A 57,671-nucleotide genomic window follows, 5' to 3' on the forward strand; every position below is an offset into this window, starting at 1 on the left:
GAGGGTCGACCGCTGGATGGCCGCCGCGAGGGTGTCAGTCTCCGACATCACTCGGACGCACTGGCGCGACCGATAAAATCGTTGTCTAAGGGCAGCCCTATCGAACGGTATCGCGTTCGGGAGTCACTCGGGCGGGTCGATCGACGCGTCGAGAATCTCGTCGAGACACGCGGCGGCCGCACGGAGCGGCGCTCCGTCCGTTGGGGCGAGTGGATCGTCGGTCGTCCACCCGAAGCGGATCGTCCAGTCGGGGGCGATCACGAGCACCGCTCGGGCCGGGACCTGGTGGTGGCCTCGAACCTCCTCGGCGACCAGATCGTACGCGTCGGCGATCGTCGCGTGGGTATCGGTGAGCAACGTGATCGTGATCCCCTCGCGGTCGGCGTACGCTTCGTGGGCGAACAGGCTGTCGGCGGAGATGCCGTACACGACGAGGTCGTCGCGGTCGGCCCACGCGCTCGCGGCGCGGAGTTCGGGGGTGATCGTCGGGACGAAATCACACGGGTAGAACAGCACCAGTGCCGCACGACCCTGATCGAGTGGCTGGACGAGATCGTAATAGGCTGGCTCGCCGTCGACGATGCCGGGCAGCGAGAAGTCGGGGGCGACCGCACCCTCGGAAAGCATGGTCCATCTCGGTGCCCCGATCGGAAGGCCCTGCTGCTCTCGGCCCCGGTCGCGGTCGTCTGGTCGTGGCTCGGCAGTGCCGACGACCGGGGGCCGACCCGATCAAACGCGCGTCTGACTCTCCCGTAGGGTGATGGTCCACGCCGTCGAACGGTGGGTATGGACCGCCGAACACTGCTCGCGACGGGCGTCGCCGGAGCGATCGCGCTGGCTGGCTGTTCGACTGGATCGCCCGACGAACCGACCGACGGTCGAGATTCGAATCCGACACTGGCCGAGCACGTCGTCAGCGACGCACCCCCGACCCCCGACGTCGAGTGGTCTGGGCTGGACACCCAGGGCCTCTATTTGGCGAGTGCGGACGCCGCAGCCCGGTATTTCCACGTTTCGAACACGCCGTTGGTCGCCGCGACGGAGTTCGAGGCTGGCGAACGGCTCTGTTACGTCCGGGTGTTCGCATCCCAGACCTGCTATCGACTCGTCCTCGACGGCCCGCCAGCAATCGACGACGAGGGCCGCGCAGTCGTGTCGGTGCGAACGGAGCGGACCGCCCCCGAGAGTCAGGCCTGTGGCGAGGCGATGACGCCGGTCGGGATGCTCGTCCGTCTCGTCTTCGACCCTGACGGACCGGCGGCCGAGCGCGTCGAGGTGGTCGTCGACGGCGAAGAGACGGTCACACTCGACGCGATGGCCTGAACCGAACGCGTCACTCCACGCCCGTGACCTCGGTGATCGTCCCGACGCCTTTGGACTCGCCCTCCCGGAAGATGAAGCGCTGTCCAGGCTCGACACAGTAGGGTCGGAACTTGAACCGGACACGCGCCCGCCCGGTGTCGCCGGGCAGGAGGTGCCCGTCCTCGGGGTAGATCGCTGCCGCCTCGCTGATCGTCTCGCAGTGGACGACGGGTTCGTACCCCTTGGCGATGCTCGTGGGGTGGTTCAACACCATGATTTCGGCCTCGAACTCCCGGACGGGCGTCGGGTCGCTCTCGCGCTCGACGACGACCATCCCGCGCTCGATCGCGGACTCGTCGATCCCCGAGAGCGCGATACCGACGATTCGCCCCGAGGTGGCCTCCTCGACGCGGTGGTAGTGCATCTCGATCGAGCGCGCCTCGACCTCGCGAAAGCGCCCGTCTGCGGTCGGCCCGACCAGGAGTTCGTCGCCAGTCTGGACCGCGCCCGAGGCGACCGTCCCCGAGACGACCGGGCCGACGCCGGTGACGCTGTACGTTCGATCGACGTAGAGGCGGAACGCCTCGCGGTCGGCCTCGCTGGTCGTCGGCAACCGCTCGAACAGCGCGTCGAGGGTGTCCATCCCGGTCCCCGAGACCGCACTCGTGCGCACGATCGGCAGCACCGACGGCGAAATCTCCTCGATGGCGCTCTCGACGCCGTGGCGGGCGACGACGAGCGGGGTCGTCTCGACCTCCCGGAGGAGGCGCTCGACCTCGCGTTCGACGGCGTCGAGACGCTCCTCGCTCACGAGATCGGCCTTCGTGATCGCGACGATCGTCGGCAGGTCGGTCGCGAGCAAGATGCCCAGATGCTCGCGTGTCGTCGCGGTCGGGCCGTCGTCGGCGGCGACCGCGAGCAGGCCGTAATCGATCTTTTGCCCGACCAGCCCCCGGATCGTCGTCCGGAGCCAGGGCTCGTGGCCGACGGTGTCGACGAAACTGACGAGTCGATCGGCGGTCTCGACGACGCGTGCGCGGTCGGTCTTGCGGTCGGGGTCGTCCATCCGGACCGGCCCGTCGGGGCCAAAGCCGTAGACGCCGTAGGACAGATCCGCCGAGAGGCCGCGTTCGACCTCGTGGGGCCGGACGTCGAAATACGACCGGTTCGCGCCGTCGCCGTCGTCGGACTCGCCCGTGACGAGCGTGCCGACGAGCGTCGATTTGCCGTGGTCGACGTGGCCGGCCGTCCCGACGACGATGTGGTCGTCGTCTTCGAGCATCGGGCCTTCCGTGATCGTCGCCAGCCCCACGATGGTCTCCGGGCCGGCACTGTAGGTCTGGACCGACTCGATGTGCGCGTCGGCCTCGCCCGCGAGCAGGCTCAGCACGTCCATCGACTCCGAGAACGCGGCGGGCTCGATGCCCGCCATGTCGCCGTCGTCGCTGACGCCGATGACGTACGTCGCCTCGCCGTCACCCGAGAGCACGCGATGGCGCAACTGGGCCACCAGACTCTCCCGGCGACCGTCGGCGAGGTGGGTCGCCTCGGTGAGCCGCGTCTTGAACTCGACCGACCCACCCTCGCGCTCGCCGCGATCGATGGCCTGCTCCAGTGCGGCCCGATCAGGGCTCATACCGGGGGTTGCGCGGCATTCGATATGAAACGTTCGGCGGAGTGTGGGGCGTGGTGTCGTCATGCACGGTGGACTCCGCCGTCTTTGATCGGCCCCCACATCGAATCGGTGTCCAGACCCACCCGAGTCAGGTCGCCACTGCGTTCAGGGCAGCACGTCGTCATCGAGATAGTTCGAACAGTCGATCGGGATCGCGTCCCAGGCTGCCTGAATCGCTTGATATCCCGTCCATCCTTCTCCACGAAGCATTTCGGCGCAGGCCTGACAGAACGCTTCGTCCGAACAGGCGCCCTCGTCGAGCACGAGATACAGCAAGAACGTCGGTGCGACGGCCTGTCCGGTCGTCTCCGTCGCGTCGAACAGCCGGTTGATCGACCGACGGCCGTGGGCGTCCATCAGGATCGCAAATCGATACTGGTCGGGGTGCTGTGCGATCTCTGTCTCGATCGATGTCTCGCCAGCGTCTGGCCCGTGTGGCCGGGGAACACACGTCACCGTCGAGAACGCCTCGGAGTCGGCTGCGAACGGTTCGAGTGCAGCACTGCTGCCGTGATGAAGCCACTGTTCTCTGCTGCCGTCGGGCGCGTATTCGGACGTCTCCCGGACGTGACGTTCGAGTTCCTGAATACAGACGTTCGTCGTGGTGAGCCGAAGGCGATCGACGACCGTCGACCAGAGGTGCGTGTTGGCGACGGCGATCAACGCGTCGGTGTCGACGATGATCGGATGACGGACCGCGTTCGCCATCGCTACTCTCGATACACGCCCGTCCGATCGATGTCGGTCGCCGCCTCGAAGGCTTCCCGTTCGCGTTCGATCTCGTCGAGCCCGTCCCCGAGCAGAATCTCGGCGACCTCCTCGGAGAGGTCACCGCGCTCGTATCGCTGGTGGAGGGTGATCTTCTCTTCCTCGGACAACGTTTCCCGGAGCTTCTCCGTGAGTCCCTGCCGCGCGAGTTCACTGACGTTGATCCCCCCGAGTCGCAACTCGTCGACGACTTGACTCGCTGCCTTCTCGGCGTGCCCCCTGAACTGAATTTTGTCGTCGTTGGTCGCCATCGTCCGCTTTCTTCGTCACGGACGGCAAAAACTGTTGTGACGTGCCATCCATGCCATTCACGTCAGTACCTCAGGACGTGCCAACTATGCCATTCACGTCAGTACATCAGACCCGCACGAGTACCTTGATCGCCTCGCGCTCGTCCATCGCGCGATACCCCTCTGCGATGTCGTCCAGCGGGACGGTCTTCGTGAAGATCGGCGACGGGTCGAGCGTCCCGCCGAGCACGTCGGCCATCAGATCGTCGGCGTACTCCCGGACGGGCGCGACCCCGCCCTGGAGCGTCACGTTGTCGGTGAAAAACTCGAAGATCGGAAACCCGCCGTCCATCCCGTGGGGCACGCCGACGTAGCCGACGGTCCCGCCGGGCCGGCAGACGCCGACGGCAGTCTCCATCGCACTCGCCGCGCCGACACACTCGACGGCGTGATCGACGCCGCCGTGGGTCAATTCCTTTACGCGCTCGATCGGGTCCTCGCGAGTACTCCCGTCGACCGTCGCGTCGGCCCCGAACGCCTCGGCGAGTGCGAGGCGGTCCTCGTGGTGGCCGACCGCGACGATGCGTTTCGCGCCCAGGCGTCGGGCCGCGAGCACACCACACAGTCCGACCGCGCCGTCACCGATGACGACACACTCCGATCCGACGTCGACGCCCGCGCTCCGTGCGGCGTGGTGGCCAGTGCCCATCACGTCCGTCAACGGAAGGAGCGCTTCGAGGGCTCGTTCGTCGTCGGCGTACCGATCGGGCACGCGCACGAGCGTGCCGTCGGCGTGGGGCACGCGGACGTATTCGCTTTGAGCGCCGCCGTGGTCACTCCAGGATTCGCCGTGCTCGCAGGAGGTCGGCAGGCCCGCTCGGCAGTACTGACACTCCCCACACCCGATCGCGAAGGGCGCGAACACCCGGTCGCCCTCGCGGACCCGCCGGACGTCCTCGCCGGTTGCCTCGACGATCCCCATCGGTTCGTGACCCACCCGACTTGGCGTCTCGCGATCGGAGTCGCCGCGATAGAACCACAGGTCCGACCCACAGATCGCGGTGTGGGTGATTCGGACGATGGCGTCGTCGGGACCGGTCAGTTCCGGGCGATCGACCTCCTCGACGCGAACGTCGCCGGGGCCGTGAAACACTGTCGCGCGCATGGGTCCGCCTCGAACGGGAGCCACAAAACTCTCCCGTCGGTGCCCTTTGGCCCGAACCCACTGGCCGATTCAGCCCCACGCCCCCGACTGCACGCGATCGAGCGCGTCGAGAAACCCGTCGGCGAAGCCGTCACTGGTCACGTGATCGGCCGCCGCCTGGACTTCCGCGGGTGCGTTCGCGACGGCGATGGCGGTGCCCGCCCGCTCGAACGTCGAGACGTCGTTCGCGGAGTCACCGATCGCGACCGCGCGATCCAGATCGAAGCCCACGTCGGTGGCGATCCGTTCGACGGCCCGGCCCTTGCTCACGTCGGGCGATTTGACGTGGTAGGCGTACTGGGTGTCGACGACTTCGAGGCCGTGCTCGGCGGCGATCTCACGGAGTGGTTCGACGGCGATCGAGTGCTCGAAGACGAGTTCGGTCTCGCGCCATCGATTCGCGAGATCGAGCGTGCCCCAGCCGTCCGAATAGCCCGCCGCTTCGTACTCTGCGAGGACGGCCTCGGCGGCGGCCCGGTCGCCGACGAATTCGAGTGTCTCGGTCGGCTCGCTGATCGCGACGCCGCCGTTCTCGGCGACGACGAGTCGATCGAGACCGAGGTAGTTACACAGCGCGATCGGATAGGGCAGGCTCTTGCCGGTCGCGATCACGACCGGGCCGGGCCAGGCGCGCAGCGCCGGGCCGATCCGGTCGTCCAGCACCATGGCGTCGTCGGTGAGCGTGCCGTCGACGTCGGTGATGAGGGGACGGGGGACCATACCGGCGCTCACCGGGCGAGGGGCATCCGTGTTGCGGTCGTTCTCATCGACCGATCACTCCAGCGCGCTCGCGAGCACTTTCCCCGCGGTCAGGACCGGGTCCCAGGTCGGGCCAAAGGGGGGCGCATAGGAGAGATCGAGTCGCGAGAGTTCGGTCGCGGTCAGGTCGGTGTGGAGTGCGGTCGCGACCGGGTCGATTCGCTTAGCGACGCCCTCCCGGCCGACCATGCTCGCCCCCAGCACGCGCCCGCTCGCCCGATCGCCCCAGAGTTCGATCGTCACCTTCGACCCTCCGGGGTAGTAGCCCGCCCGCGAGGCGCCGTCGATCGTGATCGATGCGGGGTCGAACCCCGCGGCCCGCGCGCGCTCGGGAACAGTGACGCCCGTCCGGGCGACCTCCAGGTCGAACGCCTTCAGGACGGCCGTCCCGGCGGTCGGCCCGACGGGCGTCGGATCGCCCGCGACGGTCGTCCCGATCGCTCGGCCCGCACGATTGGCCGTCAGCGCGAGGGGGACGTACGTGGGGTTGCCCGTGACGGTGTGGTCCGCTTCCGCACAGTCGCCGGCGGCGTAGACCCGATCGGTATCGGTCCGCCCGAGGCGATCGGTCGCGATCGCGCCGGTCTCCCCGATCGCGATCCCGGCGTCGGCCGCGAGCGCGGCGTTCGGCGTGACCCCCGCGGCGACGAGCACGAGATCGACGGCCCGGCGCTCGTCGGCCACGACGCTCGGCCCAGCGTCGATCGCCTCGACGGTCGTCCCCAGATGGAGACCGATCCCCTGCTCGCGGAGGTGCTTCTCGACCTGCGTTGCGATCGTCGGCCCGAACGGTTCGAGGACGTGCTCGCGCATCTCGTACAGGTCGACCGTACAGTCCTGCCCGTCGAACGCCTCGGCCATCTCGACGCCGACGTAGCCGCCGCCGACGACCGCGACCCGCTCGACGGCGCCCGATTCGAGGCGCTCGCGGATCGCGCGCCCGTCGGGCAGGTCGTGCAGACTCAGCACGTCGTCGCGGTCGATCCCGTCGATCGGTGGCTCGATCGCGCTCGCGCCCGTCGCGATCAAGAGATCGCCATACGACTGGTCGTACCGATCGCCCTCGCTCTCGACGGTGACGGTCTGGGCCGCCGTGTCGATCGCGACGACCTCGCTCTCGGTCCGTAGGTCGATGTCCCGCTCGTCTCGGAATCGGTCCGCCGAGACGGCGACCAGATCGTCGAGGCTCGCGATCTCGCCTTTGACGTAGTAGGGCAGGCCACACGCACCGTAGGAGACCCACTCGCCACGCTCGAAGACGACGATCTCTCGGTCGGGGGCCTCGCGGCGGGCCTTGCTCGCGGCACTCATCCCTGCGGCGTCGCCGCCGATCACGACGAACGGATCCATACGCGGCGATCGACCGCCGCCGGCTAAAGTATTGTGCCGATCGGACACAGACGGCCGACGCCAGCTTGAATGGGCTGGCAGCCCCATCGCGACCATGAGTGTCGCCAGCACGTGTGAGATTTGCGACCGGGCGGTCGAACACACCTGCACGCGGTGTGGTGATCTGGTCTGTGATCGCCACTACGACGATCGGAGCGGCTTTTGCACCCGGTGTGCCGGCGAGACTCGGCCCAGTGGCACGACCGACGAGTCCGGACCGAGCGGTGATTCAGGGTGGTCCGACGGCGTCGATACGTATCGGAGTTGAACGAGGGATGGATCTGGGAGTGGCCCCCCGAGTCCCGTCCGATCGTGTTGATTGTAATTTATACACAGACGGTGCTCGTGATATCAAACGAAATTATTAACGAAAATTTGATGAGTATCGGGCGGAAAATACACACGGACTCATGCGAGAGGGGAACTCCAGTCCAGACGTCGACGTTTCGAGGCGTACAGTCCTCAAAGGTCTCGCGGCCACCGGTGCCGCGGGGATCGTCCCGGCGACGGCGAGCGCGCAGTCGTCTGCCCCCAGACAGGTCGAGAACCTGGACCGAGGCGTGGTCGCGGTCCCGTCGGGGGACGGCATCCTCGTCCGCTGGCGACTGTTCGGGACCGACCCCGACGACCTGGGATTTCACGTGTATCGCAACGGCGAGCAGGTCAACGACTCGCCGATTACGGGCAGTACGAACTTCCACGATGCGGGCGGTTCACCAGGCGATGCGTACATGATCGAGACGGAAGACGGCGAGCAGTCGAAGTCGGTCGAGGCCTGGGAAAACGACTATATCGACATTCCGCTGCACGAGCGGCCCGGGAGCCAGTACCACCCGAACGACGCCAGCGTCGGCGACCTGACGGGGAACGGCCGGTACGACATCGTCGTCCAGTGGTATCCCGACAACGCCCAGGACAACGCCTTCGAGGGCCACACCGATCCGACCGTCTTCGAGGCGGTCACGCTGGAAGGCGAGACGCTCTGGCAGATCGACCTGGGCCCCAACATCCGGTCGGGGGCCCACTACGCGCAGTGGCTCGTCTACGACTTCGACGGCGACGGCATCTCGGAGTTCGTCGTCCGAACCGCCGACGGGACGGTCGACGGCGAAGGGTCGGTTATCGGTGATCCGAACGCCGACTGGATGAACGGCGAGGGCCGGAGCCTCGAAGGGCCCGAGTACCTGACCGTCTTCGACGGGACGACGGGCGCGGAGATCACGACCACGGACTTCGAGCCAGCCAGAGGCGACATTTGCTCGTGGGGTGACTGCTACGGCAACCGCGGCGAGCGGTTCCTCGCGGGCGTCGCCTACCTCGACGGCGAACACCCGAGCATCGTCGAGGCCCGCGGGTATTACGAACGGAGCGCGCTCGCGGCCTTCGACTTCGACGGCGAGAACCTGACCCAGCGCTGGCACTTCGACAGCGCCGACGGGTGGGGGGATTACGCCAGTCAGGGCAATCACCAGTTGAGCGTCGCCGACTGCGACGGCGACGGCTACGACGAAATCGTCTACGGGCAGTGTGTGATCGACCACGACGGGACCGGCCTGCACACGACTGGCTGGGGCCACGGCGACGCATTGCACGTGGGCGACTTCGCTCCCGATCGTGAGGGTCTGGAGATCTTCGGGCCCGGCGAAACCGGGAACATGGGCGAGGCGATGCGCGACGCAGAGACCGGCGAGCCACTCTGGTTCAGCGGCGAGAGCGGCGACGTCGGGCGAGGCGTCGCCGGCAACATCGATCCCTCGAACTACGGCGCCGAGGCCTGGTCCTCGGCCGACAACGGCCTTCGCGACGCCGAAACGGGCGATCCCGTCGGCAGTACACCCGGCCCGAAAAACCACCTCGTGTGGTGGAAAGGCGACCTGAAGCGGGAACTGCTCGACGGGACCTGGATCGGCGAGTGGGATCCGAACGACGACACGACACATACGGTCGAAGACTTCGGCGGCGTCGGTTCGAACAACGGGTCGAAGGCGAACCCGAGCCTCACTGCCGACATCCTCGGTGACTGGCGCGAGGAGGTGCTGCTCCGCCGCGACGACAACGAGGCACTGCGCCTGTTCGCGACGCCGTACGAGACCGACCACCGGATCTACACGCTGATGCACGACCCGATGTACCGATGTGCGATCGCCTGGCAGAACGTCGCGTACAACCAGCCGCCACATCCGAGCTTCTACATCGGCAACGGCATGGACGAACCGCCGGCGCAGAACATCCAGCCGATCGGTAGTGACCCCACGGATCGCATCTTCGGCCTGCCCAGTGTGCCGAACGTCCCCGACGACACGTATCAGCTGGTCAATGTCAACTCGGGACACGTCCTCTCGGTCGCCAGTGGGAGTGAATCCGACGGCGCGGACGTGGTCCAGGCGAGCGATTCGGACGCGTCGGCTCAGCAGTGGGACCTGGCCTACGCCGGCAACGGCCAGTACGACCTCCTCGCAGCCCACTCTGGGAAGGCACTGGACGTCTCCGGGTCGTCGGAAGAGGACGGCGCAAACGTCCAGCAGTATGCGCCCAGCGCCAACGCGAACCAGCGGTGGTATCTCGACCCACGAGGCGACGGCACCTACCGGATCGTCGCTGCCCACTCCGAGAAGGTTCTCGAAATCAGCGAGCAGTCGACGGCCGACGGCGCGACCGCCCAGCAGTGGACGTGGAACGGGGGCGACCACCAGCGCTGGGAACTCGTGCCCACCCAATCGTGGGCTGGCGCGGGCCCGATCACCATCGACGGCGGGGGCGCGGACATTTGGGGCACTGCAGACGCCGGCCACATGTACGCGGGCCAGGTGACTGGCGACTTCGACGTGGTAGTGCGGGTCGCGAACGTCGAGGACACCGACGCGTTCGCCAAGGCTGGCCTCATGGTTCGCGCCGGGATGGACGCCGGGGCGGCGAACGCGATGATCCGGCGGACACCGTCACAGACGTCCTTGCAGTGGCGGCCCGAAGCGGGCGCGGAGTCGGTCAGTCTCACCTCGGGGGCGACCGCCGAGAGCGAGGTCACCGGTGGGACGACCGATCATACCGTCCAACGCCTGATGCGCTCGGGCGACGAACTGCGAGCGTACACCTCGGCCGACGGCGAGGAGTGGACACTCCTGGCGACGGTGTCGATGTCGCTACCGGAGGAGGTGATGGTCGGACTGGCGGTGACGAGTCACTCCGCCGGGACGCTCGCCACGGCCGAATTCGAGAAATTCGCTGGCGTCGATCCGACCCTCAACCAAGACATCGGGACGGTCGAGGCCGCCGGGAGTGTGACCGACGACAGCACCGATCTCGACCCGGTCGACGGTCGCGTCCCTCGTGATCTCGACGGCGACGGGATTCACGAGGACATCAACGGGAACGGAAAACTGGACTTCCCGGACGTGAACGCGTTCTTCCAGCACTCCGATCGGCCAGTCCTCGACGATCACACTGCAGCCTACGACGTCACTGGGGACGGCGTTGTCGACATGCAGGACGTGCTCGCGCTGTTCGAACTGATCTGATCCGTCGACAGCGGCGATCTCACCTCAGTTCGGCAGGCGCTCGACGTCTGCGAGGATCGCACTCGCGGTCTCGGGCCCGCCCGCGCCACGGCCCGAGAGGTTGAGTCGACCGGCGTTGTCGGTGTCGAGTTGGACGATGTTGGTCGTCCCCGTCACGGCGAGTTCGCTGTGTTCGGGGACCAGACGGGGCCCGACCCGGACCTCGCCGTCGACGACCTCTCCGATCAGGCGGATCGTCCGGCCGTCCTCGCTGGCCAAATCGAGTGCACTACCGGGAACGGATTTGATGCCTTCGACGGTCGCATCGTCGAGCGTGTAGGTTCGCTCGCACTCTGCGAGCACGTTCGCGAGGATGACACACTTCAGCGCGGCGTCGGTGCCCTCGACGTCGAACGCGGGATCGGTCTCTGCGACGCCGAGGTCCTGGGCCTCGGCAAGCACGTGATCGTACCCCAGGCCTTCGGCGGCCATCCGCGAGAGGATGAAGTTCGCCGTGCCGTTGAGGACGCCACGGGCGGCCTGGATCGTCGCGGGACTGTAGTCTTCGATCGTCGAGAGCACCGGGATCGCCCCGGCGACGGTCGCCTCGAATCGGACCTCGCCCTCGCTCGCGCGTTCCAGGTCGCGCACGTCGGCAAACCGCTCGGCCATCGGGCCTTTGTTCGCGAGCACGACGTGGCGGTCGCGTTCGAGGGCCGCCCGGACGTGGCCGAAGCCCGGTTGGGCGTCACCCAGCGTGACGGGCGTGACCTCGACGAGCGCGTCGTAGTCGGCGTCGAGGACGGCGTCCGGGTCGGCGTCGCCCAGCGCGGCCTCGCCCTCGATGTTCTGACGATCGAGTGCGGCCTTGACGTCGATCCCCGTGGGGTCGATCGCCGCCGACGCGACGTTGGCCATGCCCGTGACGCGATGACCGTAGTCGGCAGCGAGTTCGGCAACCGAACTCCCGACCGTACCGGTCCCCATGATCGCGAGGTCCATCAGGCCTCACCTCCCGGCGCGAGCGGTTCGACGACGTGGAGGTCTTTCTCGGCGGCGACCGATCGGACGGCGTCCAGCGTGGAACTGACGGCCCCCGATTCGGTCTTCAGGCGAAGGCGTGCACTCGACACGTCCTCCGATCCCTCGGGCGCCGTCAGCGCCAGGTCGACGACGGCGCCGTTGCGCTCCTGGAGTTGCGAGAGCGTATCTGAGAGGTCGGTCTCGACGAGGTGGCCGACCAGCAGGACCGTCACTTCCTCGGAGTATCGCTCCTGGCCGGCCTGGATGACGTTCACGCCAGCCTCGCGCAGCGCGTCGACGATCTCCTCGAAGCGGCTGGGGGCGGCCTCAAGATCCACCTCGACGGGGATGCGCCCCCGGGGTGTGAGGTTCCCACGCTCGTGGAAGATACTCAGGAGATTGCCGCCGTTGTTGGCGATCGGTTCGAGTGTCCGCAACAGCTCTCCCGGTTCGTCGCTGAGTTCGAGCCGGACTGTGTACGACCGCAGTCCGTCGGGCGCGTCACTCATCGTCCGATCACCTCCCGAGCGTGGGTGGGTCCGCTCATCGTCGGGTGATAGGCCCTCACCGTTAAGAAGGCGTCCATTGCGGTCGATCGTTATACTTTCACGTGGGCACTGGTAACGGTACACAACACCATCCCCTCGGTGGACCGACCGTGGTCGTCGCGTCGTTCTCACGACGGTCACAATCGGTCGCCGTCAGGTGTCACGGCCCGACGCGGCGCTCGCTCGATGGCCCCGATCGCGGCCCGCACTCTCGTCCCGCTCGCTGGCGGCGAGCAGGGAGTCAACGATCAGGCTCCGTCCGTCGGAGTAGGGCCGCCAGCGCGAAGCCCACGAGCCAGGCAACGGCTGTGAGCGCACGAACCACGTCGACGGAGTTCGCGAATCCCAGAACGCCGAGGAGGGTGTGGGCGGGGCGAACGTGGACGGTCGGGAGCAACAGGAGTCCGAGGAGGCCGAGACAAAAGCACCCGACGGCGACGTTCCCGAGGACCCGACGCAGGGTTGGCGGGCCGCGGCCAGTCACGACGAGTCGGCCCTCTCGCTGTCGAGATCCTGCGACGAGGCGACGGCGAGCCAGAGCAAGAGTCCGACTGCGATCAAGAGCCCCAGCACCGTCCCGCCGAGCCCGAAGTCGTGCAAGATGCCGATATCGATCGGAGCGCTCCCACTCGACGCGGGCCGGACGAGGTTGCCCGCATCGTAGACGACGGCCGCCAGTCCCCCGATCAGGAGGCTGCCCGCGAGCGGATAACCGAACCGAAACGCCCGGGCAGCTCGCGACGACGGCGGCACGTCCGCCACCCAGAGCCCCAGCAGGTACACACCGACGATTACGATTGCGGCAACGCCGAGGCCGGCGAGCGTAGCGGTTGCCACGGCCATGCGGTCCCATGGCCGCAGATCCTCATTAAGATGGGGTCACAGACTCGCGGAGCGGTCGGTCGAGAGCAGGTCGATCGCTTCGGTCTTGACCGCATCCGCGCTCGCTCGCCGTCGTCTCGAATATACCTACGACGGATCGAAAACGGCCCGGTCGATCGTCACCGACTGGTTGTCACTCGTACCGGCTACGGTGGCAGTAGCGGCCGCGGTCGCGGCCCGCGCATCCCGCTCGCCGTGGCGAGCGGGTTCACCGGAATCGCCGGACGGCGATTCCGGGTCTTTTTGGTCGAGCTTTTTCGAGTCGAGCGGAACCGAAGGTTCCGCTGACCATGCGAACGGACGCTTCGCGTCCGTGAGCAGAGAGCGGTCGCCGCAGGCGACCCGACGTGGTTCGAAAGAGCGCAGAGCGCTCTTTCGTCATCACGAGAGAGCGGAGCTCTCTCGAACGACAGAAAAAGGTCGTCTGGAAAAGGTCGTCGTTTAGAAGTAATCGATGCCGGCGGGCAGTTCGAGCTTCATGCCTTTGCGCTCGCGGATCTGTGTGATGATGTCGGGCTGGAGGTTGTCGGCCAGCACGCGGAAGCCCGCGTTCTCGGTGTTCCAGGAGGCGCGGCCTTCGGTCGCCGACCGAATGTCGCTCGAAAATCCGATCATCTCCTCGACGGGCGCGATGCCCTCGATCACCATGACGTCGCCTTCCTGGTACATGTCGTCGACCCGGCCACGTCGGCCCTGAATCTCGCCCGATGCCGCGCCCATGTGTTCGCTGGGCACGTCGATCCGGACGTCCTGAATCGGCTCCAGGAGGCGGATCTCGGCGTCGATCAGCGCGTTGTGGACGGCCTGGCGGACGGCGGGGACGACCTGGGCGGGACCGCGGTGGATGGCGTCCTCGTGCAGGCGAGCGTCGTGCAATCGGAGCAGCGACCCCTGGACCGGTTCGGCGGCCAGCGGCCCGTCGTCGAGGGCCTCTTCGAGCCCCTCGATGACGAGTTCCATCGTCTCGTTGAGGTGCTGAATCCCCTTCGTGTCGTCGATCAGGATGTTCGTCCGGTGGATCGTCTCGACCTCCTGGGAGGCCTCCTTCTCGAGGCCGGCGTCCTGGAGGGCTTCACGCCGTTCGAGTTCGGGCATGTCCATCGACGCCTCGCCCATCTTGATCGTCTCGACGACGTCCTCGGGCAGCGGCTCGACGGTGATGTAAAACCGGTTGTGTCGGTTCGGAGAGATGCCCTCGACCTCTCGCGAGGCGGTCTGGGGGGCCTCGCGGAAGACGACGATCGGTTCACCGGTCGTGATCGGAATGCCCTGGTTGCGCTCGATGCGCTGGCCGATCACCTCGAGGTGGAGTTCGCCCTGTCCGGAGATGAGGTGCTCGCCGGTGTCCTCGTTGATCTCCACGTGGATCGTCGGGTCTTCTTTCGAGACCTGCTGGAGCGTCTCGATCAGCTTCGGCAGGTCGTCCATGCGCTGGGCTTCGACACTTTTCGTGATGACGGGCTCCGAGAGGTGCTCGATCGACTCGAAGGGCGTCATCTCGACGCTACTGACCGTCGAGCCCGCGATGGCGTCTTTCAGCCCCGTGACGGCGGCGATGTTCCCCGCGGGCACGCGACTCACTTCCTCGCGTTCACCACCCATGAACAGCCCGACCGACTGGAGGCGGTTCGTCCCGGCCGTCCCCGAGACGTAGAGGTCCTGGCCCTCTTCGAGCGTGCCAGAGAAGACACGACCCGTCGCAATCTCGCCGGCGTGGGGGTCCATCGAGATGTCCGTCACCATGAAGACGACCTCGCCGTCCTCGTCGACGAAGCGCATGCTCTCCGCGAGTTCCGAGTCCGCGTCGCCACGCCAGACCGTCGGAATCCGACGGGGCTGGGCGTCGACGGGGTTCGGGAAGTGCTCACAGACCATGTCGAGGACGACGTCCGAGAGTGGCGTCTGCTCGTGGAGTTCCTGGCGCTTGTCCGCCCGCTCCAGATCGATGATGTCACCGAAGTCCATCCCCGTGGCGACCATCGACGGCTTCGAGACGCCCCACTTGTAGAGTGCGGAGCCAAAAGCGACCGTCCCCTCGTCGACCGAGACCGTCCAGTCGCGATCCCAGTCCTCGGTCATCCCGCGGATGAGTTCGTTCACGTCGTGGATGACTGCGAGCAGGCGTTCCTGCATCTCCTCGGGGCCCTCCTGCAGTTCCGAGATCAGCCGGTCGACCTTGTTGATAAAGAGGGTGGGCTTGACGCCTTCTCGCAGCGCCTGCCGAAGCACGGTCTCGGTCTGGGGCATCGCGCCCTCGACGGCGTCGACGACCACCATCGCGCCGTCGACCGCGCGCATCGCGCGTGTCACGTCGCCACCGAAGTCGACGTGGCCCGGCGTGTCGATCAGGTTGATGAGGTGGTTTTTCTCATCGTACTCGTGGGTCATCGAGACGTTTGCCGCGTCGATGGTGATCCCACGCTCCTGTTCGTCCTCTTCGGTGTCCATCGCGAGCTGTTCGCCCGCGGTGTCCTCGGAGATCATCCCTGCCCCCGCGAGCAGGTTGTCCGTCAGCGTCGTCTTCCCGTGGTCGACGTGGGCGGCGATCGCGATGTTGCGAATCTGTTCGGGCTGGTCCATCAGCCCCTCACATTCCTCGACGATCTGCGAGCGTCGGCTCATTATGGGCCATCCTATCCGCAGGGCAATGAAAAGGGTAGTGTTTCCGTGTGAAGCGTGTCAAAGACACGCGAACACGGAAACGAGCGGTGGGGTGGTGGATGCGTTGGAAGCGTGTCAAAGACACGCGAACACGGAAACGAGCGGTGGGGTGGTGGATGCGTTGGAAGCGTGTCAAAGACACGCGAACACGGAAACGAGCGGTGGGGTGGTGGATGCGTTGGAAGCGTGTCAAAGACACGCGAACACGGAAACGAGCGGTGGGGTGGTCGATTCGTTGGAAGCGTGTCAAAGACATGCGAACACGGAAACGAGCGGTGGGGTGGTGGATGCGTTGGATGCGTGTCAAAGACACGCGAACACGGAACCGAGCGGTGGGGTGGTGGATGCGTTGGATGCGTGTCAAAGACACGCGAACACGGAACCGAGCGGTGGGGTGGCGGTTCCCCACACTGGAATTAAGGGTACTCCCGCCGTCGGCCCGGTATGGCCATCGACTGGATCGCCCGCCGACTGCTGGACTGGATCGATATGGACGACGAGGAGGCCGCGGAGGTTCTCCCGGGATCGCTCGCGGAGGGCCTCCCCGAGCGCTCGATTGCGGACCCGACCGGATCCCGGCCGTCGGAAACGGCCGAGGCCGATGTCTCGACCGAGGCTTTGGCGTCGGGAGACACCGACGCGGAACCCGCCGTATCGACACTGGCGGCCGAGACCGACGACGGGCCGTCGCGACTCCGTCGGTTCGGCCCGTATCTGCTGGGCCTGGGCGCGGCGCTGGCGGCGTTCGTCGGCGTGCTGGGCGTCGTCCACGTCGTGCGCGGCTGGATCGAGGAACTTCGTGTCGGCCACACGCCGATGGACGGGGCGGTCGACGACGAGTCGGGGCCCGCGCCGGTGTCCGGTTCGGACGGCCCCGACGCCGGTCGCGTCCCCGCCGCCGAGCGGTCTATGGGTGACGATGCGGTCCCGTCCGTGGCGGACGAGGAGAGCGACGGCGACGTTCTCGCGGCGCTGGTTGGACTCGGCTTTCACAAACTCGTCGACGGCGTCGTCTCGCGGCCGCCGGTGGCCGACGAAGGGACGACGATCCCGGTCGAACGGCCGGAGGACTAATCCTCGGTCTCGTAGCGATCGAACAGGGTCGCGAGTTGGGTCGCGCGCATGGTCAGCATCTTCGCATTGACGCTCATCTCTCCGAGCGCGAGGGTCTGCTCTTCTGCGATCGCGGCGATGTGTTCGGCCTCGTCGACGTTCTGGCGGCTGACCTCCGCGAGTTCGTCTGCCGTCGAGGCGACCTCTTCGGTCGTCGCGGCCTGATCGTCGGTCGCTGAGGAGATCTCTTTGATGCCACTGGAGGTGTCTTGAACGTGATCGAGAATCGATTCGAGTGCGTCGAGACTCTCCTCGATCGTCCCGCGGGAACGCTCGACGGACTCGCTCATCGTGTGGATCTCCCCGACGGTATGTCCGGTCTGCTCCTGGGCGTCCTCGATGAGGTCTTCGATCTGCCCGGTCGCAGATTTGGTCTCCTCAGCGAGTTGTTTGACCTCGTCCGCGACGACGCCGAAGCCGGTCTGCTCGCCCGAGGAGGCGTGCGCTGCTTCGATCGAGGCGTTGAGCGCGAGGATGTTGGTCTGCTCGGCAATGTCGTCGATCATATCGACGATCGTCCCGATCTCGTTCATCTGATCGTCGAGTTCTTCGACGGCCCCGACGACCTGGTCGGTCTGTTCGTCGGCCTCGACCATCGCGTCTCGGGCCTCGCGGGCGGATTCGATGCCGTCGACGGTGTGCCGTTCGGTCTGATCGGCCCGCTCGGAGACCTGGTCCGAGGAGGCGGCGATCTCTTCGATCGTCGCGGACATGTCACTCATCTCCTCGGAGATCTCGGAGATCTGGTGGTGTTGATCGAGAAAGACGTCACCGATCTCCTGGATCGACGCGGAGACGTTCTCGCTGGCCTCGCGGACGGCGTCGGTCGCGGCGGCGACCTGTTCGCTGTTGCCCACGAGGTCGTCGCTGAACTCCGCCGCGGTCGTGATCGTCTGCTGGAACTCCGTGACGGCGGCGTTGAACTCGCTGGCGAGCGTCGCCATCTCGGGATCGTCGACGGACTCGTCCAGCCGCGCCGTGAGATCTCCATCACCGACGGTTCCGACCCCCTGAGCGTACGTTCGTGCGGTCTCGTGGATCGTCGCGGCGTCGACACCGCCGTCGGCAACCGTCGGGCGATGGAAATCGGTGACGACGGTCGTCGCGTGGGTCGGGTCGCGGATCGTCTCGATCGACAGATGGGCCGCGGACGCCGGAGTCGACGCCTCGGATGACGATCGGGTGGACGACGCCGGAGTCGGCGCCTCGACCGGCGATCGAGTGGTGGCCTCCGGGGTGGACCCGGCGGTCAGTCGTCGAATCGCATACAGGAGGGCCCCGAGAGCGCCGACGAACGCGCCGATCGCCACTGCCAGGCCGACAGGGCCGTCGACTGTCGACCAGAGGGCCGCCTGTCCCAGCGCGTGCACTGGCTGAACCGCGAGCGCCACGAGTACGTCCCGGTCCAGAGAACTCGCCATGAGGCGGTATAGGCAGATCAACCCTAAATATTCTTCTGCGCGGTGATTCCGATCGATAACGGCATCTGTCAGACGGGCACAACAGTATTGCACGCACGGACCATACGTCACGCTATGGCATCCTCGGCGAGCGACGAGGCCCGTTCGCACCATCGCGTGGAACTCGTCCACCGTCTCGCCGGGGGTGACGGCCGGGCCGCGCTGGAGGCGTTCCTCGCGGGGATCGACGACGTCCGGGTCGAGACGACGCTCGTCGACGACGTCGGCTTGACCGTCAAGACTCGCCTCCTCCGGGAGGAGGCGCCGGACTGTTGGATCGGGTGGCCGGGCCGGACGCTCGAACCGTACGTCCAGGCGGGGATGCTCGCGGACGCCGGGCCGGTCTGGACCGACGACGTTCGCGCGGCCTATCGGGAGGGCCCTCGCGAGGCCGCACGAATCGACGGCGTCTTCCGGGCCGTCCCGATCACCATCCATCGGATCAACAACCTCTTCTTTCACCCCGATCCGGTCGATCGGGCGGGCGTCGATCTGGAGCGCGTCGACTCGCCGGCGGCACTGATCGACGCGCTCGAACGCATCGACGAGGCCGTCGAGGCCCACCCGATCGCGTTCCCGATGAAAAACCCCTGGACGGTGCTCCAGGCCTGGGAGACGATCCTCGTCGCGCTCGCGGGCGCGTCGGGGTATCGGGAGATCCTCGACGGTCGGGTGCGCGACCACCGCGACGCGGTCGAGCGCGCACTCGACATCGTCGCGCGCCTGGCCGATCTGGCGGCCCCCGACGCGCTCTACTCGTCGCTCACGCGCGCGAACGACCGATTCATCGAGGGTTCGGCGGTGACGATCACGCAGGGCGACTGGGTCGCCGGCCAGTACGTCGACCGCGCCGACATGGAGTACGGGACCGACTGGGATCACGTCGCCGTCCCGGGGACCGGCGACGCCTACGTGATGAACATGGACGCCGTCGTCGCGACCGCCGCCGAGGATCGCGATCTCGACGCCGTCCACGCCCTGCTGGCGTACGCTGCCTCCGTCGACGGCCAGCGCCGATTCAACCAGAAGAAAGGGTCGATCCCGCCGCGATCGGACGTTTCGATGGACGCGTTCGGTCCGTTCCGCCAGGATCAGGCGCGTGCGTTCGACGCCGCTCGCTCTCAACCAGTCTCGTTGACCCACGGACTGGGTGTCTCGCCGACCCGACTGGTCGAGTGCAAGACCGCGATGGCGGCGTTCGTCGCCGAGCGCGACGTCGGGGCCACGACGACTGCGCTCGTCGACGCGCTCGCGGACTGAGTCGGGCGGAGACGCCGCTCGCAGACCCCTCGTTACGGCACGACGCCGACGGTCAAGAGCGTGCCGTACTCCCGGTAGTGCTCGACCATCGCATCGCGGGTCTCGAACTCGTCGGTGGGAAACCGATCGCCGGCGGGAATCTCGACCTCACGATCCGGGATGGCGTCCTGGACGGCGACCCGAAAGCCGGCGTCGCGGAACGCCGCGCGATACTCCTCGCGAGTCCACCAGGTCATCGGCACGTCGACGTACTCCTGCCAGGCCTCGGTGTGTGGATTGTTCGCATAAAAGTCGACGGCGACGTGGGCCGTGCCGCCGGGCCGGAGCACGCGCCGGAGTTCCGCGAGCGCGCTCGGCACGTCGCTGGCGTAGTAGATCGCTTCCATCGAGAACGCGTGATCGAGGGTGTCGTCCGCAAAGGGGAGTGCGGTGAAATCCCCGCGGACGAACCCCACGCGGTCGTCGTCGGTGTACGACCGGGCGTTGGTGAGCATCCCCGGCGATCGATCCAGGCCGTACACTCGATCGGCGTCGGTCGCCGCCCGGATCGCCCGCCCGGCGTACCCACTGCCACAGCCCAGATCCAGGACGCGATCGCCCGATTCGATCGGCATCCGCGCGAGGGCGTGTTTCGCGGTGTGCCAGTGCCGTTCTTCCATCCCCTTGTCCCGCCCGTCGGCGGCCCAGTCGTCGAAGGCGTCGCCAATGCTCATGGATTCGCGAGGAGAGCCACGATGAAATCAGTTTTCGCTCGGTGGCGGTGGGTCAGTCCTCGCTACGATAGTGGCGCGCCTCGATCCCCGCGTCGAACGCCCGCGCCAGGCGGCGCGTGATCGGCCCGGGAGCCTCGATCGGCCGGTCGTCGATCCGATCGATCGGGCGGATCGCCTGTGTCGCGTTCGTCAGAAACGCCTCGTCGGCGTCGCGACACTCCTCCGGTGTCGGCGCGCGCGTGAGGAGGTCGAGGCCCAGATCTGCGCACAGATCGCACACCTGCTGGCGGGTCACGCCGGGGAGGATCGGCCCCGCGAGCGGCGGCGTCACCACCTGGTCCGACCGGACGACGAAGAGGTTGCTCGTCGCGCCCTCGACGACCCGGCCCGTCGCGTCTTGAAGGAGCGCCTCGTCGGCCCCCCGATCGCGGGCCTCCCGTCGGGCGAGCACGTCGGTCACCGACGCGGCGACTTTCGCGTGACTCGGGCGCGCGGCGTCGGGAATCCGCTGACGGTCGACGATCACCGCCGACGCGAACTCGGGCCATTCCGCACCGAGGCCGCCCCGATCCAGCGGTGTCGCCGTCACGACGACCGTCGGATCGGACTCGGTGGGTGTCAACCGACCCGAATCCGCCCCCCGGGTGATCGAGAGTCGCGCGGCCCCGTCGCGCGCGTCGTTCGCGAGGGCGGTCGCGCGGATCGCCGCGCGCAGGTCAGCCGGCGTCCGCTCGATCGCGATGCCCAAGGCGGCGAGTGAGCGTTCGAGGCGGGCGGCGTGGGCCGGCCAGGCGTCGATCGCGCCGTCGTACAGCCGGACGGTCTCGTAGATAGCGTCGCCGTACCGAAAGCCCCGATCGCGGACCGACACCGTCGCGCGATCCTCGGGGACGAGTCGCCCGTCGAGATAGCAGGTCATCGTTCACACCGCCTGACGAACGCTTCGACGAGGGCGTCGCCGTGAGGCGTGAGGATGCTCTCGGGGTGGAACTGGACGCCGACGTGGGGGCGATCGGTGTGTCGGACCGCCATGACGAGGCCCGCGTCGGTCTCCGCCGAGATTTCGAACGCCCCCGGCACGTCGTCGACCGCCAGCGAGTGATATCGTCCGACGGTCATCGGGGAGGGCAAATCGGCGAACAGGCCGCGCCCGTCGTGGGAAATATCTGAGCGCTTGCCGTGGACGATTTCGGGGGCGGTCGTGACCGTCCCGCCCGCCGCGTCGACCAGCGCCTGATGGCCCAGACAGACGCCCAACACCGGACAGTCGAACTGGCGGGGGTCGCTCGTGACGCCCGCGTCCTCGGGCCGGCCCGGGCCCGGCGAGAGCACGACACCGTCGGGGTCGAGCGCGTCGATCTCGTCGGCGTCGATCGCGTCGTTGCGCCGCACCTGGACCGACTCAGCGATCGTCCCGACTTGCTGGACGAGATTGTAGACGAACGAATCGTAGTTGTCGACGACGAGGATCACGCGTTGCCCTCTGTGGTGTCGTTTTCGTCACAATCACGACGATCGCGGGCCATCGCGAGCGCGTCGACGAGCGCCTGGCCTTTCGCGAGCGTCTCGTCGTACTCGCGGTCGGGGTCTGAGTCCGCGACGATGCCCGCGCCGACGCGGCATTCGTACCGGTCGTCCTGGCGGACGAGCGTCCGGATGACGATGTTGCATGTCGCGCGTCCGTCGAACCCGAAGAGCCCGATCGACCCGGTGTAGGGGCCCCGCCGATCGCGCTCGACCGCGTCGATCAACTCCATCGTCCGGGGTTTGGGTGCGCCCGTGATCGTCCCGCCCGGGAAGGTCGCGGCGATGGCGTCGGGGACGCTCACCTCTGGGCGGGCACGCCCCTCGATTATGGAGACCAGATGCATCACTGCATCGTAGCGGTCGACGCGGCGGTATTCGCTGGGCTCGACGCTCCCGAACTGGCTCACCGCACCCAGATCGTTGCGCTCCAGGTCCACGAGCATCGCGTGTTCGGCGCGTTCTTTTGCGTCGTGGCGGAGGTCGTACTCGGCGGCCCGATCGACGGGGTCGGTCGCACCGCGGGGCCGCGTCCCCGCGATCGGTTCGGTCGTCAGGCGGTCGCCTCCGGACTCGGGCGTCACGTCCAGGAGGAGTTCTGGACTCGCCGAGACGAGGTCCGCGGTACGGTCCTCGAACAGGGCGCTGTAGGGAGCGGGGTTGAGCTCCCGAAGCGCCGCGAACGCCCGGATCGGGTGGACCGCGGCGGGTCCGGTCAGGCGGTGGGCGACGTTGGCCTGAAACGTCTCGCCCGCGCGGATCGCCCGCTGGATCTCCGCGACCCGGTCGCAGTATGCGTCCCGGCCACAGGCACTCTCCACGTCGAGCGGGCCGGCGACCGGTGGCTCGGGATCCGCGAGTGGGCCGGTCGTCGCCGCGGTGGCGAGTCCCTCGATGCGGTCGACCGCCCGATCGTAGGCGGCGTCGGGGTCGTCACCGACTTGTGGGCAGGCGGTCAGGGAGAGCGTCGTGTGCTCGCCATCGCCCGATTTCCAGGCCGCCCAGCCGTCGTAGCGGTGCAGGACGGCCCGCGGGAGCGCGCGTAAATCGTCGGTCTCACCCGGGAGCGCTTCGAGTTCGCGGGCGATATCGTAACTGAGCCAGCCGACCCACCCACAGGGGTAGGGGATCTCGCAGTCGCCCCGGACGAGTGTCTCACCCTCCAGCAGGCCGTCGAGCGCCCACAGCGTCGGCGAATCGCCGGCCGACGGACGACCGGTCCGGTCGGTGGCCGCGTCGTCGACGGCGCGAACCGCTGCGGGCGCGTCGATCTGGATGCGCTCGCTCGGATCGACGCCGAAATAGCCCCAGCCGTCGGTCTGGCCGGTCTCCAGATAGACGCCGGTGTCGGCCGCCGTGCGGGTCCGTCGGTACGCGCGAAATGGGTCGGCCACGCTGACCGTGCCGACGACGGGAATCCGCGCTCCCGCCGACGCGTCGGCGGCCAGCCGGCAGAACGCGTCGCGCTCGGTCCGGACGGCGACCCCGGTCATATACGCCAAGACAGCCCTGGGACTGGCCTAACCGTTGCGATGTCGCCAGTTTCCGCCGCCGCCAACCCGAGTTCTTATGTCTCCGGTGGTCGGTAACCCGGGCAGGCATGGACTATCGACTCGCGGTCGGTGACGGGCCGGAGACGATCCCCGGTGGGACCGGCGTCTTGCTCGTCCATCCGAGTACGGTCGAGACCGATCGCATCGACACCGCGTTTCTGAAAGAAGACACCGATCGCATGCTGGTGATCTCGACGCGGACGACCGCGCGCGAGGTCCGCCAGAAACTCGACCACTACGAGGTCGACGCCGAGCGAGCGACGATCCTCGACGCGCTGTCGGTCGAGCGGGGGTTCACCCGCCGTCGGGGCGACGACGTGCGATATCTCAACGCCCCCGACGACGTCGAGGGCCTTCACGACGAGGTCGCGACCTTCCTCGAAGAGACGGCGGGCAAGCGCCGGATCAGCCTCGACTCGATCACCGAAGTGATCTACTACGCCGACGTCGAGCGTGGCCTCGACGCCGTCGACGGGCTTTTGGCGTTGCTCGACGACCACGACGCCGTCGGACTCGTCCACCTTGCAGGCGGGGTTCACGACGCGGCGGTCGTCGACCGGTTCCGCGAGCGGTTCCCCGTCGTGATCGACCTGGACGACGAGGGGACGGTCACCGTTTCCGCCGAGTGAGGCCTCGAAAGGCCGATCGAGCCGGGATCGCGGGCGACCGCCCGTCGCCGCGCCCTCTGTTAGTTTGTGACACATTATCATACCACCAATAATTAAGACGCCGGAACCCAATGCATGTGATGTATGCCGGAATGCCAGAACTGTGGCTCCTTCGTCACTGAGGCGTACGCACGTGTGTTCACACCGAACGGTGTGGCGAACCCCCGCGTCTGTCCTCAGTGTGAAGACAAAATCCGCGACGGTGCCGACGTACGGCAGGCCCGGTCCACCCGACGCGGGTAGTATCGTCCCCCGACTCCACCCCACTTCTTTGCCGGCGTCCCCCAGGGCGTCGGTCTCGCTACGTTCCAGCCCCAGGTACGGCGGGAAGCCACTCGTCCAGCGGGCGCTCGCTCAGAGGTCGAGTTCGCGGTGGGTGTCCGGGTCGTCGAGGTCCCAGAGCGCCGCGGGCAACAGATCAGCGAGGTGGTCGTCGATCGGGTCGCCCACGTCGAGGCCCTCGCAGTGGTCCTCGGCCTCCTCTCGCAGTGAGACACGCAACACCTCGCCGTCGCGTTCGACCGCGAGCGGGAAGACCCGACACCGGACGGGCTTCCAGTCGGTCTCGCCCGATAGCTGCAGCGTACACAGGCCGTCGTCGCGGAGGTAGCGGCAGGCACAGCCGTCCTCAGCGACGTGGGTCTCGCGGTCTTTGGGCTCGCGTTCGACGAAGGACTGGCCGCCGATCTGTTCGGTCGCTGCGCTCAGATCGTCGTGGTCGGCCAGTTCGAACACGTCGCGCTCGTAGAGCATCACCCCGTGGTGACAACACCAGGTACACTCCTCGACACACCGGAAGCGCCGCTGGGGGTCGAATTCGAGGACTGCCCAGCGTCCGGGGTGAACCTCGCGGCGGTGCACACACTCGCTGGGCGGTCGAGACCGAAAGCGATTGCGTCCGCGGCGACGCGTCGCGATCCCCGCAGGCCTGGGGGTCGGCGCTCGCGTCGCGCCGGACCGGAAACCGTAAAGTCACGGGCGGGGCAGGTTCAGGTATGAAGGTACTGGTCACGGATCCGATCGACGAGGCCGGCCTCGCCCGACTGCGTTCGGCGGGCCACGAGGTCGTGACCGACGTCGATATCGACACCGAGGGCGTGATCGAGATCGTCGAGGACGTCGACGCACTGCTCATCCGCGGGACCGAAATCACCCGCGCGGTCTTCGAGGCCGCACCCAACCTCCAGATCGTCTCGCGGGCGGGCATCGGCGTCGACAACATCGACATCCCCGCGGCGACCGATCACGGCGTCATCGTCGCGAACGCGCCCCGGGGGAACGTCCGGGCCGCCGCCGAGCAGACCATCGGCCTGGCGTATACCGCCGCACGGCAGATCCCCCAGGCCCACCTCGCGGTCGGCGCGGGCGAGTGGGCGGGCACCGAGGGCGTCGAACTCGGCGGGCGCACCGCCGGCATCGTCGGTCTCGGTCGGCTGGGCCAGGAGGTCGCCCGGCGGTACGACAACCTCGGGATGGACGTCGTCGCGTACGACCCCTACCTGGGGGCCGCGCGCGCCGAGCAGATGGGCATCGAGTTGCTCGATCTGGACGAACTGCTCGCCGAGGCCGATCTCCTCAGCGTCCAGGCGCGCAAGACCGACGAGACGATCGGCATGATCGGGGCCGAGGAACTCGACGCGTTCCAGGGCGACATCGTCGTGCTCACCTCGCGTGGGGGCCTCATCGACGAGCAGGCGCTCGCCGACGCCGTCGAGTCGGGGTCGATCGCCGCCGCGGGCGTCGACGTGTTCAGCGTCGAACCGCCCGCCGACGACAACCCGCTGTTCGGGGTCGACGAAATCGTCGTCACCCCCCACCTGGGCGCGAAGACCCACAACGCCCAGGTGAACGTCGCGGTCACCGCCGCCGACCAGATCATCACCGCGCTGGAGGGTGGCGAGGTCACGAACGCGCTCAACCTGCCCTCCGCGGGCGAGGCGACCGACCGCCAGCGCGCGTACGCCGAGCTGAGCGAGACCGCCAGCGAGGTCGCGCTGCGCCTGTTCGACGGGCGCGTCGAGTCGATCGAGGTCGAGTACGCGGGCGATCTCGCCGACAGCGACGTCGATCTCATCACCGCGGCGGTGTTCGATCCGTTCGGGTGGCAGGACCTCGTCGTCGACGCGCCCTCTCGAATTGCGGACCAGCGCGGCATCGAGGTGACCGAGTCCAAGCGCCGCGAGACCAGCGATTACCAGAACCTCGTCTCGGTGACCGTCGCCGACGACGAGTCGGAACTCACCGTCGCGGGCACGCTGTACGCGGGCGAGGAGCCCCGTCTCGTCGAGATCGACGGGTTCCGCGTCGAGGCCGAACCCACCGGGACGCTGTTGATCTCGCGCAACCCGGACGTCCCGGGCGTGATCGGCTACGTCGGGTCGGTGTTCGGCGAGCACGGCGTCAACATCGCGAACATGGCGAACGCGCGGGAAGCGATCGAGGGCGAGGCGATGAGCGTCTACAACGTGGACGAGCCAGCGCCCGACGCGGTGATCGAGGAGCTTCTGGGTGACGAGCGGATCACGTCGGTGACGCAGATCGAACTGGACGGGTAGGGGCGCAATAGTCGGAAAACCACATCATATGTTTTAACTTGTATAATATTTTCCTATAAATATGGAATGAGGGAAAATAATATTGACATTGATATAATAATTGGAATGGCTTTCCCATATATGTTGGAATATACCAATCTACCAGTTGACAATAGCCAAACTATGGTAGATGTGGATATAGCCACGAAACCAACGTGAAGGATCAGAATTTGTTCAAATCTAAGGTTTTGAAATACTAAATTGTATGATGGGATGTTATTTATGTTGTTCGTCCTCACATGAATAATGTAGATAAATATGATCAGTCCATAGCTTATTGCCACAGATGTATCCATTCCCCAGGGTTTTATCACATGTCTATACAATGACGTGGTCAATTCTCGTGGACTTCGGCCAAAAACATTTGAATTAATTACATGTAATATATCTATATCTTTTGAGTCCAATTTATAACCGAGCATTGTAATTTCGCAGAATGAAAGATGGATTGAACAATATATGGTCATAGTTATCAAATCCAGTAAGAAACTCGACTCAATATACAACTGAAAAGTGTCGTAAATCCCTCCTAGTAAAAACGGTATTGTTGCCAACGTTATATACAGAGATACAAATCTCACACTTTTCGCATTGGAGTAATTGCTATTGTATCGCTGTGATGGGAATACTTTGTTCAAATATATGATCGAAATAACTAGTGCCGTCCCTATTGGTCTAGCGATGTTTATTATTTCATCGTATGTCGTAATGGCATAGACCATTGATCCAAATAACGTCAGAGTACATAGAAACAGTACTCCGAACCCGATCTCAGTGATCAATCGGCTCGATGATCCCGATTCACCTTCTGGATACTCCTGAGCTATTCGCCACGTTAACCAAAATGATGTTAATGAAAATATTGTTAGGCTAGCAAAAATACCTAACTTACCAACAATTTCTGGAACCTCCTTTGGATAATATGTTGATATTACTAGTGTTACTGTTCCAAATATTCCCATAATGGCAAATTGGGGATAAAATTCGTCGAGAAAACTCCCAATCGATATGTCCTCTTGAGCTTTTTCACCGTTATTTCTGGACATTCTCGTCAGTTCAATAATTATCTGGGGTTTGTATTAAATATGTTGGCCTAATATAAAATAAATGTCCTACATACATATATTGGTTGGATGTATATATGTTTTGTAGGTATTGTTTCGTCATCGATTATTTTGCGCATCTGGTTTACCATGAACTAATAGTACGATTACGACCACGCCCGCGAACGATTCAATCCTCGCGCGTTCCCCGCCGCGCCGTGGGGTTGGATGTCCCCCGAGCGTCGTGAACGTCACCGTCGGGAAGTAGAGACTCGCTAGCACCGCTCTTCAGTGTACCACCGGCTCGACAAGCGCCCCGACTGCGTTGAGGCCGACTTTGACGATCACCGCGACGTTCCTGCGACTTCGCCCGAATCCTTACCGCATCTTGTTCCGGGCGACCACGGCGACGAACATCGCGAGGATCACCACGCCAGCGAACGACTCGGCAGCCGCGAGTGTTTTCACGAGCCTCCCATGCGGCTGGATATCGCCGTAGCCCAGCGTTGTGAACGTCACGACGCTAAAGTAGACCGTGGTGAATGCCATCGAAAGGACCTGACCTATGGCACTGATCGGATCGACGCTCGTGATGGCCCCGACATTGAACTGTAGTATGGACGTAACCAGATCAGACAGCAGCGCCCTGACCGAGACAGCGACGGTTTGGTTCAGATCGTCGCCAACCCGGAAGCCACCGATAAATGGGTAGAACAGCGCACAAACTGTGATCACAAACCCGGAGACCCACATCAACTGCCATGGGTTTTCACCGTACCCCATGAGCCACTTCCTAGCAGACAGGTCGAGATACGAGAGCCACTCGTTCTTTGCTAAGGCATCCCGTTGTTCCGCGCGTTTCGCACCGACGTAGGCCTCGCTGATTCGGTCCGTGAGAGAGTTCTCGCGATAGAGGCGTTCACGTTCGCGGTAGGCGTTCCTGGCCTTCTCGAAGGATGAGACGCCGTCCTCGTCTGTGTCGGGCCCGTCCATTTGGTAAAAGGCAGTAGCTTGTTTGAATCCCTGACAGATGCGTTCGAAGATCGAGAGGTCAGGATCACTGAGGCGCTCTTCAGGGCATCTCTCGCCCATATTGACAGGGTCCCCATCAATCCAATCCCCCGGTGGGCCCTCGAAAATGGTTCGATCCGAAATGTGTACATCTTGCAATCGGGCACTATAGAGGTAATTACCGGCTAAGTTGGTTCCGTCAAACTCCACCGATTTCAGGTTCGCACCAGTGAAATTGCAGTCCAGAATAGTTGCTTCTGAAACATTTCCAGACACAAGGCTTGACCCTTTGAGATTAACTTCACACATATTTACTCCTTCCAAGTTTGCCCCCTCTAAGTTTGAAAATTTCATATCAGACTTTTCAAAACGTGATTGTAGCAAGTTAGAGTTGGATAAATTTGTATTGGTCAAACGCGTTTTCGAAAACAACGAGCCATAACATTGGCAATTGTTTAAATTTGTAGAGGACATATCTATATCTATGAAACTTAAATTCGATAAATATGCCCCAGATAAATTAGCGTTATGAAAGTACACTTCAGTAATATTTGCGTTCGTCAAATCTGCACCAGATAAATTTGCTGATGTTAAGCAAGCATCCGATAGATTTGCACCAGTCAAAATAGCTCCGGAAAGGTCACATTCACTCAAATCAGCACCTGAGAGGTCGGCATCATTTAATTTTGCATTCTTGAAGGAAATATACGATAAGTCAATATCGGATAACTTCGCGCCATGCAGTGATCCCCATGATTCCACGTAAAGATCGGATCCTTTTTCATTCCCATCTGATTCAGCTTTCAATCCCGCAATTATATTACCCCGACTCTTTTCTTCGGCGTCTGCGTGCCAAATACACCGCCCATCTCGCCAAGGGTCACGGGGACAAGCTTTGTTATCGAATACACTTTCAATATTTTTTATATTATTGGGTAATGTCATCTCATCTGCGGGTATCTTAAATCCGCATATGTCGTCAAATGATTTCATATCGACCGCCTCGCAACCCTCCACCTTCGGCCTACCGATCCGCCGCCAGCCGAACCTTCACCTCACCACCGCCCGACACCTCCACCGTGAAACGCGCCCTCGCGCTCCTCGCGATCGTCCTCCTGGCGGGCTGCACCGCCCCGATCCAGCCCGCCCCGGACACCGCGACACCAACAGCCACACCTATCGCTGGTGCGCCAGCGTCTCGATGAGCGCCCGCTCGCGTTGAGGCCGCCTGAACGATCACTGCGAGGCCCCCCAAACGACTTTGCTCGGAGCCCTACCGCATCATCGTCCGCGCCAGCACGGAGACGAACAGCGCGAGCACGACCGCCCCGGCGAACGACTCGATCCCTGCGAGCGCCTTCGCCGCCGCGCCGTGGGGCTGGATGTCCCCCGAGCCTCGTGAACGTCACCGTCGAAAAGTAGAGACTCGTCAGCAGCACCGATCCCCAGTGGGCCAGCGTCTCGGCGAGTGGCGCGGACGCGACGGTGTCAGGGACCAGTCCGGCGGCCGCGGAGAGATAGCCCGCGCCGATCAGGTTCTCCGGGCCGTCGGTGAGGTCGATCTGTCCGACGATCGGGTACAGGACTCCGAAGAAAGCGATGCCGAGGATCGACGCGGCGACGAGTCGCCACGGGCGCTCGCCGTAGCCGATGGTCCACTTCTGAAGCCAGAGCCAGGCGTATCGGAGCCAGTCGCCCGCCGCCAGCGCCTCGCGGTGCTGGGCGCGCTTCGCGCCCATGTAGGCGTCACCGACGCGATCCACGTGGACTCAGAGGTGAGCGAGCGACACCTCACAATCGCTCGCGATCGAACAGGATGGCACGGAGGAGACGACGAAAAGTGCAATCAGCAGGCCCCGACGCAGTTCTACGACGAGTCTGGACACGGGATCCACGATGAGTCTCGCCTCAGTGAGGTCCTCGACGATGCCGACAACGCGGTGTGGCTGGTCCCAGCGATGGCGCTGAGCGAGACAGCTCCCGAAGATGAATCGGGCAGCCAGCGTTCGTCCCGACCGAGGGGAAAGCGCCTCGACTGTCAGCACTGCGGCCAGGCGACCGAGCATCGGTTCAAGACCCACGAATCGGTCCCAGACGAGACGTGGTCAGGACAACCGATCTGGGAGTGCCAAAAATGTGGCACAGCTCGCTACGGCCCCGTCCTCGGGTAGTGGGGGCTCAACGATATTTAACCAACAAACTGTGTAGAGTTTTGAGATTCGTTGGTTAACAACGTGGCCGTCATTGAGCCAGACAGCAACCATGCCGGGGGAAATTGGTCCGAGACCTCTGTCGAATTGCAGCGATCATTGATCGTATCCAGTCTGTCACTGTCACCCGACAGCTCAGCCCGAAACGCCAGCCAAGCGGCCAGCAGATAAGGCCAAAGGGAACTCACCAAGTGAGATCGACCGTCAACAGTGCAACGAGGGCGCCGAGTGGCCACTCACCAGTCCCAACGAAACACCAATACGAACTGGACCGATGATTTTCCCGGCCCAAAGGAGAGAGCCCGTCCTGACGATTCGATGGGGACGGTCGTATTCTGATCGCAAACCAAGTTAGTTGAACGCGTACAGGGAGTTTCCGCTGGCGATGACGACCGAATCGTCGGTCACGACCGGGTGTCGGAGGTGGCCCGGCAACGACCACGGTCCGTACTGCTCGCCAGTCTCCCGGTCGAAGGCGTACAGACGGGCGTCATCCGGGTCGCGATCGCCGGGGTTGTACGGCACATTCTCCGGACCCTGAGCGCCGACGAAGACACATCCGTTGCCGATGGCCGGTGCCGTCCAGTAGATGACGGGCGGATCTGGCGTGGCGGTCCACTGCTCCTCGCCACTCGCGAGGTCGTAAGCGCCGAAACCCCCGTCGCAGAGCCCGGCGTAGACGGTTCCGTCGTGGATCGCTGGCGTGTACGTATTCGCGAGGTATGTTGAATCCGGCGCGTAGCTCCGCGTCTCGATCGTCCACTGGCGCTCTCCCGCGCCGATATCGACACCGACGAGTCCACCGTTTGTCGCGACTGCCGCGACACCCTCGGCGACGGCGGGTGCCAGCGGTCGATAGTTGGCATTCGATCTGTCCGTCTCCGGAAACGGGACCCGCCACTCAACGCTTTGGTCCTCGAGCGACAGCGCGACCAGTTCGGTACCCTCGTCAAGCAGCACCCGGTCGCCCACGACCCGGGGCGGCTCTACCCCGAGGGAGCCGACATTTGGCCACTCTCGCCAGCACGTCTCCCCTCCCTCGATCGAGTAACAACGAAGGAATGCGCCACCTCCCTCCGGGCCACTATTCCCAAAGTAGACCTGGTTTTCCGCGATCGCAGGGGTCGACGTGACTGGGATCAGTCTCTCCCGGTTATGATGGGTGAGTGTACTCGTGCTGGCCTGCCATACCGTCTGACCAGTCGTCGGGTCGATGCAGACGAACCCTGACTCCCACGTCCCCGCGAACAGATGCCCGTCGACCATCACGGGCTCGGTCGTGATCTCGTGGCCCGGCGTGACCTGCGCAGCGAGCTGTGTCCCATCCGCCGCGTCGATGGCTTCGACGCCCCATTTCCCAGCCGAGAAGACGACCCCACCCGCAGCCGAGAGAAGCCGATCGTCGCCGCCCGAGCGCACTGCCGTGTCCCACGCTGGCTCCACGGCGGGCCCTGGTCCCGTGACGCCGGCCGCGCGCCCCTGATTGGTGACCGATCCGCGGAACGTGTGCCACCCGTCGAGAGCGCCGTCTGCCGGCAGGTCGATCGCCACCGTTTCCGTCGGCTCGTCCTCAGTCGTCGGGGTCGGCGTCGTCTCTTGTTGGATCACCTGGCAGCCGGACAGGCCGGCAGTGATCGCAGCGAGGAGTGTTCGACGGCGCATCGGCCCAACTGAGGGCCCCCCGCTACTCATGGGTTGGTAAATCACATTGGGTGTCTGTGCCGTGCTATTCGTTGTGGCCCCAACTATTCTCTTCATCGCAGACAATGGCCTGCTTCGTCCTTCCGTTCGGAAGGAGTGGCCGAACTGTGGTCGCTCGCCCAGTCACTCGAAGGCGTACAGGGAGCCCCCACTCGCAATGACGACCGAATCGTCGGTCACGACCGGGTGTCGGAGGTGGCCCGGTAGTGTCCACGGTCCGTACTGCTCGCCAGTCTCCCGGTCGAAGGCGTACAGACGGGCATCCTCGGGATCGCGGTCTTTGGGAGTGGGCAGCGGACTCAGTGGGCCTTGAGCACCGACGAAGACACATTTGTCGCCGATGGCCGGTGCCGTCCAGTAGACGGCGAACTGATCCGGCGTGGCGCTCCACAGTTCCTCGCCACTCGCGAGGTCGTACGCCCCGAACTGACCCTCGCTGAACCCCGCGAAGACGGTCCCGTCGTGGATCGCTGGCGTGTAGGTGGCTACGAGGTATGTCGAATCCACTCCGTAATTGCGTGTCTCGATCGTCCACTGGCGCTCTCCCGCGTCGATATCGACACCAACGAGTCCACTGTTTGTCGCGACTGCCGCGACGCCCTCGGCGACGGCAGGTGCCAACGACCGGCGATGTCCGTTCACACGGTCTGTCTCCGGGAACGAGAGTCGCCACTCGACAGTTTGGTCTTCGAGTGACAGCGCGACCAGTTCGGTACCCTCATCGAATAACACCCGGTCGCCCACAACGCGTGGCGGTCCCATCCCCAGGGACCCGATATTCGGCCATTCCCGCCAACACGCATCCCCACTATCAGGCGCGTAACAGCGAATGAATGCGACACCCCCATTCATACCTCTATCCGCAAAGTAGACCTGGGCTCCCACGACTGCAGGTGTCGAAGTGACTGGGATCGGAATCTCTTCGTCGTCGTGATGGATTATTTTGCTCGTGCGGGCCTTCCAGAGCGTCTCACCAGTCGTCGGGTCGAAACAGACGAACCCGGAGTTACTCGTCCCTCCATACAGTCGCCCGTCGACGAGCACGGCCTCGGTCGTGATCTCGTGGCCCGGCGTGACTTGCGCGGCAAGCTGTGTCCCATCCGCCGCGTCGATGGCCTCGACGCCTCGCTCGCCGGCCACGAAGACGACCCCACCAGCGGCCGACAGGTACCGATCGTCGCCGCCCGAGCGCACTGCCGTGTCCCACGCTGGCTCCACGGTGGGTCCTGGTCCCGTGACGCCGGCCGCGCGACCCTGGTTGGTCACCGACCCGCGGTAGGTGTGCCACCCGTCGAGAGCGCCGTCGGCCGGTAGGTCGATCGCCAGCGTTTCGGTGGGCTCATCGTCGGTCGTCGGGGTCGGCGTCGTCTCTCGGATCACCTGGCAGCCGGACAGGCCGGCGGTGATCGCAGCGAGCAGCGTTCGACGGCGCATCGGCCCAACTGAGGGCCCCCCGCTACTCATGATTTTGGGGCACTCCGTGCTCGGCCACGTGCCTTCGGTGAGTCGAAGACACTCGGGCCAACGCGAACCGGAATTCGGACGTCGGGATCAGTGGGGTCGGGCCGCTCGCTCACGCCGACACGGATCGACTCGTCGTCGGACACGAGTTGTACGTGAGACTGGTTGGCGGCAACCGACAACGAGTCGTGTGGTCGGGTCGCGCGGGCCCTGTCGAGGACCAGGTCGACAGGTGCGCCGTTCCGGAGTTCGCTCGAGATCGCGCCACGGAGGTTGTTCGACACGACACCTGGCAGCACCACCGCTCCGTCGTCACGAATTCGGCGCACGGGCACCTCGACGGACCTGTTCGAACGGTTCACGGGCAGGAACACCGTGGAGACCGTCTGGTCAGTGTCGTTTGCAACCAGGCTGAACCTGAGCCAGTCGAGTTCCTGATCGTCGCTCTGGAACCGGTAGTACTCTTCAGCGACGAGCGTTGCTTCAGTCCCGTTGGCATCCTCATTGAGGGTGACGGCACCGCGCGGAACGCGGTCCGGGACAGCAGCACGCGGGCCAGGAGTATGGCCGTCACGCGGATCGAACACGTCGATTGCTGCGACCGGCGTATCGAGCCTGCCCACGCCGACGGGACTCGTCGTCGCGACATCGACCGGCGCCGTATACCCGTACTCGCTGGCTTGGCGATCCTTCCCCAACCGGAACTCGAACTCGAGGGCGTCCGAGGGGCTCATGTGCCGCCCGAAGCTCGTCGCAGCGACGTCATCGATCTCAAGCACGACTGTCCCCTCGTCGATGTCAACGTCAAATTCGTCGGATCCGAGTTTTACCCGTTTGCCGGCGTGTCCGGAGGGGGTGTCGTGTTTGGTGCCCTCAACGATCCAGACCTTGGTCTGTTTCTGGGGGTTGTTTCCTTTGTAGGACCACCCATCAGGGATCTCAGAGCGAACGTGGATCTGCTCGGTCGGCACGTCGTGGGTATTGTCCACCACGTCGACAGTCACACGCTGCGTGCTGGCCCCCTGGCGCATCGCGACCTGCCGCTCGGGATGGAACTCGGCACTGGCATCGACGCTCGGACCGTGGGCTTCGACCGAGACATCGACTGAGGCGTTCTCCGGAGCGGGCACAACGTAGTCGTCGTCCACGTCGACCGGGTACTCGAAGTGGCGCCCGTACCGGGTTAGCGGCTCCACGTTCACGGTGCCATCGTAGCTCCCTTCCTGAATCCCTTCCTCGGGAACAGCGACCGTCGTCGTCAGGGTCGTCTGCTCTCCGCGGTCCAGCGATTCGACGAACTGTGGCGGAGTGACGTTCAGTCGCGTCACGTTCCCGTCGACGACCGGTTGGACGTCGCGCAGGGGCACGTTCGAACTCTCGTCGTTCCTCACTGTGACGTTCACGTCGACGGCGGTCGTCGTCGAGAGGTGCGTGCGGCGGTCGGTCGTCGTGGCCTCCCAGCGCACAGTCGGTAACACGTCGACGCGGACCTGGACCGTCTCGCTGACCTGGCCAGTGGTTCCCTCAGCTGTAACCGTCACGTTCGCGGTGTAAGATCCAACCGGTGTCCCACCGGGGACGTCGACGTCGATCGAACCGTTGTGCCACTCGGTCGGTGCCAGCGTGTCGGCGTCTTCGTAGGCCACGTCGACCACCTCGGAGTCAGTGGTTGCCGAGACGTTGGTAGCCGACGAGACGCCCGTGTTGCGCACTGCAAGTCGCGTCTCGTTGCTGCCGAGTGTCCGGTGACGACCGGCGTCCCACTCGTCTGGCGTCACTGACAGCCGCGCAGTCTCGGGGGTGACGCTCCGATTGCCGGCGACAGTCTCGTTGTCCACCGCCGACGCGACGCGCGTGCCGTTCTCATCACGCGTTACTGTCTGCGTCGTCAGCGATACGTTCGCGGCTTCCGGGACCGCGGAGGCATTGACCTCGTACCGGGCGCTGTAGTTGCGCGGCAGGTAGACCTTCTTCATCGTCCCGGCGTCGATCACCGTCCCGCCGGGGACCTCATTGACGACGGTCCCGTTCGCAGTGACGCCGACCGTGCCGGCTTCGGTGTGAGCGAGCACGCCAACTCTGGGTGCGGTGAAGTTTTTGGGCGAGTTCTGATCCTTGACGCTCCCACAGGCGTTGAGTGCCGAGTTGACGTTCCCCGTGATGTTCTCACAGTCTACACGGGTATAGACATTGACACCCTGGTAGTTCTCGCTTTGGACTTTCGAGACATTAACCGAGAGCCCGTCGTCGGGAGCGCGGGGATCTTCGGTTAGACCGATTTCAACTCCCAGATCAGGATCGTAGACGGCTGTGTTGTAGTTGTTAGGCGAGATCGTAGCCTTCTGGGCCCAGCCCTCTATGCCTGTTTCCTCAGTGCTTTGGACGAGGTTGACAACATTATCATCGGCACCGTAGACTAATAACCCCCCTTCAGTTTCTCTAAGAGATTCCTGTTCCGGCAGCGCTTCATTCGGTAAATCCCTGGCCTCGACGTAGTATGTATCAAAGATGCTCAAATCGATCCAGTTGGATCCGTCATACTTCAGTGCCCTATGATCCGGCGAGACAGTGTCACGATCGGCAGCATATGGCAGGAACGTCTGCTCAGACTCACCCTCGTTGAGGTTCGCATCGTCGAGAGTCTTGCCAGGGACCCACCCCTCTTTCAGCTTGTGATAGGCCATGACCTGCGAGGGGTGTTCCGATCGGTAGTTCCCCGATCCCATCAGTCCGTAGAGACCGACGATCCCCTCCTCGTTTTTCGTCACTCCATAGTAGTCGTCCCAGCCGAACACGGCGTGACCGAGTTCGTGCGCATAGGTGCCATACTTCTCTGGAGCGCCGTCACTATTTGAAGCGCCGATCTGAACGTGACGATTGCCATCGCCGATCAGCCGGCCCGGGCAGTTCCAGTCTGCGTATGGTCCCGAGGCATAGGCTCGCCCAGACCTTCTAGTTTCATCCACGAGGTATCGGCTCCCGTTGCCTTCGACCACCGTCCCGTTCGGGAGTGTCAGCGTTTCGTTTTCAGTGGTCCAGTAGGTCCGCGTTCCGCTCCCGGGGAACTTGCTCCGTGACCAGACGATCGCCTCGTAGTCGCCGAAGTTCACGTCGTACTCGTCGGTAATCATCGGTGCCGCGTCACAGAGAATCGCCCGCCGATCGTACGAGTAGTCGATCTCGATGACTTCGACTTCAGACCCGTTCTGAGTGAACGTCGACGTCTCTTTATCTTCTTCCGCATCGAATTTGAGGTAATTAATGGGTTCGTCAGGGAGGACGTGGTACCCATCGGAAGTATCCGCCCGAAGCGTCTCGTGGCGGAGCGAGGCGTCTCCACGGGATTCTAAGTGGAAGTACCGATTGGTCTTGAGCGCTGACTCATTGATGTCGTCGACGCTCGCGTCGGGCTGGGTCGATTCCTGCGCCTTGATCGGGATGTAGAGGAGTTCCTCGTCAGTATTTTTGAACGTGTAACGGCGGTGTTCGCTAGTGTACGTTTGCTCTCCGTCAGGTCCGTATTCGACTTTCAGGTAGTATTCGATGTCGAACTCTTCGGGATTCTTGCCGGGTCCGAGGTTGTTGATCTCAGTTTCGTATTGACTTGAGGTCAAGACTCCATGCGACGACGAACTGAGTACTTCGACCTTTTCCTCTGTCGACCCGTCCACGTGGCGCTTGTACACCAGTGAGACTTGCGTTGCGCCATAGAGAGATCCCATGTCCACTGTGACGGGCGAGTTACGGAGGTTCACTTCTTCGCCGTCTCGAGGACCGTCAATAGTCTCGCCGAAAGACACAGTGTACTCAGCGCTTTGCACGACAGTCTCTTGGCCGTAGTCCGCCTCGACATCGAATTCGACCGTGTAGCCTGCAGGAAAGCCGGGGAGTTCGGCAGCATATGTTGAGCCTTCTTTCTCCATTTCAATGGTTCCCTCCGGCGGCCAGTTGACTCGCGGTCCTGAGACACGAGAGCTCTCGGGCGACTGCTGGGCTAGTTCACCGCTCTGGTTGTAGGCCGTGTACGAGAGATTAACCGCTTCAATGCTCTCTTCGTCGCTGACCTCGGCTTTCACCGTCGCATTTTGGCCCGGACTGACTCCGGACTTGAGTGTGTCCGCATTCACAATGTCGACCTCGCGGTCGGGACCGTTCTCACCAGTTCCGCCCCCAGTACTGCTACAGCCTGCAAGTGTGAGCATGAGGGCTACGAGGATGATTCCTAAGACCCGTCTCGATACCATATTTTTAGTGGTGTGTATCCATTAATTAAGTTTATGAAGTCCGGACACGGTCTTCTGGCTCAGGACGGCCGGACCTGAGTCATCCGATTTTGGATCCAAGGCGGTCGGGTCGCTCAAATTGCTCCGTGCCTCCACGCCGCTACAGGTCGGACGCGTTCGCGGTTGACTTCGAGGCCCTCTACGCGTCCGGTGACTTGACCATCACTGTCGAACGAGTGGACGAATCCTGAGACTAGCCCGCCTCGAAAAGAGCGAGGAGCCCTGACTATGGCCGAAGGTGTCCACTTCTGAAGCCAGAGCCAGGCGTATCGGAGCCAGTTGCCCGCCGCCATCGCCTCGCGGTGGTAGATGCGTTTTGCGCCCATATCGGCGTCACCGACACGGTCCGTGACCGAGCTTTCGCGGGAGAGGCGATTCGCGGTCGGCCTCCGAGTCTTTTCGAAGTGCGTGACGCCGTCCTCGACGGGACAATGGCACTCCAATACGAGCGCGATCCACCGACCGACGAGCAACACCGGGAGAACGGAATCGACTCCGCGGACACCACGACCGGCGACTGGGCTCTGGCCGAATGGTTTTCCGCCAGTGTCGCCAATCCAATCACATGGCCACTCGGACCCGCGACGATTCCGACGACGAGGGGGTGGAGTTCATCCACGATGACGACGGGTCGATCACCGCCCGTGACACGGAGACTGGAGTGGCCTCGTTCGGTGAGACGAAAGCAGAGGCGTTGCGGATGCTCGCCGAGGCGTTGACACTCCACGAGGGCGGTGGGGAACCCGTGACCGACGAGGACCTCGAAGACTGGGGGCTCGATCCCGACGGGCACGCTGCAGTCGATCGCTGATCAGTGCGGTGCCGACGACTTTCACGAGTGGTGCCGGTGGATCGACGAGCACTGCTGATGGCCCACGGAATACGGGACAGTCCGCTTCGACACATAGCGCGTCGCACCGACTCGGTCACTCCGGACGCGGCATCGATTCGAGGTCGCGAATCTCGCTGGTCTTCTCGATGCGGTCGTACTGGCGTCGCCAGGCTGCGACCGGGAAGAGGTCGTTCCGATCGAACAGCGCCCGCGCCGCGTCGGTGATCGCGTAGAAGGTATAGGGATACCCGCGGACGCGCTCACCGGGTTCGACGACCCGCTGTTCGACGACGCCGACGTCCTGGAGGATCCCGAGATGGCGACGGATCGCGTCGGTCCCGAGACTCGGATTCGTATAGTCGAGTTCCGCGACGCTCGGCGCGCCCGCTGGGTGGCCGACGATGTCGGCGATCAGATTCGCGCGTGTGTCGTCGGTGGCCCGCTGCAGCGCCAGCCAGGTGTCGAACTCGTCGGTGGCCCCCGTCGGGGTGGCGTCGCCACCGGTCCGCGTCGCGCCAGGGTGCATGCGAATCGATACGGCCGTCGCCACCATAAACACTCGGTCCTCAGCATCGATCGATTCTTCGACTGGTTCCTCAACTGATTCCGCAACTAGTTCCACAACCAGTTTCACATCCCATACCTATACCCCTCCCCCGTCACACCCTCCGAGTCGTATGCTGAACGACGGGGACGCCGGGGGCGAAGGGGCGAGCGACGAGACGGAGCCAGACGACCCTGGGTCCGACGAGACGGAGACCGACGCGGACTACATCGACGGCGTCGATCGAAGCGCGGTCGTCACGGACGACCAGCTCTCGGTCACCCCACACCAACACGAGCGGCTGAAAGACGCGCTCCACGGTCACGACCGGTTCGACGACCTCGCCCGCGCTGCCACCACGTATCTGGTCGTCGGGAGCGGCGCTGCCGACGGGCCGGGCCGCCGGCGACGACAGGTCTGCCGACAGCTGGACGAGCGGCCGATGGCCGCAGCGGTCCGCCTCGAAACGTTCGGACTCACCGACGACGATATCGACCTCTGGGCCCCGGCGTTCGATATCCTCTCGGCGATGGCCTCGCACGTCGTCGGCGTCCTCGAAGACTTCGACGGCGGGCACGTCTGGGAACTCGGCTATCTGTACCACCACCAGCGCCACGTCCGCGACGTGCTCTGGTTGCTCAAACGGATCTACGAGACCGACGCGGAGATGCGCGAGCAGTACGACAACGGGATGGCGGCCTCACATCTGGCCGCGCTCGAAGCGGCGGCCGGCGACAACGTTCTCACCTGGTCCGACGAGGACGACCTGCCCGATGCGGTCCGCGAGATTCCGTGAGCGGGTCGTTCCCCTTGCCCCCGAGGGTGTCGTCCCTGCCTGCTCGCGCACATTTTCCGCTTGGCGAACCTTCATGATCGATCCATCGATTTGTCGGCTGGAGGCTGTCACCACATGCCACGAGACGACGCCACACTCGAAACACAGCTCTCGGATCAGGAGTACGTCCGCCCGCCGACGCAGTTCGTCGGGCAGGCCAACGCGACCGATCCAGGGATCTACGACCGCTTCGAGGCGACCTATCCCGACTGTTTCGAGGAGTTCGCCGCCCTCCTCGACTGGGACGACCACTGGGACGAGGTGCTCGACGACTCGAACCCACCCTTCTACGAGTGGTTCAAAGGTGGGTCGCTCAACGCGTCGGTCAACTGCATCGATCGACATCTGGAGGATCGGAAAAACCAGACGGCGTTCGTCTGGGAGGGCGAGAACGGCGACAGCGAGCGCATCGCCTACCAGGACCTCTACCGGCGCGTCAACGAGATGGCGGCGGTCCTCGAAAGCGTCGAGGTCGCCGAAGACGATGTCGTGACCGTCCACCTGCCGATGATCCCGGCGCTGCCGGTGACGATGCTCGCCTGCGCCCGGATCGGTGCGCCCCACTCGGTGGTGTTCGCGGGCTTTTCGGCCCAGGCGCTGGCCGACCGGCTCGACGACGCCGCAAGTGACGTGCTCGTGACCGTCGACGGCTACTACCGCCGCGGCGAGAAACTGGATCACAAGGCGACCTGTGACGAGGCGCTCGACCTGGCCGAGACCGACCCCGAGACCGTCTTGCTGTTCAACCGCGACGAGGCCCTCGACGACTCGGTCACCATCGAGAGCGACGACCCGTACGTCCTCGTCGAGGACTGTCTGGCCGACTGTGCGGGCCGGGAGGTCGACCCGGTCAGCCGCGACGCCGAGGACCCGTTGTTCGTGATGTACACCTCGGGGACGACTGGCGAACCCAAGGGTTGCCAGCACCGCACTGGCGGGTATCTCGCTCACGTCGCCTGGACGGCGAAACACGTCCTCGACGTGAAACCCGACGACACCTACTGGTGTACGGCCGACATCGGCTGGATCACCGGCCACAGCTACATCGTCTACGGCCCGCTCGCGCTGGGGACGACCAGCGTCATGTACGAGGGGCCACCCGATCACCCACACAAGGCGATCTCCTGGGAGCTCTGTGAGCGCTACGACGTCGATATCTTCCACACCTCACCGACGGCCGTCCGGATGTTCATGAAATGGGGCGCCGACCACCTGGATCCGTACGACGTCGACGTGCGGCATTTGACGACCGTCGGCGAACCGATCCAGCCCGAGGCCTGGCAGTGGTATGCCGAGCACGTCGGCGGTGGCGACGCGGTCGTCGTCGACACCTGGTGGCAGACCGAGACCGGCGGGCACATGATCACGAACCTGCCCGCGATCCAGGACATGAAACCCGGGAGCGCCGGGCACGCCGTGCCGGGCGTCCAGCCCACGATTTACGACGGCGCGGGCGACCCCGTCGACCCCGCCAGCGACACGGCGGGCAATCTCGTGATCGAACGGCCCTGGCCGGGGATGCTCCAGACGGTGTACGGCGACGACGACCGCTTCGTCAGCGAGTACTGGGCGACCTTCTCGGAGACCGACTCCGACGACCCCGACGACTGGGTGTACAAGGCGGGTGATGGCGCGGTCCAGGCCTCTGACGGCTATTTCCGGATTCTCGGTCGGCTCGACGACGTGATGAACGTCGCCGGGCACCGTATCGGGACGATGGAACTCGAATCGGCGGCGACGACCGTCGCGGACGTCGCCGAGGCGGCCGTCACCGCGCGTGACGACCCACAGAAAGGCTCCGTCCCCGACGTCTACGTCGTTCCGCGGGCCGAGTGTGCGGACCCGTCCGCGATTCCGGAGGCGGTCGTCGAAGCGATCGAGTCCGAAATCGGCAGTTTCGCCCGCCCGGGGAACGTCATCGTCTGTGACGCCCTCCCGAAGACGCGATCGGGCAAGATCATGCGTCGCCTGCTCGAAGACATCTCGAACGGCGAATCGCTGGGCGATACGACGACGCTCCGCGATCCGAGCGTCCCCGAGCAGATCCGAACCCACGTCCAGGAGTCCTGACCCCCCTGCCGTCACCCGAACCTTCAGGGCAGCTCCCGATCATCCGGTCTTGTGAAGCGCACGCTCGCTCTCCTCGCGATCGTCGTCCTCGCGGGCTGTACGGTCTCGGTCTCGCCCGGCGAGACGCCCACGGCTCAGCCCACCATCCCGTCCGATCGGACGACCGTCACCGTCGAGCGCGTCGTCGACGGCGACACCCTCGAAGTCACCTATGCCGACGGAACGCCCGACACGTTGCGCCTGCTCGGCGTCGACACCCCCGAGGTCCACGTCGGCGTCGACCCGGCGGAGTTCCCGGGCGTCCCAGACGACCGCGCGGGGCGGGCCTGGCTCAGTTCGTGGGGGACGAACGCGACCCAGTACGTCGAATCGCGCGTCGCGAATAGGAGGGTCGAGATCGTCGTCGGTGGCGACCGACGTGGCTCCTACGGCCGCCTGCTCGTCTACGTCTACGTGGACGACGCGATGCTCAACCGCGAGTTACTCCGGGAGGGCTACGCCCGACTCTATGATTCGGAGTTCGAGTACCGCGACGGGTTTGCCGATCTGGAGCGTGAGGCCCGCGACGCGGGCGTCGGCGTCTGGGGGTTCGAGGAATCGACCACGCCGCTGCAGGTCACCGAGATCCACGCCGACGCCGCGGGTGACGACCGCGAGAATCTGAACGACGAGTACGTCGTCCTGGCGAACGCGGGCAACGAGACGCTGGATCTGTCGGGCTGGGAACTGAGCGACGAAAGCGGGAAAACCTACGTGTTCCCCGACGGCGTGGTGCTCGATCCCGGTGACAGCGTGACGCTATTTACCGGGTCGGGCGTCGATTCCGAGGGCGAACGCTACTGGGGGCGCGATTCGCCGGTCTGGAACAACGCTGGCGACACGGTGATCGTCGAGACCAGCGATGGCGCGATCGCTGCGGCGGAGTTGTATTGACGTTCGGGTTCCGCCGCGATCGGTGTCGTGTTGTCCCCGTATCGCCCGGACTACCGTCACCCACGTGGTCTTGTGTGTGCCCGCACTATCTTGTGTATGACCACGATCACTCCGGCGGACGTCCCGACCTACGAAACCCGGGCCGAGGGGCGCTCGCTCTGGACGGATCTGGCCGACCAGTCTCGCCCGACGATCGCGATCCGGAACGGCGAACGCGGGTTCGTCGTCCGGTACGATCTGGCTCACCTCGACCGATCGCTCACCGAGGACGCGCTCCGGACGCTGAGAGCGCGACTCCGAGAGCGGCGCGCGCCGGCGGGTGGGCTGGATCCGATCTCCGAGAGTGTCGGTCTGGGTGGTGAAATGGGCCAGATCGCTGGCGAGATCCACGCCGACACCGACGCCGCGGCCCGCGACCTGGCCGTGGAGATCGCCGGCCTCGTCACAGATTCCGACAACTGGGCGTGATCTGCATCCACGCGGTCGCGATACTCACGCTCGGCGCGGCCATTTCCTCACGTCGGACGCGCCGCTTCGCAGTGCGGTCCTCGTTCAGAAATGGACTTCTTGGAAGATTCGCCACGCTCATCTTCCGCGCTGCTCGAAAATCGGAGATTTTCGGCATGACGAGAGACGCCGTTCGGCGTCTCTCGAACCACCTCGTTGGCTTTGCTCACGAGGACGCCGGGACTGAGCGGCGACAGTGTCGCCGCGAAGGTTGAGGGACGCGAATGCGTCCCTCAGAACTGAGCAAAATCTTCGATTTTGCGACGGTCGGTGAGGGAACGACTGGGCGAACACAGTGAGCCAAGGAAGTGGACTCGCCGGGACTGAGCGAAGCCGACGGCTTCGCGAAGGTCGAACGGCGGCTCCGCCGCCGTTCGGGATTTGAACCAGAGGAAGACGGTCCGGGGTGCTCGCTCACTCCGTTCGTTTCGCTCCCGGGCGTGCGACTTCCAGGGTTCAAATCCACGCGTTCGCTGCGCTCACGCTCGGCTCATCCATTCTCGCACCCTCGTAGAACTCGGTCGCTCCGATGGACTCGCTGGAAGATTCGCTTCGCTCATCTTCCAAGCCCTCGCTCGCTACGCTCACGAGGACGCCGGGACTGAGCAAAATCTTTGATTTTGCGAGGGTCGGCGAGTCCACTGACCGAAGTGAGCGCAGCGAACGAAGGGGAGTGGACTCGCCGGGATTTGAACCCGGGGCCTCTTCCTTGCGAAGGAAGCGATCTGCCACTGATCTACGAGCCCGCACGCGATATTCATTCAGGTTCGCACTTGAGGGTTCCGTTTGGTCGTGCGTATGCGGACGTCACTCATCGTCGGTCGCCAGCAACTCGGCCTGGGTGGCTCCGACGGCGCCGACCACGCGGTCGGCATCCTCCTCGGGAACGCCAGCGTCGGCCAGCGTCGCGGAGAGGATCGTGATGGCCCGCTCGATGTGAGCGGGCTCGAAGGGCACGTCGAGGTGCGCCTCGCGGACGGGCGGGCCGTCGTAGCGCTGGGGCCCACCGGCCGCCTCACAGAGAAATGCCGTCTGAGTCTCGCGAAGGCGGTCGAGATCGGCCCCATCGAAAAACGGCCCCAGCTTTTCATCGGCCACGAGACGGTCGTAAAAGTCGTCGACGACGGTCCGGATCCCTGCCTCCCCGCCGAGGCGATCGTACAACGTCTTCTCGGTCATACACTCGGCAGCGGGCGGGCGCGCAAAGACCTGGTGGTCCCGGTGATCATCTCGGAAAACTGCGCGTCAGCAGCACTGTGTGACGAATCGGGGCCATCCCCACCACCCCCGCGACGGTGCCTGCGCCAGACTCAGTCTTCGAGGACGATCTCGATCGAGACGTCGTTGGGCACCTGAATCCGCATCAACTGGCGAAGGGCGCGCTCGTCGGCATCGATGTCGATCAGCCGCTTGTGGACGCGCATCTCCCAGTGCTCCCACGTCGCGGTCCCTTCACCGTCGGGAGACTTCCGGGACGGCACTTCCAGCGTCGTGGTCGGCAGCGGCACCGGACCCGACAGCTCCACACCGGTCTTACCGGCGATCTCACCGACGTCCGCACAGATGTCGTCGAGATCCTCGGGGCTCGTCCCGGCCAGACGGACGCGTGCTTGCTGCATTATTCGCGCTCTTCGACGCTCAGGACCTTCCCGGCGGCGATGGTCTGACCCATGTCTCGGATCGCGAAGCTGCCGAGTTCGGGGATATCGCCCGAGGGCTCGATGCTGAGCGGTTTCTGCGGGCGGACGGTGACGACCGCGGCGTCGCCCGACTGAATGAAGTCGGGGTTCTCCTCGGCGACCTCACCGGTCGAGGAGTCGATCTTCTGGTCGAGCGATTCGACCGTACAGGCGACCTGTGCGGTGTGGGCGTGGAAGACCGGCGTGTAGCCCGCGGTGATCACGCTCGGGTGCTGCATGACGACGATCTGCGCCTGGAAGGTCTCAGCGACCGTCGGCGGGTCCTCGGCGGGCCCACAGACGTCACCACGGCGGATGTCGTCTTTGCCGACGCCACGGACGTTGAACCCGACGTTGTCGCCGGGGCCCGCGCTGTCGACCTCTTCGTGGTGCATCTCGACGGTCTTGACCTCGCCGCCGACGTCAGACGGCTGGAACGAAACGTTGTCGCCCGGGAACATCTGGCCGGTCTCGATACGGCCGACCGGGACGGTCCCGATGCCGGAGATGGTGTAGACGTCCTGGATGGGAAGCCGCAGCGGCGCGTCCGTCGGCGGCTGGGGCTCGGGCAGGTCGTTGAGTGCATCGAGGATCGTCGGGCCGTCGTACCAGGGAGTGTTCTCGCTGTCCTCAGCGACGTTGTCACCCTCGAACGCCGACGCGGGGATGAACTTCGCGTTGTCGGGGTCGAACTGGACCTGCTTGAGCAGTTCCTTGACTTCCTCGACGGTCTGCTTGTAGTTCGACTCGTCGTAATCGACGAGGTCCATCTTGTTGACGGCGACGATGAGTTCACCGATGCCCAGCGTCCGGGCCAGGAAGACGTGCTCCTGGGTCTGCGGCTGGACGCCGTCGTCCGCGGCGACGACGAGCACGGCGTTGTCGGCCTGGCTCGCGCCCGTGATCATGTTCTTCACGAAGTCACGGTGGCCAGGGCAGTCGACGATGGTGAAGTAGTACTCCTCGGTGTCGAACTCCTGGTGGGCGATGTCGATGGTGACACCACGCTCTCGCTCCTCGGCGAGGTTGTCCATGACGTAGGCGAACTCGAACCCGCCTTTGCCCTTCTCTTCGGCTTCTTCTTTGTGCTGTTCGATGACGTGTTCCGGGACGGAGCCGGTCTCGTAGAGCAGACGCCCGACGAGTGTACTCTTCCCGTGGTCGACGTGACCGATGATCGCGAGGTTCTGGTGTGGTTTGTCGCTCATTTGTATCTCACGCGCAGAGGCGCTGTGACGGAAACTATCGGTGAATGCAATTAAAACGGTTACGATACGCTGCCCCGCCGCGGACGGTCGTCGTCGCCCGATTCGCCGCGCGTTTTCCGTTCATTCGACCGACCGGTCAGCCCACGGGTGCTCGTGGGGGAGTGGACCGATCTAGACGAAACCGACGGCTCGCAGTGTCGGCCGATCAGTCCGTTTACGCCGCTCGCCCGCCACCGCCCGGTATGAGCGCAGTCGATCCGGCGACGTTGCCGATCACCATCGACGACTCCGGCGTCGAGGTCACCTACGACGACGGACGGACCGTCCGGTATCGTGGCGTCCCCCAGGCCCGCGAGGAGAGCGTGACGGTCTCGGCCCACCGGCGAGTCCACGTGCTCGCGACCGACGCGGACGGCGAGACCGGCGCACTCGTTTACCTCACCGATCGGCGGACCCACCACGCGGTCCTCGAAGAGAGCGGCGTCGGCCGGTATCTTCCCGAGGAGACCCCCCAGACGATCCTGCCGGGCGTGACTGCCCGACGCGAGGGCTCACAGCTCGACATCGGTGCCGATCCCGACGCCGTCGCGGGTCGGGTGTTCGTCTTCGTGGAAGACGACCGCACCGAGCAGTCCTACGAACTCCTCGCCGCGTAGGGCCGCCCTCGCCGTCCGCTACTGGATGTACGAGGGCTCTTCGGCGTCACAGCTGTCTTCGTGCTGGCGGGCGTCGCCGTCGTCGTCGAAGAGCAGTCCGCAGGCCTCACACCGATACCAGACGCCGTCGTCGCGTTCGACGCGTTCGACCATGGTCGATCGTGCGTGGGGCACCCACAAACCGTTTTTTACTGGGATCTGACATCGACTCCGAAGCGACCAAGGCGACGCCGGTCGATCGATGCCTATGAACGACGAGTCGATCGCAGTCGAGTGGGGGCGCGTGCGGCACCGATGACGGGGATCGAGGTCACCGTCGAGAGCGCGCGCAAGTCCGACGCGGGCCGGGCGATCGCGCGCCTGCCCGAACTAGTGCGCCACGAGTTGGGCGTTCTGAGTGGCGATCCGGTCGTGATCGACGGCGAGGATCGTGCCGTCGCGAAAGTCTGGCCGGGCACTGGCTCCGAGCGGACCGTCCGCATCGACGCCGAGACCCGCGCGGCGGCGGGCGTCGCGGTCGGTGATTCTGCCGCCGTCCGGCCGATCGACCTCTCGGCGGCCGATCGGGTCGTCGTCGGCGCGGCGGACGCCGATCGCGAGGTCGTCGCGAGTCGCCTCCGCGATCGTCCCGTACGAGCGGGCCAACACCTCACCCTCGACGGCGTCGGGGGCGTCGCGATCCGCGACACGGACCCGGAGGGCCCCGTCCAGGTGACCGCCGAGACGACGGTGCTCGTCCGCGAGGCCAGATCCGACGATGACAGCGAGGCCGCCACCGATGGCGTCACCTACGAGGACATCGGCGGCCTGGACGACGAACTCGATCGGGTTCGCGAGACCGTCGAGGTCCCCCTCCAGAACCCAGAGCGCTTCGAACGCCTGGGGATCGACCCGCCCGCTGGCGTGCTCCTCTATGGCCCGCCGGGGACGGGCAAGACCTTGATCGCCCGCGCGGTCGCCAACGAGGTCGACGCGCATTTCGAGGTGATCTCCGGGCCGGAGGTGGTCTCGAAGTACAAAGGCGAGAGCGAGCGCCGTCTGCGTGAGGTGTTCGATCGCGCCGCCGAGAACGCGCCCGCGATCGTGTTCGTCGACGAGATCGACTCGATCGGCGGAACGCGTGACGACGACGCCGACATGGAGAATCGCGTCGTCGCCCAACTGCTGACCCTGCTCGACGGCCTCGAACCTCGCCAGCGCGTCGTGGTCGTCGGCGCGACCAACCGCGTCGACGCGATGGACGAGGCGCTCCGCCGCGGGGGCCGGTTCGACCGCGAGGTCGAGATCGGCGTCCCCGACCGGGAGGGCCGCCGGGAGATCCTCGCCGTCCAGGCCCGCGAGATGCCGATCGACGACTCCATCGATCTCGATCGGATCGCCGACCGCACCCACGGGTTCGTCGGGGCCGACCTCGAAACGCTCGTCACCGAGGCCGCGATGGCCGCGTTGCGCGCCGATCGCGACGACGATCGCGTCACGCGTGCGGACCTCGACACGGCGCTCGCGGCCGTCGAGCCCTCCGCGATGCGCGAGTACGTCGTCGAAGCGCCCGACGTCGACTTCTCGGACGTCGGCGGTCTGGAGGAAGCCAAACGGACGCTCGAACGCGCCGTCGAGTGGCCCCTGCAGTACGGCCCGCTGTTCGAGGCGACCGACACCGACCCGCCGTCGGGCGTCCTCCTCTATGGCCCGCCCGGGACCGGAAAGACACTCCTCGTGCGCGCACTCGCCGGCGAGACCGACGCGAACGTCATCCACGTCGCCGGCCCGGAACTGCTCGATCGGTACGTCGGGGAGTCCGAAGCGGCCGTCCGGGAGATCTTCGAGCGGGCGCGCCAGACCGCGCCGGCGATCGTCTTCGTGGACGAACTCGACGCGATCGCCAGCCAGCGCGGCGGTGCGGAGGTGACCGACCGGGTCGTCTCGCAACTGTTGACCGAACTCGACGGCCTCGTCGGCGGGAGTCGGATCGTCGTGATCGGCGCGACCAACCGCCTCGACGCCATCGATCCGGCGCTCAAACGCCCCGGTCGCCTCGAAGAACTCGTCGAGGTGGGCTTGCCCGACCGTGAGGCTCGCGAGCGTATCCTCCGGATCCACCTCGACGCGACGCCGCTCGCGGACGTACCGATCGCCGAGATCGCCGCCGACCTGGAGGGCTACTCGGGCGCGGACATCGCCGCGGTCGTCCGGGACGCCTCGCTCCGGGCGATCGATCGCGTCGTCCGCGATCTGAACGCGGACGAGGTCGACGCGACCGAGCGCGTCGCTGCCGACGCGGCCGTCGAGGCTGCGACCGACGAGGTTCGCGTCACCGAGGGGGACCTCCGGGCCGGCATCGAGTCGGTCGCCCCGACGGGTGAGCGGTGAGTCGGACGGTCTCGAACGGCGGCGCGGGCGAGTGCTACCAGCAGAGCGTCGGTGCCGACGCGATCGACACGAACGGCTCGTAGAACGCTGGCCGGTCGAACGGTTCGTAGAACGGTCGCCCAGTCGAACGGCTCGATACGCCTCTCCCGTCGTCGCGACCGTCACCCCGTGTTCTTCATGCCCGCCGCGATGCCTTTGACCGTCAGGCGGAGCGTCCGTTCCTCGATGTCGGTCCGGTGGGACTGATCGAGCAGGCGCGTCTGCAGCAAGTGCAACGGATCGACGTAGGGATTGCGCCGGTCGAGACTCTCTTCGAGCCAGTCGCGGTTGAGCAGACTCTCACGATCGGTGACTTCCTGAACCAACTCGACCGAGCGCTCGTACTCGGCTTCGATGCCCTCGAAAATCTCTTTGCGGAGGTTCTCGTCGGCCAGGGCGGCGTACTCGCTGGCGATCTCCATGTCGGATTTCGCGAGCGCCATCGCGGCGTGGTCCACGACGACCTTGAAGAACGGCCACTCGTCGTACATCTCCTGGAGCGTCTCGATGTCGCCACCCGCGTCGAGGTAGGCTTCCAGGCCCGTCCCGACGGAGTACCAGCCCGGAACGATACACCGGGCCTGCGTCCAGGAGAACACCCACGGGATCGACCGGAGGTCGTCGAGACTGCGCTCGACCGACCGCGAGGCGGGCCGCGAACCCATGTTCAACTCTTCGATGACGGTGATCGGCGTCGCCTGCTCGAAGTAGGGCACGAACGAATCGTCTTCGAGCAAGTCACGGTACTTCTGGCGGGCCGCTTCCGAGGCGGTCTCCATCGCCTCTTCCCAGTCGTCGGGCACTTTCTCGATCGGCTCTTCGGTCGCCCGGAGGCGTGCTCGTGCCTGGGCGTTGAGCATCTGTTCGAGGTTGCGCTCCGCGATCTGGGGGTCGGCGTACTTATCAGAGATCGCTTCACCCTGTTCGGTGAACTTGATCTGCCCGTTGACGGTCTCGTTGGGCAGCGCGAGCATCGCCTCGTGCATGGGCATGCCGCCCCTGGAGATCGACCCACCGCGCCCGTGGAACAGGCGCATCGTCACGTCGTAGTCGTCGGTGATCTTCGCGAGGCGTTTCTGGTTGCGGAACAGCGACCAGTTCGCGGCGAAATAGCCGTTCTCCTTGTTCGAGTCCGAGTAGCCCAGCAGGATCTCCTGGACGCCGCCGCGGGCCTCCAGCGCCTGACTGTACGCCTCGTTCTCGAACAGTGTGCCCATGATCCGGCGGGCGCCGTCGAGGGCGTACTTGCTTTCGAGCAGCGGGACGATGTCGAACCCACAGTAGCCCGGCAGGTCGACGATGCCGGCCTGATCGCCCAAAAACAGGACTTCCAGGCCGTGCGAGGGCTCTTCGAACCAACTGATCGCGTAGGTGTCGATGGCATCGATGCCGAACTCGGCCTGCCATTCGGCCGTCCGCTCGAACAGATCCATCACGCGGGCGCTGTCCTCGGTCAGGTCCTCCCGCTCGCAGATGTCGATGACCTGCTCGTCCTGTAAGATTGCGTCGGTCAGGAATTCGACGCGCTCCTCTTCGCTTTTCCCGAGGTAGTCGATCCCGTGGCGGTCGAGCGCCTCCGCGATGGCGTTGGTGTGTTTCTCACAGTGATCGCGGATGTCGAGACTCAGCAGGTTGAACCCGAACGTGTCGACCTTTCGCATCAGCGGGTCGACGTACTCGGTCGCGATGGTGTCGGCGTCGTTCGCGCGGAGACTCGACGCGATCGCGTCGAGATCTGCGAGGAACTCCTCGACGTCGTTGTACCCACCGGTCCGCACGTCACCGACGCGGACGAGCGACTCGCGCATCAGACGGAGTTTCTGCCGGTAGGGCTCGTGGGGGTAGCGCTGTTCGATCGTCTCGACCATCCCGGGGAGCCGCTCCTTGTGGGCCTCGAAGCGCTCGTCGAAGGTCTCACCGGTGTCGATCTGGCGGTCGTCCTGGCTGAGCACGCCCGACAGCGACTTCAGCTGATCGCGGTATTTCGGCAGGATGACGTCGCGCTGGCGTTCGAGCGTCTCGCCGGTGACGTCCGGCGTGACGTAGGGGTTCCCGTCGCGGTCCGAGCCAGCCCACGAGCGGAATTCGTAGCATTTCGGCACGTCGACGTCGTCGAAGTGTTCGGAGAGTTCGCGCTCCATCGCGGCGTAGATCTCGTCGATGACCTCGAACAGCACGTTCTCGACGTACCACTGGACGTTCAGCGTCTCGTCGGTCACCGTCGGCTTCCGATCGCGGACCTGTGGGGTCTGCCAGAGACTCGTGATCTGGGCCTCCAGGTCTCGCTCGATCTCGTCGCTTTCCGCGTCGGTCAGTCGCCCTTCGTCGAGGGCCTGGAGGTCGGTGGCGACTTCGCGGAGTTTCGCCTTGACGGTCTTCCGTCGCGCTTCGGTCGGGTGGGCGGTAAAGGTCGGCTCGATCAGGATGTCGTCGAGGATCGACTCGACGGTGTCGGCAGTCAGGCCCTCCTCGTCGAAGTGCTCGACCAGGTCGGCCACGCTCGTGTCGAGGGTGCCGTCCTGGCTCGCCTGCCGGAGTTGACGGACTCGCTCGCGCTCTTCTGCGAGGTTGATCAACTCGAAATACGTCGTGAACGCTCGGGCGACGACGTCGGCCTCGTCCGGCGACAGTCGATCGAGGGCGTTGTGCAGTGCCTCGCGGTCGTCGGCCTCGCCGGAGCGGTAGTCGACGGCGGCCGACCGGATTCGCTCGACCAGTTCGAACGCGTCCCCACCGCTCTGGGTCGCGATGATCTCCCCAAGCAGTTCGCCGAGGTCACGGACGTCTTGTCCGATCGCTCTGGCGTGTAAATCCATACCAGTGGCTGACGGGCGAAGCTGTTTAACACTAGCGGATTAGAGTGGACGTATCAGGATCGGTGACCGTTGTCCTCCATTTCGACAAATGCCGTCGAAAGCGCGTTTACCCGGCGATACTTTCTATTTCGGATCGTTCGAGGCGCCTGAATACGGCGAACCCTCATGGTTGAAACAATACGTACCCGGAAAGATTGTGTGGGATCTGTCGACGCCCGGACGCCGATCCGTTCGGCTACTGTTCGATTCGCTTCCGCTGGGTCTCGTTCACGAACGCGACGAAGTTGTCGAACAGCGTCGTCACCTCCCTGGCCTCGGCGTAGTTCTCGACCGTAATCTCGTCGAGGACCCGTTCGATGCGCTCGGCCGTGAGCTGATCCGATTTGCCGCGTGTGATCGTCTCGGCGGTCTCCATGTCGTACTCCGGGTGGAACTGGACGCCGAACGCGTGTCCGTTCCGAAACCCCTGGATTCCGTACTCGTTTCTCGCGAACACCGTCGCTCCCGGCGGCGCGTCGGTGACGTGATCCGAGTGGCTCATGAACACCGTCATGGTCTCGTCGACCTCATCGAGCAGGCGATTCGACCCGTCCTGGTTGACCGTCTGATAGCCGAGTTCGTACTCGCCCATCCCCTTGACGCTCCCTCCCATCACGTCGGCCACGAGTTGGTGGCCGAAACAGACGCCCAGCGCTGGCAGTCCCGCTCGAATCGCGTCTCCGACCCAGACTTTCGTCGCTCCGATCCACTCTTCGTCCCAGTAGACGGACGCGCTCGATCCGGTGATGACGACCCCGTCGTACTGGAACCCGTCGGGAAACTCTCCCGAGGGGCAATGAAAGACGTCGAGGTCGGCGTCCAGTTCCCGCTCGAAATTCTGTCGCGTGTCCGGTTGTTCGTGGGCCGCGTTCAGTAATGCGAGCCGTGGCCGATCCATCTCCAGATAATCGGGCGCCGAGGGGTATATACCGTTGCCTCTCCCCATATTATGCGACCAAACGTCGACTCGACGGATCGTCGATCGATCGAAACGCGTCACTGCCGGAGGACGCGTGTCGCCGGCCGTCGAAGCGGCGTCGACGCCGACGAACGGACGAGAGCCAAAAAACCGCGTCAGCGGGGCCGCGGTCCACGAGCGCCCGTGGCGATCACTGGAATCCGATCCGGCCCGACCCACCGGGGCTCTGCGGTTCGGTCCCCGAGCCTTTGAACTCCTCTTCCATCTGCTCGAAGTACTCCCGGATGTCCTCGTCGACGGTCGGGCGCACGTCTTCGAGCGCCGACCGGAAGTGTGACATCTCGACGATGTCGGCGTCGTCGTCCTCGCGGAGCGCCTCGATGGCGGCCTCGCGAGCGATCGATTCGAGATCGCTCCCGACGTAGCCCTCGGTGATGTCCGCGAGTTCACGCAGGCTGACGTCTGCGGCGAGTGGCGTATTCTGCGTGTGGATGTCGAGGATGGCCTCGCGACCGTCCCGATCGGGTTCTCCGATGTAGACCAGGCGGTCGAACCGGCCCGAGCGGATCAGTGCCGGATCGATCATGTCGGGGCGGTTGGTCGCGGCGACGACCATGACGTTTTCCATCTGTTCGAGGCCGTCGAGTTCGGTCAACAGCTGATTGACGACGCGCTCGGAGACGTTCGACCCGACGTCACCGCCGCCACGCCCGGGCGCGATCGCGTCGAGTTCGTCGAAAAAGACGATCGTCGGCGCGACCTGGCGGGCCTTGCGGAACGTCTGGCGGATCGCCTTCTCCGATTCGCCAACCCACTTGCTGAGCAGTTGCGGGCCGCGGATCGAGATGAAGTTTGCGTCGGTCTCGTTGGCGACGGCTTTCGCCATTAGCGTCTTTCCGGTGCCTGGCGGGCCGTAGAGGAGGACGCCCGCGGGCGGTTCGACACCCAGGCGCTTGAACTTCTCCGGGGAACTCATCGGCCACTCGACGGCCTCCTGGACGCGCTCTTTGGCGCGATCGAGGCCGCCGACGTCGTCCCAATCGATCTTCGGCAACTCGACGAGGACCTCCCGCATTGCCGAGGGCTCGACCTCGTTGAGCGCGCCCTGGAAGTCGTCGCGTTTGATGATCATCCGGTCGATCAGACTCGGCGGGATGTCCTCCTCGTCGAGGTCGATCTCCGGGAGGTATCGGCGGAGCGCCTTCATCGCCGCCTCTTTCGTGAGCGATTCGATGTCCGCCCCGACGAACCCGTGGGTCTCCCCGGCGAGGGTGTCCATCCCGATGTCGTCGCTCAGCGGCATTCCACGCGTGTGGATCTGGAGGATCTCCTTGCGGCCGGTCTCGTCGGGGACGCCGATCTCGATCTCGCGGTCGAACCGCCCGGGACGGCGCAGCGCCGGATCGACGGCGTCGACCCGGTTGGTCGCCGCGATGACGATGACCTGGCCACGCGATTCCAGGCCGTCCATCATCGTCAGGAGTTGGGCGACGACACGACGCTCGACCTCGCCGGTGACGTCTTCGCGTTTCGGCGCGATCGAGTCGAGTTCGTCGATGAAGATGATCGACGGGGAGTCCTCGGTCGCCTCCTCGAAGATCTCACGCAGTTGCTGTTCGCTCTCTCCGTAGTACTTCGAGATGATCTCCGGGCCAGCGATCGAGAAGAAGTTTGCCGAGGTCTCGTTGGCGACCGCTTTCGCGAGCAGGGTCTTGCCGGTCCCCGGCGGGCCGTGCAAGAGGACGCCCTGTGGGGGCTCGATCCCCAGTTTCTTGAAGATCTGGGGGTGTTTCATCGGTAACTCGACCATCTCCCGGACGCGCTGGATCTCCTTTTCGAGGCCGCCGATGTCCTCGTAGGTGATCCCGCCGCCAGTCTTCTCGAACCCGCTGATGGGCTCTTCGCGCAGATCGACCTCGGTGTCCTCGGTGACGAGGACGACGCCGTCGGGATCGGTCTCGACGGCGATCAGCGGGATCGCCTGCCCGGGCGAGCGCATGAACGGGTGATTGGTCGAACTCATCACGGGCACGATGTCGCGCTCGACGACCGGACGTTTGAGGATCTGTCGTTTGACCATGCCCGCGGCGTCGGAGCCGAACTGCACGGAGGCCTCCTCGGGCGGGGCGAGGACGAGTCGATCGGCCTTCGTGGCCTCGGCTTTCCGGATCTCGACGCGTTCTCCGATGCCGACGTCGGCGTTCTGTCGTGTGAAACCGTCGATTCGGACCGTGTCACTGTTCCAGTCCTGGCGGTCGGCCCGCCAGACCTTCGCGGCGGTGGTGTCGCCGCCCTCGATCTCGATGATATCGCCGGGCGAGAGCTTGAGGTGCAGGAGGGTATCCGGATCGAGGCGGGCGATGCCACGTCCCGAGTCGTTCGGGTACGCCTTGGCCACCTCGAGTTGTACCTCGTTCATAGTGTGGGGGTATCCCACACTGGGTCGGGCCGGGAGAAAGGTCTTGTGCCCGCGGTGGTCGTCGATCCCAGACGGCGGACCTATCGGGTGGTTTTTCGGGCGGGGGCGACCTGGGGAGCGTATGCAGATTCTCGCCGTCGACGGGCGGGCCGGCGCGAGTGGCGACATGCTCCTGGGCGCACTCATCGACGCCGGGGCCGATCCCGACGCCCTTGCGGTCGTCGAGGACTCACTCGGCGTCACCTACGCGATCAGCGAGACGACGACCGGCGGGATCGCCGCGACCGACGTCACGGTGTGTCGGGCCGACGGCGACGGTGAGGGCGACGAGACCGACGCTCCGAACGACGACGAGACCGACGCCGCCGGCACCCCGATCGAAGGCCAGGGGCCCCATCGCACCCTCGACGACGTGCTCGCGATCGTCGAGGCGATGGATCTCCCCGCGGGTGTCGCGGCCCGGGCGACGGCCATCTTCGAGCGCCTGGATCGCGCCGAGCGCGCGGTCCACGGGTCCGAGTCCGTCCACTTCCACGAGGTCGGGGCCGACGACGCCATCGCCGACGTCGTCGGGGTCGCGCTCCTCCTCGACGACCTCGCGCCCGATCGAATCGTCACCACGCCGCTCGCGCTCGGAGACGGGACCGTCGAGATGGCCCACGGCACGCACGCGGTCCCCGCGCCCGCCGTCGCCGAACTCGCGAGTGAGGCCGATTTCGCGGTCCGGGGCGGACCGGTCGAGGGCGAACTGCTCACGCCGACGGGCGCGGCGATCCTCGCGGAGGTGGCCGAGGGCGTCGATCGACTGCCGACGCTGTCGGTCGAGGCGGTCGGGCACGGTGCTGGTGATCGCGATCTGGGTGATCGCCCGAACGCCCTCCGGGTGCTTCGCGGGACGGCCACCGGGGGCCTGCGCAAACAGTCGATCACGGTCCTGGAGACGAACCTCGACGACGCCACCCCCGAGGTGCTCGGGTCGCTGCAAGAGACCCTGATCGACGAGGGCGCGCGTGACGTGACGATCGTCCCCGTGACGATGAAAAAGTCTCGCCCGGGCCACCTCGTGAAGGTCGTGGTCGCCCCCGAGGACGCCGACCGCGTCGCGCGGCGTCTCGCCGCCGAGACGGGGACGCTCGGGATCCGCGAACACGGCGTCGGGCACCGCTGGGTCGCGGACCGCGAGACTCGATCCGTCGAGATCACCGTCGACGGCGAGGAGTACGCGATCGGCGTGAAGGTCGCCAGCGACGATGCGGGCGGGCCCATCGACGCCAGC

General features: G+C 65.1%; 49 protein-coding genes, 1 tRNA gene and 1 pseudogene (2 of these 51 running past the window's edge). 17 read left to right on the forward strand and 34 right to left on the reverse strand.

Annotated elements, in window-relative coordinates:
• Both HARCEL1_RS03530 and HARCEL1_RS03535 read right to left on the reverse strand, forming a co-directional pair.
• A protein-coding gene (locus HARCEL1_RS03530) for a hypothetical protein (protein ID WP_108381220.1) crosses the window boundary here: on the reverse strand, positions 1–48 show its 5' end (the start). The gene continues 159 nt to the left of window position 1, outside the view; only the first 48 of its 207 coding nucleotides appear in the window; the start codon lies at positions 46–48; its stop codon lies off the left edge, out of view.
• Between the two features lie 75 nt (positions 49–123).
• Entirely contained in the window at positions 124–627 is a 504-nt protein-coding gene (locus HARCEL1_RS03535) for a redoxin domain-containing protein (RefSeq protein WP_108381221.1), read from the reverse strand.
• 159 nt (positions 628–786) lie between these two features.
• Between HARCEL1_RS03535 and HARCEL1_RS03540 the strand changes: the two genes are divergently transcribed.
• Positions 787–1,323, forward strand: coding sequence for a hypothetical protein (locus HARCEL1_RS03540; protein WP_108381222.1), 537 nt, complete (start codon positions 787–789; stop codon positions 1,321–1,323).
• Positions 1,324–1,333: 10 nt separating this feature from the next.
• On the opposite strand, the gene HARCEL1_RS03545 is transcribed toward HARCEL1_RS03540, so the two are convergent.
• The 6 genes from HARCEL1_RS03545 to HARCEL1_RS03570 form a co-directional block, all read right to left on the reverse strand.
• Positions 1,334–2,938, reverse strand: coding sequence for a GTPBP1 family GTP-binding protein (locus tag HARCEL1_RS03545; RefSeq protein WP_108381223.1), 1,605 nt, complete (start codon positions 2,936–2,938; stop codon positions 1,334–1,336).
• Between the two features lie 144 nt (positions 2,939–3,082).
• Positions 3,083–3,685, reverse strand: a complete 603-nt coding sequence (locus HARCEL1_RS03550) for a hypothetical protein (RefSeq protein WP_174182918.1) — start codon at positions 3,683–3,685, stop codon at positions 3,083–3,085.
• Positions 3,686–3,687: 2 nt separating this feature from the next.
• Positions 3,688–3,996, reverse strand: a complete 309-nt coding sequence (locus HARCEL1_RS03555; RefSeq protein WP_108381224.1) for a hypothetical protein — start codon at positions 3,994–3,996, stop codon at positions 3,688–3,690.
• 106 nt (positions 3,997–4,102) lie between these two features.
• On the reverse strand, positions 4,103–5,140 hold the full coding sequence (locus HARCEL1_RS03560) for a zinc-dependent alcohol dehydrogenase family protein (RefSeq protein WP_108381225.1): 1,038 nt from the start codon (positions 5,138–5,140) through the stop codon (positions 4,103–4,105).
• A gap of 69 nt (positions 5,141–5,209) precedes the next feature.
• Positions 5,210–5,899: a phosphoglycolate phosphatase gene (locus HARCEL1_RS03565; RefSeq protein ID WP_108384062.1), complete on the reverse strand. Its 690-nt coding sequence runs from the start codon at positions 5,897–5,899 to the stop codon at positions 5,210–5,212.
• 54 nt (positions 5,900–5,953) lie between these two features.
• Positions 5,954–7,288 (reverse strand): FAD-dependent oxidoreductase, encoded by a 1,335-nt coding sequence (locus HARCEL1_RS03570; protein ID WP_108381226.1) that lies wholly within the window; start codon positions 7,286–7,288, stop codon positions 5,954–5,956.
• A 94-nt stretch (positions 7,289–7,382) separates the two neighbouring features.
• Between HARCEL1_RS03570 and HARCEL1_RS03575 the strand changes: the two genes are divergently transcribed.
• On the forward strand, positions 7,383–7,595 hold the full coding sequence (locus tag HARCEL1_RS03575) for a hypothetical protein (RefSeq protein WP_108381227.1): 213 nt from the start codon (positions 7,383–7,385) through the stop codon (positions 7,593–7,595).
• A gap of 142 nt (positions 7,596–7,737) precedes the next feature.
• Positions 7,738–10,842 (forward strand): rhamnogalacturonan lyase family protein, encoded by a 3,105-nt coding sequence (locus HARCEL1_RS03580; RefSeq protein ID WP_108381228.1) that lies wholly within the window; start codon positions 7,738–7,740, stop codon positions 10,840–10,842.
• A 24-nt stretch (positions 10,843–10,866) separates the two neighbouring features.
• On the opposite strand, the gene HARCEL1_RS03585 is transcribed toward HARCEL1_RS03580, so the two are convergent.
• The 5 genes from HARCEL1_RS03585 to HARCEL1_RS03605 all read right to left on the reverse strand — a co-directional run bounded on the left by HARCEL1_RS03585 (position 10,867) and on the right by HARCEL1_RS03605 (position 15,896).
• On the reverse strand, positions 10,867–11,823 hold the full coding sequence (locus HARCEL1_RS03585; RefSeq protein WP_108381229.1) for a homoserine dehydrogenase: 957 nt from the start codon (positions 11,821–11,823) through the stop codon (positions 10,867–10,869).
• The gene (locus tag HARCEL1_RS03590; RefSeq protein ID WP_108381230.1) at positions 11,823–12,353 is read right to left on the reverse strand and encodes an amino acid-binding protein; all 531 of its coding nucleotides are present in this window, start codon (positions 12,351–12,353) and stop codon (positions 11,823–11,825) included. Before HARCEL1_RS03590 ends, HARCEL1_RS03585 begins: the two co-directional genes overlap by 1 nt.
• Positions 12,354–12,545: 192 nt before the next feature.
• Positions 12,546–12,710 (reverse strand): hypothetical protein, encoded by a 165-nt coding sequence (locus tag HARCEL1_RS13285; RefSeq protein WP_159077003.1) that lies wholly within the window; start codon positions 12,708–12,710, stop codon positions 12,546–12,548.
• A 162-nt stretch (positions 12,711–12,872) separates the two neighbouring features.
• Positions 12,873–13,235, reverse strand: a complete 363-nt coding sequence (locus HARCEL1_RS03600) for a hypothetical protein (protein ID WP_108381232.1) — start codon at positions 13,233–13,235, stop codon at positions 12,873–12,875.
• 480 nt (positions 13,236–13,715) lie between these two features.
• Positions 13,716–15,896: an elongation factor EF-2 gene (locus tag HARCEL1_RS03605; RefSeq protein WP_108381233.1), complete on the reverse strand. Its 2,181-nt coding sequence runs from the start codon at positions 15,894–15,896 to the stop codon at positions 13,716–13,718.
• Positions 15,897–16,379: 483 nt separating this feature from the next.
• Between HARCEL1_RS03605 and HARCEL1_RS03610 the strand changes: the two genes are divergently transcribed.
• Positions 16,380–17,009 (forward strand): hypothetical protein, encoded by a 630-nt coding sequence (locus HARCEL1_RS03610; RefSeq protein WP_108381234.1) that lies wholly within the window; start codon positions 16,380–16,382, stop codon positions 17,007–17,009.
• Here HARCEL1_RS03610 and HARCEL1_RS03615 read toward each other — a convergent pair.
• Positions 17,006–18,469: a methyl-accepting chemotaxis protein gene (locus HARCEL1_RS03615; protein WP_108381235.1), complete on the reverse strand. Its 1,464-nt coding sequence runs from the start codon at positions 18,467–18,469 to the stop codon at positions 17,006–17,008. The two genes, HARCEL1_RS03610 and HARCEL1_RS03615, sit on opposite strands and share 4 nt — an antisense overlap.
• Before the next feature lie 114 nt (positions 18,470–18,583).
• Here HARCEL1_RS03615 and HARCEL1_RS03620 point away from each other — a divergent pair, with 114 nt between their 5' ends.
• Positions 18,584–19,768, forward strand: a complete 1,185-nt coding sequence (locus HARCEL1_RS03620) for an ABC transporter substrate-binding protein (RefSeq protein ID WP_108381236.1) — start codon at positions 18,584–18,586, stop codon at positions 19,766–19,768.
• Between the two features lie 32 nt (positions 19,769–19,800).
• On the opposite strand, the gene HARCEL1_RS03625 is transcribed toward HARCEL1_RS03620, so the two are convergent.
• The 4 genes from HARCEL1_RS03625 to HARCEL1_RS03640 are packed head-to-tail and all read right to left on the reverse strand — an operon-like array spanning position 19,801 to position 23,498.
• On the reverse strand, positions 19,801–20,481 hold the full coding sequence (locus tag HARCEL1_RS03625; RefSeq protein WP_108381237.1) for a class I SAM-dependent methyltransferase: 681 nt from the start codon (positions 20,479–20,481) through the stop codon (positions 19,801–19,803).
• A 52-nt stretch (positions 20,482–20,533) separates the two neighbouring features.
• Positions 20,534–21,400, reverse strand: coding sequence for an aminotransferase class IV (locus tag HARCEL1_RS03630; RefSeq protein WP_108381238.1), 867 nt, complete (start codon positions 21,398–21,400; stop codon positions 20,534–20,536).
• On the reverse strand, positions 21,397–21,954 hold the full coding sequence (locus tag HARCEL1_RS03635; RefSeq protein ID WP_108381239.1) for an anthranilate synthase component II: 558 nt from the start codon (positions 21,952–21,954) through the stop codon (positions 21,397–21,399). Before HARCEL1_RS03635 ends, HARCEL1_RS03630 begins: the two co-directional genes overlap by 4 nt.
• Positions 21,951–23,498 (reverse strand): anthranilate synthase component I family protein, encoded by a 1,548-nt coding sequence (locus HARCEL1_RS03640; RefSeq protein ID WP_108381240.1) that lies wholly within the window; start codon positions 23,496–23,498, stop codon positions 21,951–21,953. The genes HARCEL1_RS03635 and HARCEL1_RS03640 overlap by 4 nt, the downstream gene beginning before the upstream one ends.
• Positions 23,499–23,605: 107 nt before the next feature.
• Between HARCEL1_RS03640 and HARCEL1_RS03645 the strand changes: the two genes are divergently transcribed.
• Both HARCEL1_RS03645 and HARCEL1_RS13980 read left to right on the forward strand, forming a co-directional pair.
• Complete coding sequence (locus tag HARCEL1_RS03645) at positions 23,606–24,187, forward strand: DUF7090 family protein (protein ID WP_108381241.1); 582 nt, start codon at positions 23,606–23,608, stop codon at positions 24,185–24,187.
• Between the two features lie 123 nt (positions 24,188–24,310).
• Entirely contained in the window at positions 24,311–24,469 is a 159-nt protein-coding gene (locus HARCEL1_RS13980) for a DUF7563 family protein (RefSeq protein ID WP_449405016.1), read from the forward strand.
• A 111-nt stretch (positions 24,470–24,580) separates the two neighbouring features.
• Here the strand turns inward: HARCEL1_RS13980 and HARCEL1_RS03650 are convergent, their stop codons facing one another.
• Positions 24,581–25,087 carry a hypothetical protein gene (locus HARCEL1_RS03650; protein ID WP_108381242.1) on the reverse strand — a complete coding sequence of 169 codons (507 nt, stop codon included), beginning with the start codon at positions 25,085–25,087 and terminating at the stop codon, positions 24,581–24,583.
• A gap of 134 nt (positions 25,088–25,221) precedes the next feature.
• On the opposite strand from HARCEL1_RS03650, the gene serA reads away from it, so the two are divergent.
• Positions 25,222–26,781 carry a phosphoglycerate dehydrogenase gene (gene serA / locus HARCEL1_RS03655; RefSeq protein ID WP_108381243.1) on the forward strand — a complete coding sequence of 520 codons (1,560 nt, stop codon included), beginning with the start codon at positions 25,222–25,224 and terminating at the stop codon, positions 26,779–26,781.
• Between the two features lie 53 nt (positions 26,782–26,834).
• Here serA and HARCEL1_RS13290 read toward each other — a convergent pair whose 3' ends face one another.
• The 6 genes from HARCEL1_RS13290 to HARCEL1_RS03685 form a co-directional block, all read right to left on the reverse strand.
• The gene (locus HARCEL1_RS13290) at positions 26,835–27,866 is read right to left on the reverse strand and encodes a hypothetical protein (RefSeq protein WP_159077004.1); all 1,032 of its coding nucleotides are present in this window, start codon (positions 27,864–27,866) and stop codon (positions 26,835–26,837) included.
• 375 nt (positions 27,867–28,241) lie between these two features.
• Entirely contained in the window at positions 28,242–29,867 is a 1,626-nt protein-coding gene (locus tag HARCEL1_RS03660; protein WP_108381244.1) for a pentapeptide repeat-containing protein, read from the reverse strand.
• Between the two features lie 62 nt (positions 29,868–29,929).
• Complete coding sequence (locus HARCEL1_RS13985) at positions 29,930–30,637, reverse strand: hypothetical protein (protein ID WP_233357395.1); 708 nt, start codon at positions 30,635–30,637, stop codon at positions 29,930–29,932.
• Positions 30,638–31,435: 798 nt separating this feature from the next.
• Positions 31,436–32,746, reverse strand: coding sequence for an outer membrane protein assembly factor BamB family protein (locus HARCEL1_RS03675; RefSeq protein ID WP_159077005.1), 1,311 nt, complete (start codon positions 32,744–32,746; stop codon positions 31,436–31,438).
• Between the two features lie 162 nt (positions 32,747–32,908).
• Complete coding sequence (locus HARCEL1_RS03680; protein ID WP_159077006.1) at positions 32,909–34,219, reverse strand: outer membrane protein assembly factor BamB family protein; 1,311 nt, start codon at positions 34,217–34,219, stop codon at positions 32,909–32,911.
• A gap of 26 nt (positions 34,220–34,245) precedes the next feature.
• Positions 34,246–38,490: a hypothetical protein gene (locus tag HARCEL1_RS03685; protein WP_159077007.1), complete on the reverse strand. Its 4,245-nt coding sequence runs from the start codon at positions 38,488–38,490 to the stop codon at positions 34,246–34,248.
• 604 nt (positions 38,491–39,094) lie between these two features.
• On the opposite strand from HARCEL1_RS03685, the gene HARCEL1_RS03690 reads away from it, so the two are divergent.
• Positions 39,095–39,340 (forward strand): type II toxin-antitoxin system HicB family antitoxin, encoded by a 246-nt coding sequence (locus tag HARCEL1_RS03690; RefSeq protein ID WP_108381249.1) that lies wholly within the window; start codon positions 39,095–39,097, stop codon positions 39,338–39,340.
• Positions 39,309–39,398 (forward strand): annotated as a pseudogene (locus HARCEL1_RS13945) (type II toxin-antitoxin system HicA family toxin); the annotation flags it as partial. The gene HARCEL1_RS03690 and the pseudogene HARCEL1_RS13945, both read left to right, overlap by 32 nt.
• Positions 39,399–39,455: 57 nt before the next feature.
• Here HARCEL1_RS13945 and HARCEL1_RS03700 read toward each other — a convergent pair.
• Positions 39,456–39,887 (reverse strand): helix-turn-helix domain-containing protein, encoded by a 432-nt coding sequence (locus tag HARCEL1_RS03700; RefSeq protein WP_108384064.1) that lies wholly within the window; start codon positions 39,885–39,887, stop codon positions 39,456–39,458.
• A 151-nt stretch (positions 39,888–40,038) separates the two neighbouring features.
• Here HARCEL1_RS03700 and HARCEL1_RS03705 point away from each other — a divergent pair, with 151 nt between their 5' ends.
• The 4 genes from HARCEL1_RS03705 (at position 40,039) to HARCEL1_RS03720 (ending at position 44,211) form a co-directional block, all read left to right on the forward strand.
• Positions 40,039–40,701, forward strand: coding sequence for an aminopeptidase (locus HARCEL1_RS03705; protein ID WP_233357396.1), 663 nt, complete (start codon positions 40,039–40,041; stop codon positions 40,699–40,701).
• 114 nt (positions 40,702–40,815) lie between these two features.
• Positions 40,816–42,810, forward strand: coding sequence for an acetate--CoA ligase (gene acs / locus HARCEL1_RS03710; RefSeq protein WP_108381250.1), 1,995 nt, complete (start codon positions 40,816–40,818; stop codon positions 42,808–42,810).
• Positions 42,811–42,861: 51 nt separating this feature from the next.
• Complete coding sequence (locus HARCEL1_RS03715) at positions 42,862–43,743, forward strand: lamin tail domain-containing protein (RefSeq protein ID WP_108381251.1); 882 nt, start codon at positions 42,862–42,864, stop codon at positions 43,741–43,743.
• 96 nt (positions 43,744–43,839) lie between these two features.
• A complete protein-coding gene (locus HARCEL1_RS03720; RefSeq protein WP_108381252.1) occupies positions 43,840–44,211 on the forward strand; it encodes a hypothetical protein in 372 nt (123 codons plus the stop codon).
• A 713-nt stretch (positions 44,212–44,924) separates the two neighbouring features.
• On the opposite strand, the gene HARCEL1_RS03730 is transcribed toward HARCEL1_RS03720, so the two are convergent.
• The 4 genes from HARCEL1_RS03730 to tuf form a co-directional block, all read right to left on the reverse strand.
• Positions 44,925–44,996, reverse strand: a tRNA-Ala gene (locus HARCEL1_RS03730).
• Between the two features lie 61 nt (positions 44,997–45,057).
• Positions 45,058–45,429, reverse strand: a complete 372-nt coding sequence (locus HARCEL1_RS03735; RefSeq protein WP_108381254.1) for a truncated hemoglobin — start codon at positions 45,427–45,429, stop codon at positions 45,058–45,060.
• Between the two features lie 131 nt (positions 45,430–45,560).
• Positions 45,561–45,872, reverse strand: coding sequence for a 30S ribosomal protein S10 (rpsJ, locus tag HARCEL1_RS03740; protein WP_233357434.1), 312 nt, complete (start codon positions 45,870–45,872; stop codon positions 45,561–45,563).
• Positions 45,869–47,137: a translation elongation factor EF-1 subunit alpha gene (gene tuf / locus HARCEL1_RS03745; RefSeq protein ID WP_108381256.1), complete on the reverse strand. Its 1,269-nt coding sequence runs from the start codon at positions 47,135–47,137 to the stop codon at positions 45,869–45,871. Before tuf ends, rpsJ begins: the two co-directional genes overlap by 4 nt.
• Positions 47,138–47,379: 242 nt before the next feature.
• Here tuf and HARCEL1_RS03750 point away from each other — a divergent pair, with 242 nt between their 5' ends.
• On the forward strand, positions 47,380–47,793 hold the full coding sequence (locus tag HARCEL1_RS03750; RefSeq protein ID WP_108381257.1) for a DUF5796 family protein: 414 nt from the start codon (positions 47,380–47,382) through the stop codon (positions 47,791–47,793).
• 18 nt (positions 47,794–47,811) lie between these two features.
• Here HARCEL1_RS03750 and HARCEL1_RS13855 read toward each other — a convergent pair whose 3' ends face one another.
• The gene (locus HARCEL1_RS13855) at positions 47,812–47,946 is read right to left on the reverse strand and encodes a DUF7128 family protein (protein ID WP_267894697.1); all 135 of its coding nucleotides are present in this window, start codon (positions 47,944–47,946) and stop codon (positions 47,812–47,814) included.
• A 141-nt stretch (positions 47,947–48,087) separates the two neighbouring features.
• On the opposite strand from HARCEL1_RS13855, the gene HARCEL1_RS03755 reads away from it, so the two are divergent.
• Entirely contained in the window at positions 48,088–50,163 is a 2,076-nt protein-coding gene (locus HARCEL1_RS03755; RefSeq protein ID WP_108381258.1) for an AAA family ATPase, read from the forward strand.
• 161 nt (positions 50,164–50,324) lie between these two features.
• On the opposite strand, the gene ppc is transcribed toward HARCEL1_RS03755, so the two are convergent.
• The 3 genes from ppc to HARCEL1_RS03770 all read right to left on the reverse strand — a co-directional run bounded on the left by ppc (position 50,325) and on the right by HARCEL1_RS03770 (position 56,395).
• Positions 50,325–53,018 (reverse strand): phosphoenolpyruvate carboxylase, encoded by a 2,694-nt coding sequence (ppc, locus tag HARCEL1_RS03760; protein WP_108381259.1) that lies wholly within the window; start codon positions 53,016–53,018, stop codon positions 50,325–50,327.
• A gap of 235 nt (positions 53,019–53,253) precedes the next feature.
• Positions 53,254–53,955, reverse strand: a complete 702-nt coding sequence (locus tag HARCEL1_RS03765; RefSeq protein WP_108381260.1) for a type 1 glutamine amidotransferase — start codon at positions 53,953–53,955, stop codon at positions 53,254–53,256.
• Between the two features lie 211 nt (positions 53,956–54,166).
• On the reverse strand, positions 54,167–56,395 hold the full coding sequence (locus tag HARCEL1_RS03770; protein ID WP_108381261.1) for a CDC48 family AAA ATPase: 2,229 nt from the start codon (positions 56,393–56,395) through the stop codon (positions 54,167–54,169).
• Between the two features lie 121 nt (positions 56,396–56,516).
• Between HARCEL1_RS03770 and larC the strand changes: the two genes are divergently transcribed.
• Positions 56,517–57,671 carry the 5' portion of a nickel pincer cofactor biosynthesis protein LarC gene (gene larC / locus HARCEL1_RS03775; protein WP_108381262.1) on the forward strand. Its footprint extends 96 nt past the window's final position, so 1,155 of the gene's 1,251 nt are visible here — the first part of the coding sequence; the start codon lies at positions 56,517–56,519; its stop codon lies beyond the right edge, outside the window.

This window comes from Halococcoides cellulosivorans (assembly GCF_003058365.1).
In the GTDB taxonomy this organism is placed as follows: Archaea; Halobacteriota; Halobacteria; order Halobacteriales; family Haloarculaceae; genus Halococcoides; species Halococcoides cellulosivorans.

Bases quoted from the DNA above. Each gene is read 5' to 3' on its own strand.
- HARCEL1_RS03700 (WP_108384064.1), bottom strand. From the start codon at position 39,887: ATGCACCCTGGCGCGACGCGGACCGGTGGCGACGCCACCCCGACGGGG.
- HARCEL1_RS03565 (WP_108384062.1), bottom strand. From the start codon at position 5,899: ATGGTCCCCCGTCCCCTCATCACCGACGTCGACGGCACGCTCACCGAC.
- HARCEL1_RS03600 (WP_108381232.1), bottom strand. From the start codon at position 13,235: ATGGCCGTGGCAACCGCTACGCTCGCCGGCCTCGGCGTTGCCGCAATC.
- HARCEL1_RS03555 (WP_108381224.1), bottom strand. From the start codon at position 3,996: ATGGCGACCAACGACGACAAAATTCAGTTCAGGGGGCACGCCGAGAAG.
- HARCEL1_RS03675 (WP_159077005.1), bottom strand. From the start codon at position 32,746: ATGCGCCGTCGAACACTCCTCGCTGCGATCACTGCCGGCCTGTCCGGC.
- HARCEL1_RS03625 (WP_108381237.1), bottom strand. From the start codon at position 20,481: ATGAGCATTGGCGACGCCTTCGACGACTGGGCCGCCGACGGGCGGGAC.
- HARCEL1_RS13290 (WP_159077004.1), bottom strand. From the start codon at position 27,866: ATGTCCAGAAATAACGGTGAAAAAGCTCAAGAGGACATATCGATTGGG.
- HARCEL1_RS13855 (WP_267894697.1), bottom strand. From the start codon at position 47,946: ATGGTCGAACGCGTCGAACGCGACGACGGCGTCTGGTATCGGTGTGAG.
- ppc (WP_108381259.1), bottom strand. From the start codon at position 53,018: ATGGATTTACACGCCAGAGCGATCGGACAAGACGTCCGTGACCTCGGC.
- HARCEL1_RS03750 (WP_108381257.1), top strand. From the start codon at position 47,380: ATGAGCGCAGTCGATCCGGCGACGTTGCCGATCACCATCGACGACTCC.
- acs (WP_108381250.1), top strand. From the start codon at position 40,816: ATGCCACGAGACGACGCCACACTCGAAACACAGCTCTCGGATCAGGAG.
- serA (WP_108381243.1), top strand. From the start codon at position 25,222: ATGAAGGTACTGGTCACGGATCCGATCGACGAGGCCGGCCTCGCCCGA.
- HARCEL1_RS03545 (WP_108381223.1), bottom strand. From the start codon at position 2,938: ATGAGCCCTGATCGGGCCGCACTGGAGCAGGCCATCGATCGCGGCGAG.
- HARCEL1_RS03590 (WP_108381230.1), bottom strand. From the start codon at position 12,353: ATGAGTGACGCGCCCGACGGACTGCGGTCGTACACAGTCCGGCTCGAA.
- HARCEL1_RS03735 (WP_108381254.1), bottom strand. From the start codon at position 45,429: ATGACCGAGAAGACGTTGTACGATCGCCTCGGCGGGGAGGCAGGGATC.
- HARCEL1_RS03660 (WP_108381244.1), bottom strand. From the start codon at position 29,867: ATGAAATCATTTGACGACATATGCGGATTTAAGATACCCGCAGATGAG.
- HARCEL1_RS03630 (WP_108381238.1), bottom strand. From the start codon at position 21,400: ATGACCTGCTATCTCGACGGGCGACTCGTCCCCGAGGATCGCGCGACG.
- HARCEL1_RS03550 (WP_174182918.1), bottom strand. From the start codon at position 3,685: ATGGCGAACGCGGTCCGTCATCCGATCATCGTCGACACCGACGCGTTG.
- HARCEL1_RS03690 (WP_108381249.1), top strand. From the start codon at position 39,095: ATGGCCACTCGGACCCGCGACGATTCCGACGACGAGGGGGTGGAGTTC.
- HARCEL1_RS03585 (WP_108381229.1), bottom strand. From the start codon at position 11,823: ATGGACCTCGCGATCATGGGGACCGGTACGGTCGGGAGTTCGGTTGCC.
- HARCEL1_RS03705 (WP_233357396.1), top strand. From the start codon at position 40,039: ATGCTGAACGACGGGGACGCCGGGGGCGAAGGGGCGAGCGACGAGACG.
- HARCEL1_RS03755 (WP_108381258.1), top strand. From the start codon at position 48,088: ATGACGGGGATCGAGGTCACCGTCGAGAGCGCGCGCAAGTCCGACGCG.
- HARCEL1_RS03540 (WP_108381222.1), top strand. From the start codon at position 787: ATGGACCGCCGAACACTGCTCGCGACGGGCGTCGCCGGAGCGATCGCG.
- HARCEL1_RS03685 (WP_159077007.1), bottom strand. From the start codon at position 38,490: ATGGTATCGAGACGGGTCTTAGGAATCATCCTCGTAGCCCTCATGCTC.
- HARCEL1_RS03580 (WP_108381228.1), top strand. From the start codon at position 7,738: ATGCGAGAGGGGAACTCCAGTCCAGACGTCGACGTTTCGAGGCGTACA.
- HARCEL1_RS03575 (WP_108381227.1), top strand. From the start codon at position 7,383: ATGAGTGTCGCCAGCACGTGTGAGATTTGCGACCGGGCGGTCGAACAC.
- tuf (WP_108381256.1), bottom strand. From the start codon at position 47,137: ATGAGCGACAAACCACACCAGAACCTCGCGATCATCGGTCACGTCGAC.
- HARCEL1_RS03770 (WP_108381261.1), bottom strand. From the start codon at position 56,395: ATGAACGAGGTACAACTCGAGGTGGCCAAGGCGTACCCGAACGACTCG.
- HARCEL1_RS03615 (WP_108381235.1), bottom strand. From the start codon at position 18,469: ATGGCGAGTTCTCTGGACCGGGACGTACTCGTGGCGCTCGCGGTTCAG.
- HARCEL1_RS03765 (WP_108381260.1), bottom strand. From the start codon at position 53,955: ATGGATCGGCCACGGCTCGCATTACTGAACGCGGCCCACGAACAACCG.
- HARCEL1_RS03640 (WP_108381240.1), bottom strand. From the start codon at position 23,498: ATGACCGGGGTCGCCGTCCGGACCGAGCGCGACGCGTTCTGCCGGCTG.
- HARCEL1_RS03605 (WP_108381233.1), bottom strand. From the start codon at position 15,896: ATGAGCCGACGCTCGCAGATCGTCGAGGAATGTGAGGGGCTGATGGAC.
- HARCEL1_RS03680 (WP_159077006.1), bottom strand. From the start codon at position 34,219: ATGCGCCGTCGAACGCTGCTCGCTGCGATCACCGCCGGCCTGTCCGGC.
- HARCEL1_RS03610 (WP_108381234.1), top strand. From the start codon at position 16,380: ATGGCCATCGACTGGATCGCCCGCCGACTGCTGGACTGGATCGATATG.
- HARCEL1_RS03720 (WP_108381252.1), top strand. From the start codon at position 43,840: ATGACCACGATCACTCCGGCGGACGTCCCGACCTACGAAACCCGGGCC.
- HARCEL1_RS03645 (WP_108381241.1), top strand. From the start codon at position 23,606: ATGGACTATCGACTCGCGGTCGGTGACGGGCCGGAGACGATCCCCGGT.
- HARCEL1_RS03570 (WP_108381226.1), bottom strand. From the start codon at position 7,288: ATGGATCCGTTCGTCGTGATCGGCGGCGACGCCGCAGGGATGAGTGCC.
- HARCEL1_RS03535 (WP_108381221.1), bottom strand. From the start codon at position 627: ATGCTTTCCGAGGGTGCGGTCGCCCCCGACTTCTCGCTGCCCGGCATC.
- HARCEL1_RS03620 (WP_108381236.1), top strand. From the start codon at position 18,584: ATGGCATCCTCGGCGAGCGACGAGGCCCGTTCGCACCATCGCGTGGAA.
- HARCEL1_RS13980 (WP_449405016.1), top strand. From the start codon at position 24,311: ATGCCGGAATGCCAGAACTGTGGCTCCTTCGTCACTGAGGCGTACGCA.
- HARCEL1_RS03560 (WP_108381225.1), bottom strand. From the start codon at position 5,140: ATGCGCGCGACAGTGTTTCACGGCCCCGGCGACGTTCGCGTCGAGGAG.